36 protein-coding genes, 1 tRNA gene and 1 pseudogene are annotated in these 40,898 nt (G+C 53.4%); 10 read left to right on the top strand and 28 right to left on the bottom strand.

What is annotated here, in order from left to right; genetic code table 11:
* Nucleotides 1-485: 485 nt before the first annotated feature.
* The 19 genes from ruvB to ENN66_10470 form a co-directional block, all read right to left on the bottom strand.
* Nucleotides 486-1,472: a Holliday junction branch migration DNA helicase RuvB gene (gene ruvB, locus ENN66_10560; protein ID HDS17021.1), complete on the bottom strand. Its 987-nt coding sequence runs from the start codon at nt 1,470-1,472 to the stop codon at nt 486-488.
* Nucleotides 1,465-2,082 (bottom strand): Holliday junction branch migration protein RuvA, encoded by a 618-nt coding sequence (gene ruvA, locus ENN66_10555; GenBank protein HDS17020.1) that lies wholly within the window; start codon nt 2,080-2,082, stop codon nt 1,465-1,467. The genes ruvB and ruvA overlap by 8 nt, the downstream gene beginning before the upstream one ends.
* A complete protein-coding gene (gene ruvC, locus ENN66_10550; GenBank protein HDS17019.1) occupies nt 2,079-2,567 on the bottom strand; it encodes a crossover junction endodeoxyribonuclease RuvC in 489 nt (162 codons plus the stop codon). The genes ruvA and ruvC overlap by 4 nt, the downstream gene beginning before the upstream one ends.
* Nucleotides 2,567-3,322 carry a YebC/PmpR family DNA-binding transcriptional regulator gene (locus ENN66_10545; GenBank protein HDS17018.1) on the bottom strand — a complete coding sequence of 252 codons (756 nt, stop codon included), beginning with the start codon at nt 3,320-3,322 and terminating at the stop codon, nt 2,567-2,569. Before ENN66_10545 ends, ruvC begins: the two co-directional genes overlap by 1 nt.
* 159 nt (nt 3,323-3,481) lie before the next feature.
* Nucleotides 3,482-5,476, bottom strand: a complete 1,995-nt coding sequence (locus tag ENN66_10540; GenBank protein ID HDS17017.1) for a sodium-translocating pyrophosphatase — start codon at nt 5,474-5,476, stop codon at nt 3,482-3,484.
* A 68-nt stretch (nt 5,477-5,544) separates the two neighbouring features.
* Nucleotides 5,545-6,153: an aminoacyl-tRNA hydrolase gene (locus ENN66_10535; protein ID HDS17016.1), complete on the bottom strand. Its 609-nt coding sequence runs from the start codon at nt 6,151-6,153 to the stop codon at nt 5,545-5,547.
* Between the two features lie 35 nt (nt 6,154-6,188).
* Entirely contained in the window at nt 6,189-6,782 is a 594-nt protein-coding gene (locus ENN66_10530) for a 50S ribosomal protein L25 (protein ID HDS17015.1), read from the bottom strand.
* A 146-nt stretch (nt 6,783-6,928) separates the two neighbouring features.
* Nucleotides 6,929-7,867, bottom strand: a complete 939-nt coding sequence (locus ENN66_10525; GenBank protein HDS17014.1) for a ribose-phosphate pyrophosphokinase — start codon at nt 7,865-7,867, stop codon at nt 6,929-6,931.
* 70 nt (nt 7,868-7,937) lie between these two features.
* Nucleotides 7,938-8,012: transfer RNA gene (locus tag ENN66_10520), tRNA-Gln, on the bottom strand.
* Between the two features lie 126 nt (nt 8,013-8,138).
* On the bottom strand, nt 8,139-9,086 hold the full coding sequence (ispE, locus tag ENN66_10515; GenBank protein ID HDS17013.1) for a 4-(cytidine 5'-diphospho)-2-C-methyl-D-erythritol kinase: 948 nt from the start codon (nt 9,084-9,086) through the stop codon (nt 8,139-8,141).
* Nucleotides 9,049-9,489, bottom strand: a complete 441-nt coding sequence (locus ENN66_10510; GenBank protein ID HDS17012.1) for an Hsp20/alpha crystallin family protein — start codon at nt 9,487-9,489, stop codon at nt 9,049-9,051. The genes ispE and ENN66_10510 overlap by 38 nt, the downstream gene beginning before the upstream one ends.
* Before the next feature lie 118 nt (nt 9,490-9,607).
* Nucleotides 9,608-10,390, bottom strand: coding sequence for a cyclic pyranopterin monophosphate synthase MoaC (gene moaC, locus ENN66_10505; GenBank protein HDS17011.1), 783 nt, complete (start codon nt 10,388-10,390; stop codon nt 9,608-9,610).
* A gap of 2 nt (nt 10,391-10,392) precedes the next feature.
* Nucleotides 10,393-11,370: a GTP 3',8-cyclase MoaA gene (gene moaA / locus ENN66_10500; GenBank protein HDS17010.1), complete on the bottom strand. Its 978-nt coding sequence runs from the start codon at nt 11,368-11,370 to the stop codon at nt 10,393-10,395.
* 75 nt (nt 11,371-11,445) lie between these two features.
* Complete coding sequence (locus ENN66_10495) at nt 11,446-12,744, bottom strand: adenylosuccinate synthase (GenBank protein ID HDS17009.1); 1,299 nt, start codon at nt 12,742-12,744, stop codon at nt 11,446-11,448.
* 149 nt (nt 12,745-12,893) lie between these two features.
* A complete protein-coding gene (locus ENN66_10490) occupies nt 12,894-14,462 on the bottom strand; it encodes a phosphoglycerate dehydrogenase (protein ID HDS17008.1) in 1,569 nt (522 codons plus the stop codon).
* Nucleotides 14,463-14,608: 146 nt separating this feature from the next.
* Entirely contained in the window at nt 14,609-15,748 is a 1,140-nt protein-coding gene (locus ENN66_10485) for an alanine--glyoxylate aminotransferase family protein (protein ID HDS17007.1), read from the bottom strand.
* Between the two features lie 234 nt (nt 15,749-15,982).
* Nucleotides 15,983-17,029 carry an SH3 domain-containing protein gene (locus ENN66_10480; protein HDS17006.1) on the bottom strand — a complete coding sequence of 349 codons (1,047 nt, stop codon included), beginning with the start codon at nt 17,027-17,029 and terminating at the stop codon, nt 15,983-15,985.
* Entirely contained in the window at nt 16,923-18,362 is a 1,440-nt protein-coding gene (locus tag ENN66_10475; protein ID HDS17005.1) for an L-seryl-tRNA(Sec) selenium transferase, read from the bottom strand. The genes ENN66_10480 and ENN66_10475 overlap by 107 nt, the downstream gene beginning before the upstream one ends.
* 8 nt (nt 18,363-18,370) lie before the next feature.
* Nucleotides 18,371-19,627, bottom strand: a complete 1,257-nt coding sequence (locus ENN66_10470) for a coproporphyrinogen III oxidase family protein (protein ID HDS17004.1) — start codon at nt 19,625-19,627, stop codon at nt 18,371-18,373.
* A gap of 389 nt (nt 19,628-20,016) precedes the next feature.
* Between ENN66_10470 and ENN66_10465 the strand changes: the two genes are divergently transcribed.
* The 4 genes from ENN66_10465 (at nt 20,017) to ENN66_10450 (ending at nt 22,944) form a co-directional block, all read left to right on the top strand.
* Nucleotides 20,017-20,697, top strand: coding sequence for a cytidylate kinase-like family protein (locus tag ENN66_10465; GenBank protein HDS17003.1), 681 nt, complete (start codon nt 20,017-20,019; stop codon nt 20,695-20,697).
* A 211-nt stretch (nt 20,698-20,908) separates the two neighbouring features.
* Nucleotides 20,909-21,700: a 3-methyl-2-oxobutanoate hydroxymethyltransferase gene (panB, locus tag ENN66_10460; GenBank protein HDS17002.1), complete on the top strand. Its 792-nt coding sequence runs from the start codon at nt 20,909-20,911 to the stop codon at nt 21,698-21,700.
* Nucleotides 21,701-21,704: 4 nt separating this feature from the next.
* Nucleotides 21,705-22,559 (top strand): pantoate--beta-alanine ligase, encoded by an 855-nt coding sequence (locus ENN66_10455; protein ID HDS17001.1) that lies wholly within the window; start codon nt 21,705-21,707, stop codon nt 22,557-22,559.
* 22 nt (nt 22,560-22,581) lie between these two features.
* Nucleotides 22,582-22,944: an aspartate 1-decarboxylase gene (locus tag ENN66_10450; protein ID HDS17000.1), complete on the top strand. Its 363-nt coding sequence runs from the start codon at nt 22,582-22,584 to the stop codon at nt 22,942-22,944.
* Nucleotides 22,945-23,023: 79 nt separating this feature from the next.
* On the opposite strand, the gene rpsU is transcribed toward ENN66_10450, so the two are convergent.
* The 7 genes from rpsU to ENN66_10415 form a co-directional block, all read right to left on the bottom strand.
* On the bottom strand, nt 23,024-23,215 hold the full coding sequence (gene rpsU, locus ENN66_10445) for a 30S ribosomal protein S21 (protein HDS16999.1): 192 nt from the start codon (nt 23,213-23,215) through the stop codon (nt 23,024-23,026).
* Between the two features lie 135 nt (nt 23,216-23,350).
* Nucleotides 23,351-23,908, bottom strand: coding sequence for an HDIG domain-containing protein (locus ENN66_10440; protein ID HDS16998.1), 558 nt, complete (start codon nt 23,906-23,908; stop codon nt 23,351-23,353).
* Entirely contained in the window at nt 23,905-24,915 is a 1,011-nt protein-coding gene (gene holA, locus ENN66_10435) for a DNA polymerase III subunit delta (GenBank protein ID HDS16997.1), read from the bottom strand. Before holA ends, ENN66_10440 begins: the two co-directional genes overlap by 4 nt.
* Before the next feature lie 24 nt (nt 24,916-24,939).
* Complete coding sequence (locus ENN66_10430; GenBank protein ID HDS16996.1) at nt 24,940-25,545, bottom strand: hypothetical protein; 606 nt, start codon at nt 25,543-25,545, stop codon at nt 24,940-24,942.
* Entirely contained in the window at nt 25,478-27,970 is a 2,493-nt protein-coding gene (locus ENN66_10425; GenBank protein HDS16995.1) for a leucine--tRNA ligase, read from the bottom strand. Before ENN66_10425 ends, ENN66_10430 begins: the two co-directional genes overlap by 68 nt.
* A gap of 33 nt (nt 27,971-28,003) precedes the next feature.
* Nucleotides 28,004-28,369, bottom strand: a complete 366-nt coding sequence (dksA, locus tag ENN66_10420) for an RNA polymerase-binding protein DksA (protein ID HDS16994.1) — start codon at nt 28,367-28,369, stop codon at nt 28,004-28,006.
* Between the two features lie 243 nt (nt 28,370-28,612).
* Nucleotides 28,613-29,881 (bottom strand): adenosylmethionine--8-amino-7-oxononanoate transaminase, encoded by a 1,269-nt coding sequence (locus ENN66_10415; GenBank protein HDS16993.1) that lies wholly within the window; start codon nt 29,879-29,881, stop codon nt 28,613-28,615.
* A 336-nt stretch (nt 29,882-30,217) separates the two neighbouring features.
* Between ENN66_10415 and ENN66_10410 the strand changes: the two genes are divergently transcribed.
* Together ENN66_10410 and ENN66_10405 are read left to right on the top strand one after the other, a co-directional pair.
* Nucleotides 30,218-31,762, top strand: coding sequence for an ATP-binding protein (locus ENN66_10410; protein ID HDS16992.1), 1,545 nt, complete (start codon nt 30,218-30,220; stop codon nt 31,760-31,762).
* Nucleotides 31,763-31,810: 48 nt separating this feature from the next.
* Complete coding sequence (locus ENN66_10405; GenBank protein ID HDS16991.1) at nt 31,811-32,905, top strand: NADH:flavin oxidoreductase; 1,095 nt, start codon at nt 31,811-31,813, stop codon at nt 32,903-32,905.
* Here ENN66_10405 and ENN66_10400 read toward each other — a convergent pair.
* Nucleotides 32,883-33,665 (bottom strand): hypothetical protein, encoded by a 783-nt coding sequence (locus tag ENN66_10400; GenBank protein ID HDS16990.1) that lies wholly within the window; start codon nt 33,663-33,665, stop codon nt 32,883-32,885. The genes ENN66_10405 and ENN66_10400 overlap by 23 nt on opposite strands.
* Nucleotides 33,666-34,175: 510 nt before the next feature.
* Between ENN66_10400 and ENN66_10395 the strand changes: the two genes are divergently transcribed.
* The gene (locus ENN66_10395; GenBank protein HDS16989.1) at nt 34,176-36,317 is read left to right on the top strand and encodes an RNA-binding transcriptional accessory protein; all 2,142 of its coding nucleotides are present in this window, start codon (nt 34,176-34,178) and stop codon (nt 36,315-36,317) included.
* Here the strand turns inward: ENN66_10395 and ENN66_10390 are convergent.
* The gene (locus tag ENN66_10390) at nt 36,299-36,631 is read right to left on the bottom strand and encodes a hypothetical protein (GenBank protein ID HDS16988.1); all 333 of its coding nucleotides are present in this window, start codon (nt 36,629-36,631) and stop codon (nt 36,299-36,301) included. The two genes, ENN66_10395 and ENN66_10390, sit on opposite strands and share 19 nt — an antisense overlap.
* A 495-nt stretch (nt 36,632-37,126) precedes the next feature.
* On the opposite strand from ENN66_10390, the pseudogene ENN66_10385 reads away from it, so the two are divergent.
* From ENN66_10385 to ENN66_10375, 3 genes and pseudogenes are all read left to right on the top strand, one after another.
* A pseudogene (locus tag ENN66_10385) lies at nt 37,127-39,123 on the top strand (potassium transporter TrkH).
* 14 nt (nt 39,124-39,137) lie between these two features.
* Nucleotides 39,138-39,800: a TrkA family potassium uptake protein gene (locus ENN66_10380; protein ID HDS16987.1), complete on the top strand. Its 663-nt coding sequence runs from the start codon at nt 39,138-39,140 to the stop codon at nt 39,798-39,800.
* A gap of 83 nt (nt 39,801-39,883) precedes the next feature.
* The gene (locus ENN66_10375) at nt 39,884-40,471 is read left to right on the top strand and encodes a hypothetical protein (GenBank protein HDS16986.1); all 588 of its coding nucleotides are present in this window, start codon (nt 39,884-39,886) and stop codon (nt 40,469-40,471) included.
* Nucleotides 40,472-40,898 lie beyond the last annotated feature (427 nt).

The raw sequence follows: 40,898 nt of genomic DNA, 5'->3' as shown, positions 1-40,898 counted from the left end.
CCTTGATATCTTCAATGATGTCCGGATCATCGACCCTTTCAAACGTAACTCCAACTCTACCATTTTGGCCACCGGGTTTTTTGTTTCTTTTTTTCCGGGGCTGCCGTTTCCTCAAGGGATCGGTTGATGGCGGCATTTGTTCTTCGTCCCGAATCAGGGCCTGTACTTTTTCGATGGTTGCCTGGATATCGATATTTTCAATTGTCTTTCGATTTTCTCCCTGTGTTGTGGAAGCATTATAACACAGGTTTTAAAAGCAAAATTTCGCTCAATATAATCGATTTTACGGGACTTTAAATTTTGGCGCCGGGCAAGAAGCTATGTGTGTTGGAAAAGACTGCAGTATCAGTTCAACACAGACTTCCTGCGGTCAAAATATGATGACTTGTTTGGGCAAACCAAAAATCGAAAAAAAGGCCAAAACCTGTGTCAAGTCTTTTTTTTAGATTTAGCAATTTTTTTCGCTGAATAATTACAAATTGCTTTTACATACAAAAATATTCACGCGCCGAATCGGTCACGACCCGGCCTCTGGGAGTCCGAGCCAAAAACCCCACCTGTAACAGATAAGGCTCGCAGACATCTTCCAGGGTGTCAGTCTCTTCATTGAGTACGGCAGCCAAGGTTTCAATGCCGACCGGACCACCGTTAAAGCTACCAATAAGCGCTTGCATATAAAGTCGGTCAAGGTGGTCAAACCCCCGACTATCGATATCAAGGTTGTCAAGAGCGGCCGCAGCGCTATCTTGGGAGATCAGACCAGAACCGGCCACCTGAACAAAATCACGCACCCTTTTCAGCAAGCGGTTTGCAATTCTCGGCGTACCCCGGGAACGCCGAGCGATTTCACAAGCCCCGACTTTATCAATGCTGATACCCAGGATTTTAGCGGATCGGCCAACAATTCTGGCGAGCTCCTCGACCTGATAAAATTCCAGCCGCATTACGATCCCGAAACGATCCCGTAAAGGAGAAGAAAGCAGACCTACACGCGTAGTAGCTCCCACCAGGGTAAACGGGGGGATATCAAGAGAAATGGAACGCGCCGCCGGCCCTTGACCGATAATAATATCCATCTTAAAATCTTCCAGAGCCGGATAGAGGATTTCCTCAACGGTCCGATTGAGACGATGAATCTCATCAATAAACAGAATATCGTAGGGCTGCAGGTTGGTTAAAATCGCGGCCAGATCACCAGGTCTGGTGATCGCCGGCCCGGAGGTCCCGCGGATCTGAGCTCCCATTTCAGCAGCGACAATCCGTGACAAAGTAGTTTTACCCAGACCAGGCGGACCGTACAACAACAAGTGATCAAGCGCCTCGTTCCGGCCGCGTGCCGCCTCGATAAAAACCTTAAGATTGCCGAGCATTTTTTTTTGACCTACATAATTAACCAGGGAATGGGGCCGCAGGCCCTCTTCAAGATCATCTTCCGCGCTTTTCAGGGATTGCACTAAGCGTTCGTCAGCCACGGTGAAGCTCCTGCAAGACTAGTTTAAGAAGACGTTCCAAAGATTCCCCGTAATTTTCCCGAACAACTCTGAACGCCGGTTCCTCCACCTCACTGCTACGGTAGCCTAATACCTGGAGGGCAGCTTTTAACTCGGCCAGAGTCTGGGTTTTTCCTGTCTCATTTGCGTTATCAACACCTAAGACATTATCAGAAAAAAAACCGACCTCCGTTTTCAACTGATCTCCCAGCTCTACCACCAGTCGCCTTGATAACTTTTTACCCACCCCTGGCAGTTTTGCCAGCTCATCGACCTCCTGATTAACTATCTGCCGCTGCAGACGACCGATATCACCTGCAGCGATAATTGCGAAAGCGAGCTTCGGACCAACTCCACTAACCTGTAAAAGACGCAGAAACATGGCCTGCTCACGCTGTTCGAGAAAACCATAAAGAACAATGGCTTCGTCCCTGAACCTGGTGGTCACCCATAAGGTTACTTCGGCATCAATTCCCGGCAACAGCCGCAATGTTGCGGCTGAAACCAGCATACGATAACCGACCCCACCGACATCAACCATAATTTCACTGCCGTTTTTAAGGATCAGAAAGCCGCGCAGGCGACCAATCATGTTTTTTCACCCGGGCGATACTGGATCTGCTGCAGATGACAAAGTGCCACCGCCAAAGCATCGGCAGCATGTTCGCCACAGATCTGATCTAGCCGCAATAAAATTTTCACCATCTGCTGAACCTGTTCCTTTCCGGCTCTACCACACCCCGTCACGGCCTGTTTCACTAAAGCCGGAGCATACTCATAAATGGCTTTATCCGCTTTAGCTGAGGCGACCATGACCGCTCCGCGGGCCTGCCCTAATACGAGCATACTTTTGACATTACTGCCAAAGAAAACGCCTTCAACCGCCACCATCTCGGGCCTGAATTCATGCAAGAGCTGCGTTGTGTGATCAAAAATCAGGGCCAGCTTGGCGCCGACATCCGCCCTGACCGGCAGATTCAGTTCTTCATGATAAAGACAGTTGTAGCAACCAGCTTTTCTTTCCACTAAACCATAGCCGGTAACCATGCTCCCAGGATCAACCCCCAAGACCAGCATCAGCCCTGAAGCTCCTCTAAAATCGCATCATCAATATCGAAGTTGGAGTAAACCTTCTGAACATCGTCACAGTCCTCCAGGCTATCAAGCAAGCGCAACATCTGTTCCGCCGCCTTTCCTTCAAGACTGACAGTATTGGATGGAACCTTATCAACCGTCGCCGATAACATTGCAATTTCAGCCCGTTCCAGGGCGTCCCGAACCTCATCAAAGGCTTCCAGTGACGTATGAATCTCAATATTATCAGAACCTTCTTCATCTAAAACATCATCGGCACCGGCCTCCAGCGCAAGTTCAAATAACGTTTCAGTATTCACCTTATCACGCTCACAAACAATCACACCCTTGGTTTCAAAAATCCAGGAGACACAACCATTTTCACCTAAATTCCCATTACCCTTGTTGAAAATGTGGCGCACCTCGGCTGCGGTCCGATTCTTGTTGTCGGTCAGAATATCAAGCATGATCGCCGCACCTCCAGGTCCGTAACCCTCATAGGTATATTCTACATACTGAACGCCATCGAGATCTCCGGTCCCTTTTTTAATCGCCCTCTCGATATTATCCTTAGGCATATTTGCGGTTTTAGCCGCGCTCACTGCCGTACGCAGACGCGGATTCATATCGGGGTCACCCCCCCCGCTACGCGCCGCCACAATTATCTCTTTAATGATCTTAGTAAAAATTTTTCCCCTTTTAGCATCAGCAGCACCTTTTTTATGTTTGATACTACTCCATTTATTATGACCCGACATAAACTTTCTCCAAAATACTCCCTGTATGGAAATTATCAAGCTTACAACTGATAAAGTCGAAGATTAGCCCTATATCACCCACCTTGTCAAGACGTAAAAAAGGCCAGCGCCTGTAAAAGGCGCTGGCCCGTTTTGTACCTTATACCATGCAGGCTTCTCTTACATGGCAACCAGCAGAGGCGCGATAACCAGAGAAACAATCGACATCAGTTTGATCAGAATATTCATGGCCGGACCGGAGGTGTCCTTGAAGGGATCGCCCACCGTATCACCGGTAACTGCAGCTTTATGCGCATCCGAACCTTTACCGCCGATATGACCCTGTTCAATGTATTTCTTGGCGTTATCCCAGGCCCCACCGGCATTGGACATAAAGAGCGCCATAAAGACCCCAGCCAGGGTGGCTCCCGCCAGCATTCCGCCAAGAGCCTCAGCGCCCAGGAAATAGCCCACAGCGATCGGGGAGATAACCGCCATCAGACTGGGAACCACCATCTCACGTAGGGAGGCAGCCGTGCTGATATCGACACATTTTTCATATTCCGGACGACCGCTCCCATCCATGATGCCGGGTATTTCGCGGAACTGGCGACGAACTTCCTCAACCATAGCAAACGCAGCCCGCCCAACCGAGGACATGGTCAAAGCGCCGCACATAAAAGGAATGATACCACCGAGAAACAGGCCGACAACCACCATCGGATTAGTCAGATTAATAGATTGCAGACCAACCGCCGAACCATAGGCCGAAAACAGCGCCAAAGCAGTCAGCGCGGCCGAGCCGATAGCAAATCCCTTACCGATCGCAGCCGTCGTATTACCTAAAGCATCAAGCCCATCCGTGATTTTGCGAGTTTCCTCTCCCAGTCCACACATTTCAGAGATACCACCGGCATTATCGGCAATCGGGCCATAAGCGTCAACCGACATAGTGACCCCAACCGTGGCCAGCATGCCAACCGCGGCAATGCCGATACCATAAAGACCGATGAACTTGTAACCGCCGAAGATGGCTGCACAGATCAGAAGTACGGGAATAGCACAACTCTCCATACCGACGGCCAGACCGGTGATGATATTTGTGGCCGGACCGGTTTTACTGGCTTCGGCGATTTTAATAATCGGCTTGCCGGCCGTATAGTACTCAGTTGTGATACCAATCAAAATACCGCAGGCACAACCAAAAGTCAGGGCCCAGAAAGCACCGATCGGCAGCCCCATGTACTTAGCGGCCCAGTATGCTCCGATCAAAAGGGCGCCGGCACCGACAAAGGTGCAATAGCGCAAGGCATCCGCCGGGTTATACTTTTCCAGAATCTTCATGGACAGGATACCCAACATGGAACTGACGATTCCGATCATAACCACAATCAGGGGATAGGCCATGAAGGTATAACGAGCCGTTTCATACATCGCGCCGGTTGCCGTCGCCGCGATCGCGATGGTTGCGATTACCGATCCGACATAGGACTCAAAGATATCGGCGCCCATACCGGCGATATCACCCACGTTATCACCGACATTGTCGGCAATGGTGGCCGGGTTGCGGGGGTCGTCTTCCGGAATACCGGCTTCGACCTTACCAACCAGGTCGGCCCCGACATCAGCGGCTTTCGTATAGATACCGCCGCCAATACGGGCAAAAAGGGCGATCGAGCTGGCGCCCATCGCGAACCCGCTGATATAGCTGGAACTTTCAGGTGACCCACCATAGAGATAAAACAGAACGCCTACCCCGATCAACCCCAGGGAAGCCACGCACATCCCCATGACGGCGCCGCCGGAAAAGGCGATGCTCAGAGCCTTGGCCTGACCCGACTCATTCGCCGCGGCCGAGGTCCTGACATTGGCACGGGTTGCTGCAACCATGCCGAAATAACCGGCAAGCACCGAACAAAAGGCCCCGCCGAGAAAGGCGTAAGCCGTCTGCTCATTCAGAAATCCGTAAAGCAGAGCGAAAACAACAATGACGAATACCGCCAGTATCTTGTATTCACGTTTCAGAAAAGCCATTGCTCCTGAATGGATAGCATCCGAGAGGTCCTTCATTTTGTCGTTACCGGCGCTTTGCTTAACGACGTAAGAGTAGAGCACCCCGGCAAAGAGGAGGCCGATAACCCCCAGAATAGGTGCATACATGGTGTAACTTTCCATACATTCCCTCCTTTTTGTGATACGGTTTTGGTTAAACTACTGCACTGCTATCATTAAAATAAAACGGACTAAACGCTAATCCGACAATTGGTCTGATTCATGGCGACAACCGGTCCATTTTGCAATAAAATCCGCAGTGCCTCGCCGCCCCTTCGCAAAACCTCCCGCATCAGGCCCTTCTCGCTGTCCGCAAAGGGTGAAAGTACGAACCCTACCGTATCCCGATTCCGCAGGCCACTGTCGATACCCAGCCTCAGCCGCAGAAAACGATCACTTCCGATCTCGTGCAGCACTGAGTTCAGACCGTTATGACCGCCGCTACCCCCTCCGGACTTAAATTTAATCCGTCCCAGCTGAAGATCGAGATCATCATGCACGACCACGACTTTACCTAGATCAAGATCGGGATTGTCTTTCAGCACCGCCCTTAACGCCAAACCGCTCTGATTCATAAAGGTTTGCGGCTTCAGCAACCAGACCGGTTTATCAGCCAGCGTTAAGAAAAAAACCTCAGTACAGTACGCATCCAGAAAACAAAAGGAATGCGCGATATTATTTGCTTCCAACAGGGCATCAAGCTGCAGAAAGCCGATATTATGACGAGTTCCGACATACTCAGGCCCCGGATTACCAAGGCCGATGATCAGGTAATGCCCTGAATCCAGTTTCAGAGTCATTTAGGAATTCACAAATAAAACAATCGCCAGGTTGCTTACGCCTCCGATTCTCCCTCGACTGCGACATCGCCGCTGACGCCCTGAACCGTAACTATCGTAAAATTGACCGGCGCCACAAATTCGACGTCCTCTACCCGAAGGTCATTGACGTGAATCGCATCCCCGATGCCCAAAGAAGTGACATCAACGACAATATGCTCAGGAATTTTACGAGGCAGGCACCTGATCTCAAGGGTTCTCCGCACCGGCTGAAGCAGACCGCCTTCCGCCACTCCCCTCGCCTTACCTTCAAAAACCACGGGAACTTCGACCAAGATCGGCACCCCGTAACGAACCCCGTAGAAATCGGCATGAATCAGACGGCCACTGACCGGGTCTCGCTGCACCTCCTTAACAATTGACAGAAACTCATCATTCTGGCCTTTGCCATCTACATTCAGGGCGACCAATGAACTGCCGCCGCCCTCGCTGAGAAGACGCTCCATCGCGGAGCGGTCGACCGCAAAAAAACTGACCGGACACTGTTTTCCATATCTCACGGCAGGAATTTTTCCGGTTTTACGTAATCTGGCAGCATACCCCTTGCCGCTCTCCGTTCTACTTTCTACCACTAATTCGGAAATAGCCATATGTTCCTTCAAAACCTCCCTTGAACAAACCGACTCGACCTCAGCGCCAGCGAAAAAAAGTCAGTTAAATCATATTTTTAAACACAATAAGCCACGTTTTCCAGAAGACCGGTCTCCCGCTTCAACAAAACGGGCGGATTTCTTTTTCAACCGAAAAGGGCGCTGACCGAATCACCGAAATAGATTCTCTTAATGGCATCAGCCAGCAAGGACGAAACCGAAAGAACCTCGATCTTGGCGCAGGCCTGGGTTCGATCATTCGGCGCAATCGTATCGGTTATAACAACCTTTTCAATTTTTGATCTTTCAATTCTTTCCAATGCCGGACCGGAAAGCACTCCATGCGTGGCCAGCCCGTATACGGCGGTCGCTCCTTTTTCAACCAAGGTGTCGGCCGCCTGGGTCAGGGTTCCTGCCGTATCAATCATATCATCCAGCAGAATCGCGGTTTTCCCTTCAATTTCCCCGATGACATTCATCACTTCCATGACATTGGGACCGCTTCTGCGTTTATCGATAATCGCCAGCGAAACCTTGAGCTTCTTGGCAAAGGAACGAGCTCTTTCAACCCCTCCGGCATCTGGGGAAACAACCACCAGATCACCTTTGATATGATTCTGCACATAAGAGTAAAGCACTGGAGAAGCATAGAGATGGTCTACCGGGATATCAAAAAAACCCTGAATCTGGCCGGCGTGTAAGTCGACAGTCAGAACCCTTTGCGCGCCGGCAACCGTCAGCAGGTCAGCTACCAGTTTGGCGGAGATGGGGGCGCGCGGCGCCACCTTGCGATCCTGACGAGCATAACCATAATAGGGAATAACTGCGGTTATTTCCGCCGCGGAAGCCCGTTTCAAGGCATCAATGATTATCAGCAGCTCCATCAGGTTTGCATTTACCGGCGCAGAGGTAGACTGAACCACAAAAACATGCATCCCCCGCATGCTTTCATGCAACTCCACCATAATCTCGCCGTCACTGAAACGTTTCACCACCCCTTTACTGAGCGGTTCACAGAGGTCACGGCACAAGGCATTGGTAAGCAGCGGATTCGAGTTGCCGCCGAAAATTTTCAGTCTCTCCATGAATTAATTTGACCGGATCCTTTTTGGTATATTGTCTAATTTCTAAAGTGGGATAAGCCTCTACTGCCGGTGGCAGGGGCGGTAGGATTCGAACCTACGAATGCAGGCTCCAAAGGCCTGTGTCTTACCGCTTGACGACGCCCCTTTATTAAGCCTTAATCGAAGACCCGCCCCTAATATAGAAAAAGGTAAGACAAGTCAAGTATGTTATGATATCTGGGTTGTTTTATTTTCATAAAACCCCGAACAAGAAACAAAACACAACCCGGTTTCAAGTCCCGACTAAGTTCCTGGCCACGTAAAAACAGCAACCCTGCCCCCGCAGACTATGCTGCATCTGTCTTTCCGCCCGGAGAGCGTTTTCAAGGTCGGCATAAACCGCGTAAATCACCGAACCGCTGCCACTCATTCGCGCTCCGAGACAACCCGAGCATGCAGTCATTCTTTGCCTTATCTCTGCAAGCATGGGGTAACGACGCGACACAACCAGCTCAAAATCATTCTCCAGTTCATACCCGTACGTCGTCGCGCCCTGCTGGAATTGCCCGACATCATAACTTATCATCCTCGTCTCGCAACCCAGATGCAAAGCCGAATAAGCCCAGGCCGTATCAACGGAGAACGGAGGTTTCACGAGCAGATAATAACGGGGCCGCGGTGGCCCTAGGCGCGTCAGATGGTCACCGGTCCCGGTGACCAGAACCAGCCCCGGATTGAGGAAAAAAGGCACATCGGCACCAACCGCGGCGGCGGTAGCGACAATCTCCGACTCTTGCAGGTTGAGTTCAAGAAAGTTATCGAGCAAACTGATCACAGCGGCGGCGTTGCTGCTCCCCCCGCCCAACCCGGCTCCAGTAGGAATTTTTTTATCAAGAAAAAAATTCCAGCTACCGGTTTTCCGGCAGCCCCGGCGATCAGCAATTTCCACCATCCGGCGGGCTGCTTTAAGAACCAGATTATCTTCCCCGGCCAACGCAGCCAACTGAGGACAGTCAATGGAAAAAGCCTGGTCAGGCGCCGGCGTGAACTCACAATACAATGTATCGGCCAGGGAAATCGGCTCCATGACACTATAGATATCATGATAGCCGTCCGACCGCCGTCTGACAATTTTAAGTCCGAGATTGATCTTGGCCGGGGTTAAAAGGGCTCTGCAAAAACCTGGGACGCCACTCACAGAATCACTCAATACTGATGCTTTTCTTGCCGATTTCAGCAATTTTTTTGGGCAGGCGAACCGTCAACACTCCATTTTTCAGACTGGCCTTAACCCCCTCCGCATCAACCGCATCGGAGAGCAGGATTACTCTTTCAAAGCGCCCTCTGACTCGTTCCAAACAAAGAACCTCCGCCCTGGTAAAGGCGGCACTATCCTCGCGCCAACCCTTGATCACCACCTTATCCGCGCAGACAGATAGCTCAAGCTGATCTTTTTCCACTCCCGGAACTTCAACTATCATCAGATATTCATCCCCCGAATCAAAGAGATCCATGGAGGGAGACCATTGGCTGCCGGAATGCGGGTCCAGGTTAAATTCATTATCAGAGGCAGAAAAGAAACGATCCATCTTATTTTTCATGGAAAAAAGCATCTCAATGGTTTCATCTTTTTTTCGTCCCATACAGCAACTCCCGTTAACCTATTACCACCCGGTTTACCTCTCGCCGTAAGGCCATTAAGTTTTCTTGCCTACACCTGGAAAAGGTTTACAACCAGTCGACGAGCCCGCCGGAAAAACTTTAACCGAGCACCGCCAGCAGCGCCTCATTTTCAATCATACCAGGTTTAACAACCGCAAACCCCCCCTGAGAAGACGGACTACGACAAGGCAAAGTCTGCAATAAAACCCCACCCATAACAACCACCTTATCCTCTTCATCCCGAATTGACTGAATCATGGCGAGTCCTTTCGCATCTGATTCAGCCAGGAGCAAACCGGCCGCTTGGCGGTGATGAAATGAGACGGTCTGGCCGTCTCCCATTTTCCACTCGACTCGGTCTCCGATTTCAAGCTCGGTCACGATCCCAACCCGAAGTCGGCAGGCCTGCGGAGCCCAATAATGCCCGCTGCGGCCCCCCTTTTTTTCAAGCAGGGAAACCTGCTCCAGAATCATTGACTTATCGACCGCTTTACACATATCGTAAAGCGTCAGGCCCGCAACGGTGACCGCCATCAGCGCCTCCATCTCGATTCCAGTGCGACCGACTAAGGAAGCCTCAGCAATTATCACCACGGCCGATTGCGAGACCAGGGGAAAGAGCTCCAGTGACACCCAGGTCAAAGGCAAAGGATGGCAGAGCGGAATCAAGTCTCCGGTACGCTTGGCCGCCATGACCCCCGCCAAACGTGCCGCCGCGAAGACATCTCCCTTCGCCAGCTTTTGCGAAGTCACCAGCTGCAAGGTGGCGGGGTCCATCCGAATCATGCCCCAGGCCCGAGCGTAACGCCGGGTTTCCGCCTTACCACCGACATCGACCATGGCGGCCTGGCCGCGAATATCAAGATGACTCAAGCCCGACATCATCAGCCACCGATTGTCGACATCAGTCGAGTACATTTGCGCTCGGCATTACAGGCCAGGGCATGTTCCGCCAATTTAGACGCCACCGCTTGGCGAAAAAGAGCGGCAATAGCCGCCTCATCCCCACCCGAGCGCAGAACCTTTTTCAAATCATATTCATTGTCGGAAAGCAGACAGGGTCGCAGGCGGCCATCAGCCGTGATTCGAATGCGGTTACAGGCAGCACAAAAATGATTACTCAGCGGGGTAATCACCCCAATTCGCCCCTGACTCCCGGAGAGGCGATAAAGCCGGGCCGGCCCACCCAATTCAGCCGGCACTTCTTCCGGAGGACCATAATCCCGGCTGATCCGCTCGAGAATTCGGGCTCCCGTCACCACCTTGTTTTCCCGCCATTCGGAAGATGACCCGATCGGCATATATTCGATGAACCTGACCTGCAAAGGCCGATGCATGGTTAATTCGGCAAAATCCGCAAGTTCATCATCATTAACCCCGCGCATGACCACGACATTGATTTTGACGGGAGAAAATCCGACCTCCAGTGCAGCCTCGATGCCGCCTCGCACCTGATTAAAATAATCCCGCCCGGTGATCTCCAGGAAGCGCTGCCGCCGCAAGCTGTCAAGACTGATATTAACCCGTCGCAGGCCTGACTGCCAGAGCGGTCGCGCCAGTTTCCCGAGAAGTACGCCGTTGGTGGTCAGGCTGATATCGTTGATGCCGTAGATTCCGGCCAGCCGGGCAATCAGCTTATCAAGATGACGGCGCACCAGCGGCTCTCCTCCGGTCAGCCTGATCTTGTCGATTCCCATGCCAACCAGGACTTCAGCGACCTTGACGATCTCTTCATAACTGAGAATCTCCAGAGGTTGACGATCGAAAAAAGCCGGAGCTGTACAATAGCGACAGCGCAGATTGCAGCGATCAGTAACCGAGATCCGAACATAGCTGACCCGGCGATTATGCCCGTCTTCCAACGCTCGCTTAAACATCATCAAAGCCTAAATAAAAAACCGGTTTTTTTTAAACCCGGTTGGTCCGACTGACAGTTTTCATGCGGTAAAAGGATTCAGCCGCAGAATGGTCTGTTCCCGATCCGGACCGACAGAAATCAGCATGGCCGGAATGCCCAACTGTTCTTCAATATAGGATATATAATTTTGTGCATTTTCCGGAAGTTTATCATACTCAAGGATGTCGCTGAGATCCTCCCGCCAGCCCTGCATCTCGGTCAGCACCGGTTCGCACAAAACCAGATCTTCCAACGAAGAGGGGAAATAGTCAATAATCTCACCGCGCAAACGATAAGCCGTGCAAACCTTGACCGTGTCGAGACCGGAAAGCACGTCAAGCTTAGTCAAGGCAAAGCTGCCCAGACCGTTCAGAAGCACAGCATAACGCAGGGCTACCAGATCAAGCCAGCCGCAACGCCGCGGCCGACCGGTGGTCGTGCCGAACTCTCCACCCTGACTGCGCAGATGCTCACCGATCCGATCCTCGAGTTCAACCGGAAACGGTCCACTGCCGACCCGAGTCGTATAAGCCTTGACAACCCCGACCACTTCATCAATAACCTTGGTTCCGATCCCGGCCGAAGCACAGGCATTAGCCGCTAGGGTTGAAGAAGAAGTCACAAAGGGGTAAGTTCCATGATCAATGTCCAGCAAGCTGCCCTGGGCTCCTTCGAACAATATAGGCTCTTCCCTCTTCAGGCAGTCCGCCATGACATAGGGAACCTTTTTGATAGCCGGAGCCAGAATTCCGGCGGCGGCTACCAGCTCGGCGTAGACCTCTTCCAGAGCAATCGGCTCTTCCCCATGGATCTCGGTCAAAAGCCGATTATGCTGAGCCAACAAGGTCCCCAGACGCCGACGCAAAACCTCTTCCGGAGCCAGTAAATCCCCCAGCCGCAAACCCCAACGCGCCATTTTGCTTTCGTACGCCGGCCCGATACCGCGACCAGTGGTGCCGATTTTTGCCTCCCCCCGCCAAAGTTCGCGAGCCTGATCCAAACGACGATGGCTTTCCAGAATAAGATGCGCTTCATCACTCAAAACCAGCTGGTCCAGAATATCGCGCCCGCTCTGGGCTCTCAGCAACCTGATTTCTTCCAGTAGAATTTTCAGGTCAATGACCACTCCGCTGCCGATCACACAGGTTTTACCGGGACGCATAATTCCCGAAGGGATCAGGTGCAGAGCATACTTCCAACCGTCAATCACCAACGTATGCCCCGCGTTGTTACCCCCCTGAAAACGCACTACCACCTTAGCCCAGCGAGTCAGCAAATCGACTATTTTCCCTTTACCCTCATCACCCCACTGGGTCCCGATGAGCACAACATTCGCCATAGTTAAATCCTTGATGCACTCACAAAAAAACAATCCTTGAAAAGCAGTGCACACCCTTTACAAGGTAGGTAAAAACCCATCACCATAATTATCAAGAACTGTGCTGCCTTCGGATGCCGCTTTTCTTCCGAGACTATCGTACCTTGAATTTAGAGATAAATTTCCCTTACCGAAACAATATTGGGCAACATTGCCAAACCGCTGACCACCGCGTCTGCAATGGGCCCATCAATCTGAACCATCGACAATGACATTCCTCCGACACATTCACGACCAAATTGCATGCGGCCGATATTGATGCCGTTCTCACCCAGATAAGAACCAATCGCACCGATCACGCCGGGCTTGTCATAAGCGTAGATAACCAACAGATGGCCTTCAGGAATCGCTTCAAGTTCAAACTGATCGACCTTGACAATCCGAGGCTCGGTTTTGCCGAAAAGCGCTCCGGAAATCAGATGCTGATTGCCATTATTCTGCCCGATCAAAGAAATCATACTCGAAAAGTTACCGGCCTCTTCGGTCTTGACCTCGACCAGCGTAATCCCCCGCTCCCGGGCCAGAGAAGGAGCGTTGACAAAATTAACCAGATCTCCGACCATCGGGGTCAGTAAACCCTTGAGCAGGGCCGTGGTAATCGGTTGCGTGTCATGTTCGGTGACCTTGCCTTTATATTCGATCCGTACTTCACTCAAGCCGCACTTGTCGCCACTGCAGAGCTGAGTATGAAAACGACCCATTTTTTCCGCCAGATTAAGATAAGGGCCGGTAACCTTCAGAACTTCGGCGCTGACACTGGGGACATTCAGGGCATTGACAATAGTCCCCTGACAAAGGTATTCGGCAATCTGTTCGGCCACGGCGACCGCGACGTTAACCTGGGCTTCATCTGTGGAAGCTCCCAGATGAGGCGTGCAGATAAAATTTTCCAGACTAAACAGCGGATGATCAGCCGCCGGAGGCTCCTCTTCAAAAACATCGAAGGCCGCGCCCCCGACCCGACCATCGCGCAGAGCCTCGTAAAGATCATCTTCTTTAATGATGCCGCCCCGGGCACAGTTGATGATTCTGACACTGTCCTTCATCAGGGCGAAGCTTTCCCGGTTGATCATGTGCCGGGTATCCTTGGTCATCGGGGTGTGGACCGAGATATAATCAGCCCGCCGGAAAAGATCCTCCAGGGAAACCAGTTCGATATCCAGGTTAGCCGCTTTTTCTTCCGAAATAAACGGATCAAAAGCGATGACCTTCATTTTCAGTCCCTGCGCCCGGTCCGCGACAATGGAACCGATATTGCCAAGCCCAACCACGCCCAGCACCTTATTGAAAAGCTCCTTGCCCATAAAACGGTTTTTTTCCCAGTTCCCGGACTTCATCGAAAAGGTCGCCTGCGGAATATTGCGACTTAAGGCCAACATCATTGAAATCGTATGTTCAGCCGTGGTTATGGTGTTGCCTTTAGGAGTGTTCATAACCACAATACCCCTAACCGTGGCCGCTTCGACATCGACATTATCGACCCCGATTCCGGCCCGGCCAACAACCTTAAGACGGTCGGCACGAGCGAGCACCTCGGCCGTCACCTTGGTTGCACTCCGGATGGCCAATCCATCATAGCCGCCGATCACGGCAAGCAACTCCTCGGGCTTCATCCCGACTCTGACATCAACTTTAATATCTTCGAATGCGGCAAACACCTCGATTGCTTTAGCCGACATCTTATCACTGACTAAGACTTTATATTTACTCAATTCAGACCCCTGTAACCATTCATTAAGGAATGCGGCTGCCGCCCAAGGCGAACTTGAATCTGCTCGCCACCTTTAACCCGCCGCACCAATTAGCCATTACATCAAAATAAAAACTATTTCTTCTGCAAGACTTCCTGGGCCGCGCGGACGGCACTGCGACCGGCCAGATCGTAACCTAAGGAAACCAGCGCCATCTCAAGAGCCGCCAGACCGATCAGCACATCAAAATCCGCCGCATAGCCCAGATGAGCCAGGCGAAAGATTTTGCCCTTAGCATGATCTTGCCCCCCAGCGATGGTCACGCCATTGGCGCGCAGCACCTTAACCACATCCTGGCCATCAATCCCATGCGGAGCACAAACCGCAGTAACGGCGTTGGATGGCGCCGACGGGGCAAAAAGTTCAAGCCCCAAAGCCATCACGCCGGCCCGGGTTGCTTCCGCAAGGCGGGCATGACGCTTAAACACCTGGTCCAAGCCCTCTTCCTTAATCATCACCAGAACTTCCCGCAGACCGACAATCAATGAAACCGCCGGAGTGTAGGCGTTCTGCCCTTTAACGGAATTCTTAAGCTCCTTGGCAAAATCGAAATAATAGCGGGGCAGGGTCGAACGTTGATTAAATTTCCAGGCTTTGGCGCTGAGCGCGGCAAAAGCCAATCCCGGAGGCAGCATCAGGGCTTTCTGGGAACCGGTAACGACCACATCCAGACCCCACTCATCCATCGGCAGAGGGAAAACTCCCAAGCCGGTAATCGCGTCCACGACCAACAGGGTGTCCTCCCGTTCACGCAGCAGATCGGCGACTTCCTTGACCGGGTGCATAACCCCGGTCGAGGTTTCACTGGCCTGCAGAAGCACGGCTTTGACGTCAACTTCCCTTGCCAGCAGATCAGCGAGCACCCTGACCTGCAGGGCCTGGCCCCACTCCACATCAAGATCTATGACTTGCAGGCCGTAGGTTTTACCAAGCTCAGACCAGCGCTCGCCAAATTTACCGGCGCGCACGGCGATCACCTTATCTCCGGGAGAAAACAGATTGACAATCGCGCCTTCCATGGCCCCGGTACCGGAAGAAGCCAGAACCAGGACCTCCTCTTTCGTTTGAAAAAGATGTTTCAGGCCTGCTCTGACCTCTTCAAAGATTTCCTTGAAAACCGGGGCCCGATGATGAATTATGGGCAAAGACATGGCCTGTAAAACCCTGGGCGGCACCGGGGTCGGTCCCGGTGCCAGAAGATATTGTTTTTGCATAAACTGAACTCCTGTCGCTACCAACAAAACTATTGAATGAAAATTCCACGGCCACGGCCGCTAAACTGAAAAACAAGCTTCTCGATAAACCCGCGATCCCGCGGGTCTCCCAGATCCGGCTAGCTCCCTGAGCAAGTACCAAAGGGAACAAAAGCAGCTTTCTATAGTGAAAGAGGCCGACAGCTGTCAAGTTTAAACTGGACGTCGTCACAAAAAGCCGAATTTAAACCGGTTTCAGTCTGAACAGCCAAAAAAATCATACGCCAGGGCCGCAGCGGCGCGATTGCCGTTCGGCAGCTGGGCCGAAGGCAGGACAAACTGATTGAATTCGGCGACCTGATCCGGCAAGGCGGCAGCGATAACAAATCTGGAGAAACCATGCATTTCCATAATAAGATAAGGGTCGAAAACCGTAAAACCTGATTTTTTTGAGCCGCTCAAACCCACCTGATCGCCATTCTCGGCTTGCAAAAAAATCACGGCCCGCACGACCTTATCGGTTTGAAGGTCCCCTGTCGACCAGACCTGCGGTTGCCGCTGCATTTCCATCCGCAGGAGGTCGCAACCTTTGAGCATAACTTCAAGATAACCCAGATAAGGCAGCAAATCGAGAGTTCCGGGCCCGAGATCAGAGCCTTTTTGAGCCTGGTAAAACTCCCGGTTAAAAGGCAGTCGTAAAACCAGCAACCATTCATCCTGAAAACCGGCTGACCTTGCTTTGTCCGACGCTTCTGAAACCGATGCCGCCAGTCGGGAAACCATCAGCTCCAGATGCCGCTTTTCCGGCGCCGCCAGCTGCCGGCGCAACCAGTTCAACCACACACTGAAAAAAAGCTCCTGTTCCGCCTCAAGCTCATTGCCAAAAAACTCTATTTCCGGTTCAACCAGCGCCGGTTTGATGAAGTTTACCAGCGACTTAAAAATCCAGCCTCGAAGTTCATCCTTGCCGGCTTTGATCAGCACCCATTTATCGCGCTCTTCCAGTACGGTCACTCGAGTTTTACGATTCAAGGAAAACAGCTTGGGGCTGTTCCGATCCGGGGCCTTGCGCACATTGGCTCGCCCCACCCGAATCTCGGCCAGACCTGCGCCACCGACTCCGGCCCCGGCTTCAGGCACCACCAGGCCCAGACAAGTCCAGGCCAGAAACAGAAAAAAACCGTACCTCGACCACCTAGACAACGGTTTCTCCGGATAACAGCAGAAGCTCTTGCAGGGCCCGGCCGACCTCGGGAAACTCGCTCTCGTCAATGGTCCGCGGATCAAACACCAGCCAGTCATCAACGATTCTAGTAATCACCGGCAAGGTCCGAGCCCGCAGATATTTCTCCAGCGAAAGCGGATTTTTACCGGACAACTGGCAAAAGAGGGAAAAACCCGGCAGGTCAACCATCGGCAAAGCCCCACCCCCGGCCCGGGAAGTGCTGGCCCTAACCTCAAGCCGCAGGCGCGCGTCATTTTCGCAAACCCTCCGGACCACCCGCTTGAGCCGCTGGGATTTTTTCTTGAGTTGAATCGGAGAGTCAGTCAACATTCGCAGAGTTGGAACCTGTTCACGCAAAGTCGCCGGCTCGAGATAGCATTTAAGGACCGCCTCAAGCCCGGCCAAGGTCATCTTGTCGATACGCAGAGCCCGATTCAAAGGATGTTTTTTCAGCTTCTCGACCAGCTTACGCCGCCCGACCACAATCCCGGCCTGGGGACCACCCAACAGTTTGTCGCCGCTGAAAGTCGCAAGATCGACCCCGCTTTTCATGACCTCGGCCAAAGTGGGTTCTCCCGGCAAACCGTAAGCTTTGAGATCGATCAGGTTACCACTGCCCAGATCCTCGACCACGGGAATGTCATGCTGTCGTCCCAGTCCGACCAGCTCCTGAATTGTCGGCTGGCCGGTAAACCCCAGCAGGCGATAATTACTGGTATGAACCTTGAGGAGAAGAGCCGTATTTTCATTGAGCGCCGCTTCATAATCACGCAGATGCGTGCGGTTGGTGGCTCCAACCTCACGCAGGATCGCCCCTCCCTGAACCACGACTTCCGGGATTCGAAAAGCCCCTCCGATTTCTACCAGTTCGCCCCGGGAAACCACCACCTCGCGCCCGGCGGCCAAGGCCGCAAGGACCAACAGCACGGCTCCGGCATTATTATTGACCACCATAGCCGCTTCCGCACCGCTGAGTCGGCACAGGAGGCCCTCGACATTAACATAACGAAGGCTGCGACGACCACTATTCAGGTCATATTCAAGATTGGAATAGCCCCGGGCCACGGCGGCAATCTGAGCCACGGCGCATTCCGGTAACGGTGAACGGCCGAGATTGGTATGAATAACCACCCCGGTCGCATTGATCACCGGTTTTAAAGCCGGCGCCATAAATTCCGTCAGAGCCGATGCAACCGCCACCCAAACTTCGGTCTGCCGCCAAACCTCGGCGACGCCGAGATTCTCTTTGACCATCCGTTCTCTGGCTACGGCCAGGCGCGAGCGCAATTCATCGAGTAACAGGCCTCGCGGAAACCGGGGCAACAAGCCGCGCCTCTCGGCTTCATGCAAAAGCTCATCCACCGCCGGCAAGTGGGCCAGACGGGACTGCAGATCAGAGTTTTCCGTCATAAGCTTATCTAGCCTTCCTCTTTGACCCCTTCCCGGCAAATATCACGAAAATTATTAACCCCGATAAAAAATTCGCGCATCATGATGACCCAGTAATAATAGCCTTTACGGGTCAGGAAAAGATGGTCGCCGTCGACCCGCAAAGCCCCGAGAGCCTTGAAAAGAGCCAGTTCTTTCCAGAGCTGCTCCTGAAACAGGCTGCCGTAGCGCCGCCGAATTCCGGCCAGATCAAGACGGGTCCCAAACAATTTAATCATAAAATCGTAACGCATCCGCTCAAGCAGGGTAAACTCTTTGGCAAAGGCAACCGCGGTCCTATCCTTTTCCAGCTTTTCGCAATAGTTCCCTACCGAAAAGGTATTCGCCGTGATGACTCCATTGACATAGCTGAAAGAGCCGCTGCCCACCCCGAGATATTCATCATAATCAACAATGTACTCATCAATCATAGCCTCCTTGCGGGAAAAACACCAAGCTGAGCCGGGCCGGTAATCATTTTCCAGGCTGCGGAAAATCTCCTCGTAATAGAGCTTTTCCCTTCGATAATCAACCTGCCCCAAAGTCCGGCTGATCACCTTCTCGGTAGCCGTAGAAACCATTAACGGATAAAAGGTCACCTGGTCCGCCGGTATATTCTTGATGATCTCCAGATCACGCTGCAGCGAGGCCATAACCTGCGAAGGAAAATTAAAAATCATATCAACATTAAGCGTGGAGAAAACCCCAAGATACTGCTTGATCCGGGCTTCTATCTCAGCCCCGCCGCCATACTTATGATAACGCTCCATCGCCTTGAGCAGATTATCGTCGAAACTCTGCACCCCGACGGAAAGACGATTGACTCCGGCCTTACTTAGGACCCCGACAATCTCATCGGTCAAATGATTCGGGTTGGTCTCCACCGAGATTTCCCGCACAGGAAACAGCCCCTGAATCAGATTTAAGGTCTCAGCCAATTCTTCAGGCAGCACCGTCGGGGTACCGCCCCCGACGTAAACTCCGGTACAATTAAAATTGCGTTTACCATAAAGTATGATTTCCCGGCGCAACGCGACAAAATAGCGCCGGGCCAGGTCGGCATTGAATTTAAAACGATTAAAGGAACAATAAGGACAGAGTTCTTCACAAAAAGGAATATGAACATACAGAAGATATTCTTTCTGAGGGCGACCCTGCGGCAACCTCTCCGGCTTAAAATCGGCAAAGGTCAGATAGCTGTGGTTAATGTGACGAAGAAATTTCGTCATCAGGGTCTCTATAAACATAAGGTCATCCCGAAAAAATAAGTCCAGGTTACAACTATAAACTGGCGGGCGCAAAGCATCATGATATCGGCCAAGAAAAGCCCACCAGGCTTTATCTTTCACAACCAAACCACACCGTTGACAAAAGGCTCAGGCGGATATAGCAATTCATTGCCGGTCTGTCCACCAAAAAACCGCGTCCGCGAAATCCAGTCCCGGGCAAAAGTAAGCACCGTCCGGCGGCCTGTCGTACAATCGACAATCTATCTGTCCTGCCCGCTATTTTCGTTTGACATGGTCGAAAAAATTGTTTATGAAGGCGCTGCCTAGTAGCGCAACAGGCAATCAAAACCAAAGAAACATTCCCTAATCTTCGACTGGGTGATTCTGTCCTGCACAAGGAGAAACTGATGTCGGTTATCACAATTTCCAAAGAGTATGCTTCAGGAGGGCTGGAGATAGCCAAGGCGTTGGCCAGAAAACTCGGGTATGAATATATCGACAAAGAGATCGTCCAGCAGGTTGCCGACCATGCCAAGGTGTCGCACCAAGAGGTTCTGGACTTCGAGGAAGAAGACCACATCAATATCCGGGCCTATCTTTCCCGGATTATCGATTTAGACATCTTTAAAAAGAACCATCAACATTCCGAAGCAGAAACCGAGGAGCTTGAAACCTCCTACGACGACCGCGACAAGATTCCCTACTCATTCGACACTCAGGGTTGGATTGACAGCGACATTTACCGGGAGATGATCTGCAAGGTGATTTCGGCTCTGGGCCAACAGGCCAACGTCATAATCGCCGGTCGCGGCGGCCAATGCATCCTCAAGGAGCAAGCCGGAGTCATCAACATCAGGATCATTGCGGCAATGGCGGACCGGATAGCCCGGCTTCAGGTTGAAAATCCGGACCTCAGTAACAGTCAAGCCCAAAAACAAATTGAGGCAATGGACAAGAAAAGTCGCGAATACATCAAATTCTATTTCAATGAAGACTGGAAAGACCCAAAACTTTACGATGTTGTGATCAACACCAGCCGTCTCAGTGACGAACGGGTAGTTGAATGGCTCGGAACCCTCTGCCAATAAACTGAACTTACTGATATCTCAGCCCGTCAGGCCGATGTCGGCCTGTGACACCGCTTGGATCTTCACCCAAAGAGAAGAAGACTGAGACGGCTGGCCATGTTACGTTATCGCAAAAGCGTGCAAAACAGATGCAGGCAATGCGATCTAGGCCCGTCTCTATTCGCTTAGAGCCGGGTTTTTATTTTTACTTTCTATCAGGGGAAACGACTCAATGACAAAACCTGTAACCACTACCATTTTAGCCGAGATGAAAAAACAGGGTGAAAAAATCACCATGGTCACCGGCTACGACTATCCTTTTGCCCGACTGCTTGACCAAAGCGGCATCGACTGCATCTTGGTGGGAGACTCTCTGGGAGTCGTGGTGGCCGGGCACAAAAACACCCTCCCGGTAACCGTCGAGGACATGATTTACCATGGCAAAGCCGTGGTGCGCGGCACGGAACGGGCACTGGTCATCATTGACCTTCCCTTCATGAGTTATCAAGTAAGTCGTGCGGATGCCCGCCTGCAGGCCGGCAGAATCATGAAGGAGACCGGTGCCGGAGCGGTTAAGCTGGAAGGCGGAGTCAGCATGGAGAAAACCATCAGGTCACTGGTTGACATAGGCGTTCCGGTGTGTGGTCACATTGGTCTGACCCCCCAGGCCGTCAATCAACTTGGAGGTTTCAAAGTCCAACGGGAGAGGGAACGACTTCTGGAAGACGCGCAGGCCGTGGCCGCCGCCGGGGCTTTCGCTCTGGTGATTGAATGCGTACCCACAGGTATCGCCACCGAGATCAGCCGGAGCCTGGAAATTCCCACGATCGGCATCGGAGCCGGTCCTGGTTGTGACGGCCAAGTTCTGGTTCTCCACGACATGTTGACCTTGTTCGACCGTTTTCGCCCATCATTTGTCAAACCATACGCCGATCTCGGTACGGAAACCAGAAAAGCCATGCAAAAATATAGCGAGGAAGTCAAAAATGGAAGCTTCCCCGAAGCTGAACACTCTTTCAGTTAAGACCATGCAACAGATAAGCGATCCCCAAGAGATTCAGCGGATTGCCCTGAGTGGTCGCCGTGCGGGACAGCGGATAGCTCTGATACCAACCATGGGTTATCTCCACGAAGGTCATCTTTCCCTGATGCGGAAAGCCCGCCAAAGGGCCGACCAGGTCATCGTCTCAATCTTCGTCAACCCGATCCAGTTTGGCCCCCATGAAGATCTTGAGCGTTATCCCCGCGATCTGGTCGGCGACCTGGCAAAATGCCATAGCGTTGGAGTAGATTTTGTTTTCACTCCGAACGATGCAGAACTCTACCCGAAGGATTTTCAGACTTCGGTCGCGGTTAACCAGCTCAGCCAGGGCCTTTGCGGAGCCGGACGCCCGGGACATTTTCAAGGGGTAACCACGGTCGTCGCAAAACTTTTCAACCTGACCTTGCCGGACCTCGCCTTCTTCGGTGAAAAAGACTTTCAGCAACTGGTGGTTATCAGGCGCATGGTTATGGACCTCAATTTTCCGGTAACCATCGTCGGGGTTCCGATTGTCCGTGAAGCGGATGGTCTGGCCATGAGTTCCCGTAATGCCTACCTGGCTCCGGAGCTGCGCCGGGAGGCTCCCTTGATCTACCAGGCTCTGACTCATGCCCGTCAACTATACGAACAGGGTCGGCGTTACAGCGACGAACTCCTTTCCGCCGTTCGCCGGAAACTTGAGAAGAACCTTAGCGTCACCTTTGCAATCGAATACATAAAGCTCTGCCGCGTCGACAATTTAAACGAAATCAACGGCCAGATCACCGGGCCCTCCGTCCTACTGATCGCAATCCGTCTCGGCGAAACCCGCTTGATTGACAACCTGCAACTGAATAACTGACCCAAATCCAAGGATGAACGCCATGCTACTTAACATGTTTAAAGGAAAACTGCATCGGGCCACGGTCACCGATGCCAATCTCGCCTACGAAGGCAGTATTACCATTGACAGAACCCTGCTTGAGACCTCCGGCATTCTCCCTTATGAACAGGTTCAGATTTACAATTTGACCAACGGGGCCCGTTTTACGACTTATGTCATCGAGGGTGATTACGACTCCGGGGAGATATGCATAAACGGCGCCGCAGCCCGGCTGGCCCGCAAAGGTGATATGCTAATCATCGCCGCCTATGCACTTCTTGACGCCAAAGAAGCTGCGACTTTCAAGCCACGCAATATCTTGGTTGATGAAAACAACCGGATCGTCAATCAAACGGTCAAATAATAAACTGAAAAAGTAAAAAAGCCCCGGACTGTCTTCGACGACAACCCGGGGCTTTAAGATCAGAGCAAGCTTAAATTTATCAGCGCATTCCGAAACGTCTTTTCTTGGCCTGTCGCTTCAGGGCCTCGGCATGTTTCTTTTTCTTCTTGACGCTCGGCTTTTCATAATGCCGTCTCTTTTTCAGCTCCCGGAACAAACCTGACTTATTAAGTTTGTTTTTGAGGATTTTAATTGCCTTTTCGACATCATTGTCGATCACCTTGATTTCCATCTAAATCCCTTCTTCCTCTGTAATATTATATACTTATATCCCATGCGGGGTTGGTTCACAAATTGACGCAACTAGCACGCCACATTCAAGCCTGGGTCGCGGGGGCTGAACGACCTGTATATTGCCTTCGGCTGTTTATGTCAATATTTTTTTCTCCCGACAAAGAAATCCGACTTCACCGGGAGTGAAATCCAGTCTTTGAAAAATTTTTTTTTCGACCGCCAGGGTCAGGGCCTCAAGTTCGTCCAATCTTCCCATTGCAGAGGAATCGCAACCATAACGCTCGCGCAAGTCCGCCAACCTTTCGGCAACCGAGACAATCTCGACATGCCGCACCCGTTTATCGGCATAGTAAATTATCTCCCGGGCCACAATCGGCCCGGCCAAATCTGTTTTCAGATAGACGTGATTAATTATAATTTCAGCTATTTCAGGACAAGCTTCCGCCTTCAGCCACTCAGCTCCAAGGCAGGCATGATCCCGCCCCATTTCAATTGACTCCATCTTGGCAATATCATGCAACAGGGCCGCGCTCATGAGCAGATTTGGCGCAAACCTGACCCCTCTGAGTGCCAGCCCTTCTTCCAGACAGAGGCTGACTAGCGCAACCTGCCGACTGTGCGCAATGATATGCTCTGGGACAGCATAACGCCGCAGCAAACAGCAACAGGTTTCGTAATCAGGAATTTTCATTTTGCCGTCGCAACCCGTACCAGTTGCAAAACCATATCCTCGAGGATAAGCCTGGAAGGAAGCAGAGATCTTTTTAAAGCCCGATCAACCTCTAGCATAATTTTAAAGGCTGGAGCGTAGACCATCGGTTTCATTCTTTTCACCTGCGTCAACAGCTTACCCGCCACATAAGGATGAATTTTCAAGGCTTCAGCCAGCTTGGACGAAGTCAGGCGCTGCAGTTCCGGAGACGCAGCGCGCCCCAGAAGGCGATATTGGCGAGCCAGCATCGCCAATATCAGCAAAGGCTCTGTCCGGGCGCGAAGCAGGGCTTCAAGAATTTCCAGGGACCGGGGCAGTTGTCCTTCACAGACAGCATCACAAAAGGCAAAAATATTGCCTCCCCCACTGTCTACTCCAAGCAGGTCGGCAGTACGCCGATCAATCCGGCCGCCGGGGCCGACATAAAGCTCCATTTTTTCAAGCTCTGATTCAAGCATCGGCAGATTCGCATCATGCAACAGCACCAGCTCATCCAGAACCTTGCCGTCAATCGCAATTTCATGTTCCTGCAACCTCTGCAGCAAGCGCTGGCGTACTTCAGCCGGCTTCATTTTATCACTTTTGACAATGAAAAAATCTTTCTTCTTCAGTCGTGAGACCAAAAAAGATCGTCCATCGAGCTTAAAACTGCTCAGGAAAAGAGCCCGCACCGGGCTTCTTGGAGCTTCACGCTCTATCCACTCAAGCAGTTTTTCTAAATCATTTTTCGCGAATTGATCGAGATTGTAAAGGTGAACGATTTTACTGGCGGCAAAAAAGGAAGGGGTCGCGCAAGTCAAGCGAAAATCCGGCAGAGAAAGCTGGGAACAATCGAAGATTTCCAATACCTGTCCGCGGTCGGCCAGGGTTTTCAGGCCATGACTGAGATAGGCGTGGGGATAATTTTCGCTGCCATAAAGAAGGCAACCCCAAAAAGAAGTATCGGTAAGCGCCCGGGAAAAAGCCTCATCCAGGGTCTTCAACATAAACACACAAACATCTTGGCGTCATCAGAAATCGGTAAACAGTCCATCGTGAATATTCTCCGCCAGAATCCGGCAAAGCTGCTGCAAAGCCGCCTGTTTTCGCCGATCAACCGTCAACGGCTCGTTACTGGTCTTATATTCCTCAACCTCATGCATTCCCGTCCGGCGCCAGAGAATTTCGCCACCACGAGTCTCAGCGACCTCGGCATCAAGTCTCAGCAGGACCCGGTATTCATAGGTTTTGTCATCTGGCGAATAAGAAATGGCATAGTTTTCAACCGCCTTGATACAGCCCTTGACCAGAACATCGGCGTTTTTGACCGAAACCAGTTGCAGATTTCGGCTGCGGGAAAACTCGTCAACCAAGGCATCATACAGATAGCTTTCCAGGTGGTTCTCGTAGGTTTCATTGGCAAAGGGGACTATTGCAATCGTCGTCAGCCCTGCCCCCAAACTGCCGCTGCCGCGCAAACGATAACCGCAGCCGCAGCCCAGCAGCATCACCAGCAGTACACCAAGGACTAAACTTCTTCGAGCCGTCACCAGGATCTCCAGCGTAAAATCAAACAACAATATTAACCAGCTTATTGGGAACCACGACCACCTTGCGCGGAGGTTTGCCGTCGACATACTTCCGCACCCGTTCGCTGGCCAAGGCCAGGTTGCTTACCTCATCCTCCGCCAGATCCCGAGCCACCATCAACCGCTCCCTGACCTTGCCGTTGATCTGAACAACCACCAGAACACGGTCCTCCAGCAGCGCCGCCGCATCGACCTGCGGCACCGGGACATAGCTCAAACCACCCTGATGGCCGAGCTCCAGCCAAAGTTCCTCACAGATATGTGGAACAATGGGTGAAAGCAGCAGAACCACGGTTTCCAGCGCCTCCCGCAACAAAGCCGCCAGCACCCGGTCGTTTTGCGCCGCCTCGGGCGTATAACCTTTCAATTCGTTGACCAATTCCATGATCGCGCTGATCGCCGTGTTAAAATGCAGTCGCTCCTCGATATCGGAGCGCACCCGGGCAATCGTCTGATGCGTCTTGCGCCGCAGGGCAACATAATCCTGCGGCACATCTACCATCTCCCCGGCAAAGGCGGCCACCCCGCCTAATGCCGGAAGCAGGGTATAAACCAAGCGCCAGAGTCGGCTCAGAAAACGATAGGCACCTTCAACGCCCTGATCATTCCATTCCAGATCCAGCTCGGGAGGTGATGCGAACAGACTGAACATTCGGGCCGTATCCGCTCCATACTTTGCAATCAAGGCATTGGGATCAACCACATTACCTTTTGATTTCGACATCTTGGCTCCATCTTTTATGACCATGCCCTGGGTCAGAAGCCGGGTAAAGGGTTCCGAGAAATCGATATATCCCAAATCCCGCAGGACCCGGGTAAAGAAACGTGAATACAGTAAATGCAGAATCGCGTGCTCGATGCCGCCGACATAATGATCGACCGGCAGCCATTTTTTGACGGCCTCCCGCTGCAGTGGCGCATCATCATAAGTAGCGCAGGCATAGCGCATATAATACCAGGAAGACTCAACAAAGGTATCCATCGTGTCAGTCTCACGACGAGCCGGACCCCCGCAACGAGGACAAGTAGTATTGACAAAGCTATCCACCCGGCCCAGCGGGGAACCCCCGCTGCCACAGAGATCGACATTCTCGGGTAGGGTCACGGGCAGATCGGCTATGGGCACCGGAACAATTCCGCATTTTTCACAGTAAATAACCGGAATCGGTGCTCCCCAGTAACGCTGCCGTGAAACCCCCCAGTCCCGCAAACGATAAGTCACAGCTTTTTTGCCGATGCCCTGCTCCGCCAGATAGACGGCGATCAGATCAAGGGCCTGAAGATTTTCACAACCGTCAAAAGACCCCGAATTAACCAGCCGTCCTTCCCCGGTATAGGCCTCGGTCATTTCTTCGGGCACCAGGGGCGGACCGTCAGGTTGAATCACGACCATAATTGGCAGATCATACATTCTGGCAAACTCAAAATCGCGCTGATCATGAGCCGGCACCGCCATCACCGCGCCGGTACCGTAACCGGAGAGTACAAAGTTAGCCAGATAGATCGGCATGCGCCGCCCGGTCAGCGGATTAAGACAGTAACTGCCGGTAAAAACCCCTTCTTTCTCCAGCGCGCCGGGGTCGCGCTCATTCTGCTCAAGACAGCGCATTTTTTCGATAAAAGCGGCCACCGCCGCTTCCTGGCCGGTACCTGCGGCAAGTTCAATCGCCAACGGATGATCAGGGGCCAGACTCATGAAGGTCGCACCAAACAGAGTGTCCTGTCTGGTGGTAAAAACCTTGATGCGACAATCCGCGCGTCCCTCCACCGCGAAGTCGATCTCCGCTCCGACACTTTTGCCGATCCAGTTCTTCTGCATGGTGATGACCCGTTCCGGCCAGCCCCCCTGCAGTTCATCACAACCGGCCAGCAGCTCTTCGGCGTAAGCGGTAATCCGAAAAAACCACTGGCTTAAATCCTTGGTCTCGGTCTCTCGACCACAACGCCAGCAGCAACCGTTTTCAACCTGCTCATTGGCCAGAACGGTCTGACACTCGGCACACCAATTCACCTTGGCTTCTTTTTTATAAACCAGATCTCTTTCCAGCATCTGGAGAAAGAAAAGCTGTTCCCAGCGATAATAGGAAGGATCGCAGGTCGCCAGCTCCCGCTCCCAGTCATAACTAAAGCCCAGGCGTTGCAACTGGGCCCGCATTTCTTCAATATTGCGCCGCGTCCAGGCGACGGGATGAACCTTGTGGGCGATCGCGGCATTTTCAGCCGGCATGCCGAAGGCATCCCAACCCATGGGATGCAGGACATCGCGTCCCCGCATCCGCTGAAAACGGGCCATCACATCCCCGATCGAATAATTACGCACATGTCCCATATGGATCTTGCCGGAAGGATAGGGAAACATTTCAAGCAAGTAATATTTCTCGCCTTCCTGACGACCGGCGGCAAAGATTCTATCCGCCCGCCAACGATCCTGCCATTTTTTTTCCAATACTCGAGGATTATATTCCGCTTCCATTACTTTTTCTTTCTCAAAGATTCAGCAAGAGCACTAACGACCTTTGCGTTTCTCGATCTTCTCCTGTTCTTCCTTACAGGCGATACACAGGGGGGCTACCGGGCGGGCCTTGAGACGCTCGATGTTGATGTCTTCTCCGCACTCAGCGCAAATACCATAAGTACCGGCATCGATCTGCTCAAGGGCCTCATTGATTTTCTTGATCAGGTGCGCTTCCCGGCCGCGGATGCGAAACAGCAGGCTGTGGTCGGCATCGACACTGGCGGCATCGATATCATCATACAAATCATCTTTATTGGTATGGATATCGCCCTTTTTGAGCTGCTCCACCCGTTCTTCCACCTCTTGTTTTTTTTCCAACAGAATCCGGCGAAAATATTCAAGCTGTTCAGCATCCATAGTAAATCTCCAAAACTTTCACGCCTCCTCCCGCAATCTGCGAGAACGTGCTCTCAGGATGAACCGGTTTCAAGATTCAGCTTTAAGAGAAAAGCCCGCCCAAAAAAACAAAAATCGGCGCCGTTTATACTATAAGGTGCGGCACAAAGCAACCAAAAGTCTTTTACGCCTCCCCGGACCTTGACCGCAAAACCCTGACCTGCATCACTGTCGGCATCAAGCGCACAAATTCCGACAGGAGATTCAGGAAAAGGCGTAAACCATCGCCGCGGTAATTTCATCAAGGTCATTCTCCGAAATCAGAAAAGGTGGCATTGTATAACAGAGATGTGCGAAAGGACGCAGCCAGACACCACGCGACACCACCCTCGCCTGAATTTTTGCGACATCGACCGGAGCCGTGGTTTCCACCACCCCGATCGCGCCAAGAACCCGAACCTCACTCACCCCGGGCAGGTTGCGGCATGGAGCAAGTCCCTCGCGCAGCCTCTGCTCGATACCGGCCACCTGCGTCCGCCAGGGCGATTCTTCCAGCAGTTCTATACTGGCCAGGGCCACGGCGCAGGCCAGGGGATTGGCCATAAAGGTCGGTCCATGCAGCAGCAGCCCCGGATTTCCGGAGCTGATTTTCTGACTGATAAATTCCCGGGTCAAGGTCGCGGCAAAACTCAGATAACCACCCGTAAGGGCCTTGCCCAGACAAAGGATATCGGGCGTGATCCCGGCATGGTCGCAAGCAAAGAGTTCCCCGGTGCGACCGAAACCGGTGGCGATTTCATCGGCGATCAGGAGTAAATCGTACTCATCGCAGAGTTTACGCAGAGCCCGCAGATAGCGGGGATGGTAAAAGCGCATGCCGCCGGCGCCCTGCACCACAGGTTCAACAATTACCGCCGCCAGTTCCCGCTGATGCCGCCGGATCAGTTCTTCAATAGCGACCATCTCCTGCTCGTCCCAGTCTCCGGAGAAGGGAATTTTGGGCGCCGGGGCAAAAAGCTGAGGCATCACCAGATCGGCAAAAAGATGATGCATGCCGTTGACCGGATCGCAAACCGACATGGCCCCGAAAGTATCGCCATGATAACCGCCGCGCGGGACCAGAAAACGTTTTTTGGCGGGCTTTCCGACGGCAATCCAGTATTGCAGCGCCATTTTAAGCGCCACCTCAACCGCCACCGATCCCGAATCGACAAAAAATACCCGGCCCAGTCCCGGAGGGGCCAGGGCCAGCAATTTTTCCGCCAGTAAAATCGCCGGTTCATGAGTCAGACCGCCGAACATAACATGGGCCATGCTTTCCAGCTGCCTGGTCAAGGCGGCGTTGAGCCGAGGGTGATTATAACCGTGAATGGCGGCCCACCACGATGACATGCCGTCAATCAGCCGCCGCCCGTCCGCCAGGGTCAGACGGGTGCCGGCAGCGCTTTTAACGATATAGGGAGCAATGGCCGCCGGGGCCGCCGCGTAGGGATGCCAGAGCGAGCGGCGATCACGCTCCTGCAGATCAATCATACAACCTGTCTTTTTCATCAAATTTACCGTTTTTCAAAACGCCCGCCGCATCTCCTGTAACCTGGAAGCGGCCGACAAGGAACTGAAAAGGTCACAGGGGGTGGAAAAATCGTCCGAAAGCTTAACCGGCGAAGATTCGCGGCAAACAGGTTTTCAACGCAACCATTCACCGTCAACACCGATTCGCACCGGAACAAGCAAAAACCCTAATAAGTTTACCGCGACAAGTCAATCACCTTTTTTAATCTTGACATTGGAACGCCAATCAGGAGATGATGGATTTTGACTACAAGAAAGCCAAGCTGGTTAATCTTCTCCCTGCTGACAAACCGACTGATGTTTACAACCATTCTCAGCGCCTCTCTGGTCGGCATTCGCGCCCTGCCGGTCGAAGTTGAAGTAGACGTCTCCCGCGGCCTGCCCAATTTCATTGTCGTCGGCCTTGCCGATAACGCGATCAAGGAGAGTAAGGAAAGAATCCGCTCAGCCATCAAAAATTGCGGTTTCAAGTTCCCGGCCCGCCGCATTACCATCAATCTGGCTCCGGCCGACCTGCGCAAGGAAGGCACGGCCCTGGATCTGCCGGCCGCGCTCGGCATCATCGCCGGCGAAGAATCCGGACTTGCAAACAACGCTGCCCTGAAAGATTATCTTTTCTGCGGCGAGCTCTCCCTTGACGGCCGTATCAAAGAAATCCGCGGTGCCCTGCCGAGTGCCATGGCCGCCCGGGAATGCGGCTGCCGGGGTCTGTTCCTGCCCCGCGCCAACGCCATGGAAGCGGCGGCGGTCAGCGGGATTGAGATTATCGCGGTCGAACATCTGCAGGAAACCCTGGACATCATCAACGGGAAAATCCCCCGACCTCAGCTCCCCACAACATGCGAAAGGATTGACCGGGATCTCGATAAAAACCTCGACTTCGCCGATGTACGGGGGCAGCAGCAAGCTAAAAGAGCTCTGGAAATCGCCGCCGCCGGCGGCCACAATCTTCTTTTTGTCGGTCCTCCGGGCAGCGGCAAAACCATGCTGGCTCAACGCCTGCCTTCAATTCTGCCGCCACTGAGCTTTAGCGAGGCCCTGGAAAGCACGATCATTCACAGCGTCGCCGGACTCATTCACAACGGTCAGGGACTGTTACGACAACGCCCCTTTCGGGCCCCGCACCATACGATCTCAGATGTTGCCCTGATCGGCGGCGGGGCCCAACCCCGCCCCGGAGAAGTCACTCTGGCCCATAACGGGGTCCTTTTCCTGGATGAGTTTCCTGAATTTCGCCGCTCCGCCCTCGAGGTTCTGCGCCAACCTCTGGAAAACCGCGAGATCACGATCAGCCGGGCTCAGTCCCAAGCCCTGTTCCCAGCCGACTTCATCCTGATCACGGCCATGAATCCCTGTCCCTGCGGCCATTACGGCGACACCCTGCAGCCATGTATTTGCAGCGCCGCCCAAATTCAGCGCTATCGCCATAAAATTTCCGGTCCTCTGCTCGACCGGATCGATCTTCACATTGAGGTGCCGGCGGTCACCACCCGGGAACTGGTTCATGAAAACCAGGGAAACGGCGGTGAACCTTCGGCGACGATTCGCCTGCGTGTCACCCGCGCGCGGGCGCTGCAACAAAAAAGGCTGAATCATCTGCCCCGTCCCAGTAACGCCGCCCTGAATGATCGGGATTTGAAAAAATTCTGCCGACTTGACTCCGCCTGCCGCGAGCTGTTGGAAAAAACCATGGACCGGCTTGGCCTCAGCGCCAGAGCCTACAGCCGGATTCTGAAAGTCGCCCGCACGATCGCCGATCTTAAGGGGAGCCCGGAGATCAACAGTTTCGATATCGCCGAGGCCATTCAGTTTCGTTCATTGGATCGACGCCTGGTTTTCTGAAATCCAGACGCGCTTTCACCTCCACCGACCAAGCAAACAGGGAAAAAAATGCCCCAGAAACTTTTCACTCCGGTCAACCTAGGCCGACTTGTTCTGAAAAACCGTTTTGTCCGCTCCGCCACCTGGGACGGCAAGGGAGAAACCGACGGTTCTTTCAGCCGGGCCCAGGTCGAGCTTTACAAAAACCTCAGCGCCGGTGGAGCCGGCCTTCTGACCAGTGGCTATATCGCCGTCGACCCCGCCGGCCGGCGCAACCCGGAGCAGAATCTGCTCTGCCGGCCCCACCACCAGCAGTCCCTGAAAAAGGTCGTTCAGGCCGGCCGGGCCCATGATACCGCTTTCATGGCTCAACTGGTTCATTGCGGTGGACTGGCCCGCTCCAGCGTCAGCGGCCTGAAACGCGTCGCGCCGAGCGCCCTTAAACATCCGCTTTTCAAGGAAATGCCTCAGGAAATAGAAATCAAGGAAATCAAACAACTGGCGACTAATTTCGGCGAAGCCGCCGGTCGGGCCCGGGAAGCCGGCTGCGACGGCGTCCAGATTCATGCCGCGCACGGCTACCTGATCAGCCAGTTCCTTTCCCCTTTCAGCAATCAACGAAGGGATGACTATGGGGGCGACCTGGAAAATCGCGGCCGTTTTCTGGAAGAATGTTATTTGAAAATCAGGGAGTATGTCGGCTCTGACTTTGCGGTAACCATGAAAATCAACGGCTCCGACTATCTTGAAAACGGACTGGAGCTGAAAGAGAGCCTGAAGCTCACCCAACATCTGGCGCAAATCGGACTGGACGCTGTGGAAGTCAGCGGAGGCACTCAGGTTTCCTCCCCCTGGACCCCGGTCCCATGCGGCATCAAAGCCGGTGAAAATGAAGCCCCGTTTCTTACGGAATGTCGAGCTTTTGCTGAGAACCTAAGCCTTCCGGTAATTGCCGTCGGCGGCATTCGCTCTCTGGAGGGAGCGGCTCGGGTGCGCGACCAGGGCGCGACCCTGATCTCTCTTTGCCGCCCCCTGATCCGTGAACCCGACCTGATTCGCCAGTGGCAGGCCGGACGCGACACGGCGGCCGCCTGCTGTTCCTGTAACCGCTGTTTTATCCCGGCTTATAAAGGCCGGGGCATCAGTTGCCTGCAGCTGGAATAAATCCGAGCTTCTCCCGCAGCCGCAGAGCCCGGGCCCCGGGTTCGGGATGGGTAGCCAGCATGTTTTCCAGAAATCCGGCTTTATCCCCCGGAGAATCCAGCTTTTCCAGAGCGGAAACCGCCTCGGCGCCGCTCATGCCCTGCTCCCTGAGAACCTGAAAACCAAAATCGTCAGCTTCCCTTTCGTTGGCCTGCGAGAACTGGGCGTTGACAACCTTTTCAAGAAAATCAGCCGCCACCCCACCGGCCAGCGAACCTATCCGGCCGCCGACTCCGCCGACCACGTCGCGCAGGGATGAGGTCCCGTAGACAACCTGAAAACGTTTTTTTGCATGCCCTCGCGCCACATGACCGATTTCGTGCCCAACAATGAACAGCAATTCACCATCGTTCATCATCTCCATCAAACCGCTATAGATGCGGATACTGCCGTCCGGCATCGCGAAGGCGTTGATTTCTTCCTTTTCATAGACCTTAAAATGCAAAGGCCGACCATTGACCTCTTTAAAAACCGAGGTCAATGCGGCAAGCCGTCTGGTGTGAGGACTGTCCGCCGCCGCGATTTGGTTTTGGGCATCCATCTCGGCAATGCCCTGCGCCGCCATGGCCACCATCTCGGCATCGCTCAGCATCGCCGCCGCCAGGCCCTTCTGCCCGGCGGAAGTCAGTTTGCCCATGTCCAGTGCCCAAAGCGGCCCAGCCATCACCATAAAAAACAAAAGCCCAACCACGATACCTGTTTTACTTTTTTTCATCTTCATCCTCCGATAATTTTCCCCTGTGCTTTTCGCCTTTGCCGCAGTTTTGCTTCTTTAGCGAGCCACTGGATAGTTTCCGGTTTTTTCAGCCCAAAAACTGGACTGCAGCAGCTCACTTAAAGCTTGCGCCAAGCGCTCAACATTAGCCGGCGGCGCACCGCGCCCCATCAGGCCGATACGCCGGATTCAGCCGGCCGGTTAAACCAGAGACCCGCGCCAGCTTATAGCTATAACAGCTCCAACCCTTGCCGGGCAAGCAAAAGATCCCCCCCTAAACTACAAGGTTAAACCTAATGCGGGAACAAGCCCCGCAACCCAAATGGTCCCTCACGGCTTGCAAACAAGTACTCTTATCAGAACATTTTCTTGTTTTTATGGTTGAAAAAATTGTTGAACAAACAAGAAAATAATCTGTAAGGAAAATCATGGAGCGGGGAAAATCCTCACCCGATACCGGCAAGCCGCCCTGACAAAGATTTGACTTTTGCAACCAGCTTGTTTAAGAGTAGCGGCATGGAACCTATCATGATTATCAGCCGGGAAACCGGTCTGGCCCCAAAGCGCGTCGCCGCCGCCATGCAACTCCTGGACGCGGGCGCCACCATCCCCTTTATCGCCCGCTACCGCAAAGAGATAACGGATTCTCTTGACGAAGTCGAGCTCGCCGCGATTCGAAACCGGCTCGCCGCCCTGACCGAACTCAGTGAGCGAAAACAGGGAATACTCAAATCTTTACGCGAGCGCGACCTTCTCAACCCGGAACTGGAAAAACGCATTACCGAAGCCCTCGACAAGCCCGAGCTCGAAGATCTCTATGAAAAATATCGCCCCAAAAAAAAGACCCGGGCTCAGGCGGCCCGGGAAAACGGCTTGGCCCCTCTGGCCCTTTTTCTGCTTCGCCGGGAAGAATCCGACCCGCTAAACGAAGCCCGCAAATACCTGAGCGGAAGCCGGGGCAACGTCGGTTCGGTCGAAGAGGCCCTGGCCGGAGCCCGGGACATTATCGCCGAGCAGATCAATGAGGATGAAAAGGTCCGCGCCGGATTGCGCCGCCTGTTTCAGCGCCAGGCCGTGATCACGGCCGACGTCATTCCCGGGAAGGAAGAAAGCGGTTGTAAATTCAAGGATTATTTCAGTTGGCGGGAAAACGCTGCGGGGGTAGCCGCCCACCGTCTGCTGGCCATGTTTCGCGGTCGGGATGAAGGGGTTCTCAAGGTCAGAATTCTGCCCGATGAAGATAGTGCTCTGCGCCTGATGGAAAAAAATTATCTTAAAAACCGCGGACCGGCGGCGGCAGAAATCGAGCGTGCGATCAAAGACGCCTGGAAAAGACTGCTTTCGCGCTCACTTGAAAACGAGTTCGCCGGGGAACTGAAGAAACGGGCCGACACCACGGCGATCGCGATCTTCGCCAAGAATCTGCGCCTGCTCCTGCTTAGCCCTCCGCTCGGCCGGAAACGGGTGCTGGCCCTTGATCCGGGTTTTCGCAGCGGCTGCAAGGTCGTCTGCCTGGACGAGCAGGGCAAGCTGCTGCAACATGACCTGATTTTTTTGCATCAGGAGGATAAAGCCGCCGCCACCTTGAAAAAACTGGTCAAAAAGTATCAGATTGAAGCGCTGGCGATCGGCAACGGCACCGCCGGTCGGGAAACCGAGACCTTTGTCAGGAATCTCAAGTTTGAGGAAAATCCCGTCATAGTCATGGTAGATGAAAGCGGGGCCTCGATCTACTCGGCCTCGGAATGCGCCCGCCGGGAATTTCCCGACCACGATCTGACCGTCCGCGGAGCCGTTTCCATTGGCCGCCGGTTGATTGATCCGCTGGCGGAACTGGTCAAACTCGACCCGCAATCAATCGGCGTCGGCCAGTATCAGCACGATGTCGACCAAAAAGCCCTGCAAAAAGCCCTCGATGACGTGGTGGTTTCCTGTGTCAACCAGGTCGGCGTCGAGCTCAACACGGCCAGCGCCGAACTTCTCGCCCGGGTTTCCGGTCTCAACCCGACCCTGGCCGCGAATCTGGTCGCCTGGCGCGAGCAGCAGGGCCCGTTATCTTCGCGCCGGGAGCTGAAAAAGGTTCCTCGACTGGGCCCCAGGGCATTTGAACTGGCGGCCGGCTTTCTCAGAATCAGAGGCGCGCTCAACCCTCTGGACAACAGCGGCATTCATCCCGAAGCCTACCCGGTGGTGGAAAAAATGGCGGCCGATCTGGGTCTCGGCGTGCGACAACTCATGCACGACCCGGCGGCCATCGCCCGTATCAATCCTGACCGCTATCTTTCAAAGGAGATCGGCCTGCCCACCCTGCATGACATCCTGCGGGAACTGGCCACGCCCGGACGCGACCCCAGAGAGTCCCTGCAAAGTTTCAGCTTCGCCGAAAACGTGCATACCATCAACGACCTGACCCCCGGCCTGAAGCTGCCGGGGGTCATCACCAACGTCACCGCCTTTGGGGCCTTTGTCGATGTCGGGGTGCATCAGGACGGTTTGATCCACATCAGTCAGCTGGCGGATCGTTTTATACGTGATCCCGGCGAAGTGGTTGCCGTCAGAGACCTGGTCGAAGTAACCGTCCTGGAGGTCGATCTTTTCCGCAAAAGGATTTCCCTTTCCCTGAAAAAACAGCCCCCGGTTCAGCGGGTCAGACCGTAAACCAGAGCCCCGGCCGCCGCACCAACCAGAACCGGATACAGATAACGGTCATGATGTCGGGAAACCTTGACCGGCGGTCGACAGGTTTTCACATAAGGCCTGGGAATCCGGCAAACCCGATCATCCCGGTGATCCTGATGCCGGCAACTGACCGTCTGCCGATCATGAACCTGGCGGGCCAGCTGATGCCGGCTGTAGGCCGGGGCTGTTTTCGGGTTGCAGTAACTTCCGGCCTCGACCGGACCGGCACTCGCCAAGGTCAGAGCCACTACCAGCAGGACGGCAAACAACGACAATACTCTCAATTTCTTCATGACGGACCTCCCATACTTTTACATGAACCCGCCCTCTCCTTCGACCTTTCCAGAGCAGCCCGCCGCCGCATAAAAAGAGTCGCGGAGCCACGCTTGCAAACCTCTACCCTTGTCTATCGAAGCTGATTTTTTATTTTCCACAGAAAACCGCGCAGATCAGAATATCCGGGGGACAAGGCCTGGTTTCCGAAAGAAATCGGGATCGTTTCCCCGGAATATCCGGGTGGGCTGAACAGCGTCTCAGACCGCTATCGCGGCCACGCATGGGAAAACAACCAGCTTTTAAGTTGGATTACCTGGAAGTTACACTGAAACGATTCAGGGCCGGCAATGAAAAGGTAAAAGGCATGAAAAATCTTGACTTTTTCAACCCAACCGGCTTACTCTGACACCTATGAAAACCGCACAAATCCAAGGTGTGCCCCTTATGCGCCCTCTTCAATCAGACTTCCCCAGCCGACAGCCCGGAAACAAATAATGCGGCGCCGGGCATACATGTCGCGAATCGGCATCGAGGGCGCCTTAATGGTCCTGTCGCCCTTGCCGCTGTTTTTCCCCCTCCTGGAGAAAGATTCGACCATGTTCCCGGAATACTGGCGCTCCGGCCTCGCGGTCCTGGCCGCGGTGGCCTGCCTGCTGTCGGGTCTGACCTTGTTCCGACGGCCCCTGCCGGGGAAAATTCTGGGCGGCGGCGCGGCCCTCGGAGGCTATGCGGCCGCCCTGCCCTATCTGGCAAACAACCCTTTTGCCGCCTTAACCGCTTCCGTTATTTTGGTTTACATTCTCTTTACCCTGCCGGCCTTCGGCGAAAAAAGCCGCCACCAGCCGAGAAGCGATCATTTCGAACGCTGCCGCCAAAGGGCCTGGCCTGGTGGGCCGCCGCCACCATACCTCTGATAGTCCTTTTTGCCCTCATCACAGAAATCTTTGCCGCGGACCTTACCATTTATGGACTTGCGACCTCAGCACTGATCGCTCAAGTGCTCTATCTGCACTGGGCGCTCGCCAAACCGGCCAGGCTTCACCTTGCGCTGCCGCTCGCAGGTTTTGCCGCCATCGCTCTATCGTTATGGTTTTCCACCCCGATAATCATGACCGCCGTCGTTCTGGGTTTCAGTTTTCTCAGTTTGTTCCTGCTGCCGCGCAATCCCGCCGTCTTCGACCACAAAGAACAACGCTGGGATTTTCTGCTCAATCATCCGGCCAGAATTCTGCTGGCCACCTTTTCCGGGTTATGTCTTTGCGGCACGGGACTGCTAGCTCTGCCGGGCGCCACCGAAAAAGGCGGCATCGATCTGATCGATGCCGCCTTCACCTCGGTAAGCGCGGTTTGCGTAACCGGCCTTATCGTTCTGGACACCCCACGGGACTTTACAGTTTTCGGACAGTTTTCCATTCTGCTGCTCATTCAACTGGGCGGTTTGGGAATCATGACCATCGCCACGGTCGGTTTACAGGCCATGGGACGCCGTCTCAGCCTCCGGCAGGAACGTCTGCTGACAACCATGACGGATACCGCCCACAAAGATCTGTTTAATTCCCTGGCAATTATTCTTAAATTTACCTTGGTCGCGGAAACCCTCGGCTCCGTGCTGCTGGCGGCTCTGTTTTACTCCACCGGAGACTCGGCGGCTCAGGCTTTGTGGCGGGGAATATTCACTGCGGTATCGGCTTTCTGTAACGCCGGTTTTGCCCTGCAAAGTGACAGTTTAATCGCTTATCAGGAAAATCCGTTACTCCTGTTTATCATCTCGAGCCTGATTATTGCCGGTGGCCTGGCGCCGGCGACCAGCCTGATGATCCCGAAATGGTTAACCGGCAAACCCATTCCGATTTCATCTCGCATCGCCTTGATCACGACCGCGATTCTGCTGCTGGCGGGAACCTTCCTGATCATGGTTTGCGAATGGAATGGTTTTCTGACCAAAATGTCCTTTGGAAAAAAATTACTGAATGCCTGGTTTCAATCGGCAACCCTGCGAACCGCAGGATTCAATTCGGTGAAGATGGGAAATCCGGCGAATCCGACCTTTCTGATCATGCTCGTTTTCATGTTTATCGGGGGCAGTCCCGGCGGCACCGCCGGCGGTATCAAAACCACGACGCTGGGAATCCTGGCCATGACCTTCTGGGCCAACATCACCAATCGCGGCCAGATTATAATCCAAAATCGGCGTCTTCACCCCGCTACGATCTATCACGCGATAACGATTGCGGTTTCGGGAATAGTCATCTGGCTGGTCATTGTCTTGATGCTCGAATCAACCCAACCGTTATCCGCCCGCAACCTGATTTTTGAAGCGACCTCGGCCATGGCCACGGTGGGGCTTTCCACCGGCGCGACCGCGTTTCTGGATGAAATCGGAAAAACCATCATCATTATCGCCATGTTTGTCGGCCGGATCGGGCCTCTGACCCTCTTCATGCTCTTGAGCGAGGAACAGACTACCTCCGAAGCCATGTACCCAGTTGAAAACATTTCCATCACCTGAGAGGATCAGATAACATGTCTCAGCAAATCCTGATTATCGGACTCGGCCATTTCGGCATGTCCCTGGCTCAGACCCTGTCGGCGAAGGGAGCCGAGGTCCTGGCCGTCGATAAAAGAAAAAATCTGGTTGAAGAAGCTTCCAACTTTGTCACCGAAGCCGTGGTTATCGACGCCACGGATGAAACGGAGCTGGCCAAACTTGAACCCCGGAAAAGAGATTCCGCAGTCTGCGCCATCGGTGATGATTCAAAGGAGTCATCCATCATCTGCACCGCCTTACTGCGCCAGATGGGAGCCCCGTTCGTTATCGCCAGAGCCAACGACAAAATGCATCAGCGCATTTTACACCTGGTCGGGGCACATCAGGTTATTGATCCGGAACAAGAATTTGGCAGACGTTTCGCCAATCGTCTGCTCTACCGGGATATCGTCGTCGATACGAACCTGGGAGAGGATCTGCATCTCACCGAAATTCGCGTCCAGCCATCAATGATCGGCAAAACCTTGATTGAACTCGCCCTGCCGAAACGTTTTGGGGTCATGGTGGTCGGGATCAGGAGAGGAGCGCCGGCCAGGATCCTGCGCCCCTCTCCCGACGACCCGCTGCAGAGCGATGACAACCTGATCATCGTATCGAATGAAACCGCGATTCCCAAACTGACCGGAGGGCGGGTATGAAGCCGGCGCAACCAGTCAGGTTTGGGGCCTGGGTTCTGATCGCCTTAAATCTTTTCATGGCTTATGGCTCAATCTGAATTTTCATGCGCATGGCCCCGGCGATTGAAATAATTATCGAACAAAACGAGGTCTCGCTGCAAGCCTGCGAGGAGATGCTCGCCGCTCTGTCGCTGCACAGAGTGAACGAACATGATAGTGCCCCGCATGAAACTTTCGCGCGGGCACTGCGCCGAGCGCAGGCCAATATCACCGAAAATGAGGAGCCGCAGGCCATCGACCTGATCAGGCGGAACTTCAGTAAGGCCTTTCTCGGTCAACATCACGAATTGCAGGAAACCGTCAAGGCGATTCTGCGCCTGGGTGAAATCAACCGCCTGGCGATGATCAAGGCGGATCGCAAAGCCCGGCAACTGGGCTACGCCGGGGCCTGGGCCATCGTCTTCATGGCGACCATCATCTTTCTCAGCGGTATGATTTTCATGCGGAGTTTAAGAAAAAATCTCTCCGCCCCCATCGAAGAAATCGACGCGGTGGTAAGAGCCTTTCGCAACGGCGACGTCTGGCGCAGGTGCAACGACAAGAACACAACCAAAACCATCCGGCAGATCTTTGTCAACCTGAACGAACTCCTCGACAGACACGGCGCTCAAAACTATGACCGGAAGTTGTAAAACGGCAACCCGCCACCACCTGGAGGTCATTAAAGCGGCAAGCAGGTCGAGAATGACCCGAGAAAACGAGGTGGCATTGTTCGTCACCTCAGCTCCACAGCTGGAATGCGCACGGCATAGCCGAGGATCTCGTCGAAAGTGACCACTGCGACCTCAGACTCGAGGCCATGTCGATATCAAATGAACCGGAACAGGATAATGAAATTATCGCCTGGATTAATTTATTTGGGGAAAATAACGGCTCGGGAAGGGTTCATGTCGGCAGCGTCGCCAGCTTCAAGAAACCAAAACGGTTCCGGGATGAGCGGGCATGTAAAGCATTTTGTGTAAACGGTCCGGGTTTGAGTTGTCAGTAAACCGGTAACCGGCCTTCAAATATGATTGAGAATTGGTTCAGGGCCGCCCTCCAGTCCCTGATCGGCATCGT

Source organism: Pseudomonadota bacterium, assembly GCA_011049115.1.
Lineage (GTDB): Bacteria > Desulfobacterota > Anaeroferrophillalia > Anaeroferrophillales > Tharpellaceae > DSCM01.
This window is presented reverse-complemented; position numbering and strand designations above follow the sequence as displayed.

Coding starts and splice junctions, on each gene's coding strand:
- ruvA (HDS17020.1), bottom strand. CDS start 2,082: ATGATTGGTCGCCTGCGCGGCTTTCTGATCCTTAAAAACGGCAGTGAA.
- ruvC (HDS17019.1), bottom strand. CDS start 2,567: ATGCTGGTCTTGGGGGTTGATCCTGGGAGCATGGTTACCGGCTATGGT.
- ENN66_10545 (HDS17018.1), bottom strand. CDS start 3,322: ATGTCGGGTCATAATAAATGGAGTAGTATCAAACATAAAAAAGGTGCT.
- ENN66_10540 (HDS17017.1), bottom strand. CDS start 5,476: ATGGAAAGTTACACCATGTATGCACCTATTCTGGGGGTTATCGGCCTC.
- ENN66_10535 (HDS17016.1), bottom strand. CDS start 6,153: ATGACTCTGAAACTGGATTCAGGGCATTACCTGATCATCGGCCTTGGT.
- ENN66_10530 (HDS17015.1), bottom strand. CDS start 6,782: ATGGCTATTTCCGAATTAGTGGTAGAAAGTAGAACGGAGAGCGGCAAG.
- ENN66_10525 (HDS17014.1), bottom strand. CDS start 7,867: ATGGAGAGACTGAAAATTTTCGGCGGCAACTCGAATCCGCTGCTTACC.
- ENN66_10510 (HDS17012.1), bottom strand. CDS start 9,489: ATGGGACGAAAAAAAGATGAAACCATTGAGATGCTTTTTTCCATGAAA.
- moaC (HDS17011.1), bottom strand. CDS start 10,390: ATGTCGGGCTTGAGTCATCTTGATATTCGCGGCCAGGCCGCCATGGTC.
- ENN66_10495 (HDS17009.1), bottom strand. CDS start 12,744: ATGGCGAATGTTGTGCTCATCGGGACCCAGTGGGGTGATGAGGGTAAA.
- ENN66_10490 (HDS17008.1), bottom strand. CDS start 14,462: ATGTCGGCTAAAGCAATCGAGGTGTTTGCCGCATTCGAAGATATTAAA.
- ENN66_10485 (HDS17007.1), bottom strand. CDS start 15,748: ATGCAAAAACAATATCTTCTGGCACCGGGACCGACCCCGGTGCCGCCC.
- ENN66_10480 (HDS17006.1), bottom strand. CDS start 17,029: ATGACTGGCTGGTGTTTGATCCGCGGACCATTGACGAGAGCGAGTTTC.
- ENN66_10475 (HDS17005.1), bottom strand. CDS start 18,362: ATGACGGAAAACTCTGATCTGCAGTCCCGTCTGGCCCACTTGCCGGCG.
- ENN66_10470 (HDS17004.1), bottom strand. CDS start 19,627: ATGTTTATAGAGACCCTGATGACGAAATTTCTTCGTCACATTAACCAC.
- ENN66_10465 (HDS17003.1), top strand. CDS start 20,017: ATGTCGGTTATCACAATTTCCAAAGAGTATGCTTCAGGAGGGCTGGAG.
- panB (HDS17002.1), top strand. CDS start 20,909: ATGACAAAACCTGTAACCACTACCATTTTAGCCGAGATGAAAAAACAG.
- ENN66_10455 (HDS17001.1), top strand. CDS start 21,705: ATGCAACAGATAAGCGATCCCCAAGAGATTCAGCGGATTGCCCTGAGT.
- ENN66_10450 (HDS17000.1), top strand. CDS start 22,582: ATGCTACTTAACATGTTTAAAGGAAAACTGCATCGGGCCACGGTCACC.
- rpsU (HDS16999.1), bottom strand. CDS start 23,215: ATGGAAATCAAGGTGATCGACAATGATGTCGAAAAGGCAATTAAAATC.
- ENN66_10440 (HDS16998.1), bottom strand. CDS start 23,908: ATGAAAATTCCTGATTACGAAACCTGTTGCTGTTTGCTGCGGCGTTAT.
- holA (HDS16997.1), bottom strand. CDS start 24,915: ATGTTGAAGACCCTGGATGAGGCTTTTTCCCGGGCGCTTACCGATACT.
- ENN66_10430 (HDS16996.1), bottom strand. CDS start 25,545: ATGTCGACGGCAAACCTCCGCGCAAGGTGGTCGTGGTTCCCAATAAGC.
- ENN66_10425 (HDS16995.1), bottom strand. CDS start 27,970: ATGGAAGCGGAATATAATCCTCGAGTATTGGAAAAAAAATGGCAGGAT.
- dksA (HDS16994.1), bottom strand. CDS start 28,369: ATGGATGCTGAACAGCTTGAATATTTTCGCCGGATTCTGTTGGAAAAA.
- ENN66_10415 (HDS16993.1), bottom strand. CDS start 29,881: ATGATTGATCTGCAGGAGCGTGATCGCCGCTCGCTCTGGCATCCCTAC.
- ENN66_10410 (HDS16992.1), top strand. CDS start 30,218: ATGTTTACAACCATTCTCAGCGCCTCTCTGGTCGGCATTCGCGCCCTG.
- ENN66_10405 (HDS16991.1), top strand. CDS start 31,811: ATGCCCCAGAAACTTTTCACTCCGGTCAACCTAGGCCGACTTGTTCTG.
- ENN66_10400 (HDS16990.1), bottom strand. CDS start 33,665: ATGAAGATGAAAAAAAGTAAAACAGGTATCGTGGTTGGGCTTTTGTTT.
- ENN66_10395 (HDS16989.1), top strand. CDS start 34,176: ATGGAACCTATCATGATTATCAGCCGGGAAACCGGTCTGGCCCCAAAG.
- ENN66_10390 (HDS16988.1), bottom strand. CDS start 36,631: ATGAAGAAATTGAGAGTATTGTCGTTGTTTGCCGTCCTGCTGGTAGTG.
- ENN66_10380 (HDS16987.1), top strand. CDS start 39,138: ATGTCTCAGCAAATCCTGATTATCGGACTCGGCCATTTCGGCATGTCC.
- ENN66_10375 (HDS16986.1), top strand. CDS start 39,884: ATGCGCATGGCCCCGGCGATTGAAATAATTATCGAACAAAACGAGGTC.